53 protein-coding genes (1 of these 53 cut by a window edge) are annotated in these 55,483 nt (G+C 70.3%); 17 read left to right on the top strand and 36 right to left on the bottom strand.

Annotated elements, in window-relative coordinates; genetic code table 11:
• The 3 genes from RTL41_RS17315 to RTL41_RS17305 all read left to right on the top strand — a co-directional run.
• On the top strand, positions 1-580 hold the 3' portion of the coding sequence (locus RTL41_RS17315) for an alpha/beta hydrolase (protein ID WP_312166326.1). The gene continues 416 nt to the left of window position 1, outside the view; the window shows 580 of its 996 coding nt (coding positions 417-996); the start codon falls outside the window, past its left edge; it ends in the stop codon at positions 578-580.
• Positions 581-613: 33 nt separating this feature from the next.
• Positions 614-1,084: a cupin domain-containing protein gene (locus RTL41_RS17310; protein WP_312166325.1), complete on the top strand. Its 471-nt coding sequence runs from the start codon at positions 614-616 to the stop codon at positions 1,082-1,084.
• A 121-nt stretch (positions 1,085-1,205) separates the two neighbouring features.
• Positions 1,206-1,844: a carboxymuconolactone decarboxylase family protein gene (locus RTL41_RS17305; protein WP_312166324.1), complete on the top strand. Its 639-nt coding sequence runs from the start codon at positions 1,206-1,208 to the stop codon at positions 1,842-1,844.
• A 7-nt stretch (positions 1,845-1,851) separates the two neighbouring features.
• Here RTL41_RS17305 and RTL41_RS17300 read toward each other — a convergent pair whose 3' ends face one another.
• The 16 genes from RTL41_RS17300 to RTL41_RS17225 form a co-directional block, all read right to left on the bottom strand.
• A complete protein-coding gene (locus RTL41_RS17300) occupies positions 1,852-2,745 on the bottom strand; it encodes a LysR family transcriptional regulator (protein ID WP_312166323.1) in 894 nt (297 codons plus the stop codon).
• 100 nt (positions 2,746-2,845) lie between these two features.
• A complete protein-coding gene (locus RTL41_RS17295) occupies positions 2,846-3,271 on the bottom strand; it encodes a helix-turn-helix transcriptional regulator (RefSeq protein ID WP_312166322.1) in 426 nt (141 codons plus the stop codon).
• A 52-nt stretch (positions 3,272-3,323) separates the two neighbouring features.
• Entirely contained in the window at positions 3,324-4,868 is a 1,545-nt protein-coding gene (gene lnt, locus RTL41_RS17290) for an apolipoprotein N-acyltransferase (RefSeq protein WP_312166358.1), read from the bottom strand.
• A 40-nt stretch (positions 4,869-4,908) separates the two neighbouring features.
• Positions 4,909-5,787 (bottom strand): hemolysin family protein, encoded by an 879-nt coding sequence (locus RTL41_RS17285; RefSeq protein WP_312166321.1) that lies wholly within the window; start codon positions 5,785-5,787, stop codon positions 4,909-4,911.
• A gap of 106 nt (positions 5,788-5,893) precedes the next feature.
• Complete coding sequence (gene ybeY / locus RTL41_RS17280; RefSeq protein WP_312166320.1) at positions 5,894-6,340, bottom strand: rRNA maturation RNase YbeY; 447 nt, start codon at positions 6,338-6,340, stop codon at positions 5,894-5,896.
• Complete coding sequence (locus tag RTL41_RS17275; protein WP_312166319.1) at positions 6,337-7,287, bottom strand: PhoH family protein; 951 nt, start codon at positions 7,285-7,287, stop codon at positions 6,337-6,339. Before RTL41_RS17275 ends, ybeY begins: the two co-directional genes overlap by 4 nt.
• Complete coding sequence (gene miaB / locus RTL41_RS17270; protein WP_312166318.1) at positions 7,284-8,624, bottom strand: tRNA (N6-isopentenyl adenosine(37)-C2)-methylthiotransferase MiaB; 1,341 nt, start codon at positions 8,622-8,624, stop codon at positions 7,284-7,286. The genes RTL41_RS17275 and miaB overlap by 4 nt, the downstream gene beginning before the upstream one ends.
• A 59-nt stretch (positions 8,625-8,683) precedes the next feature.
• The gene (locus RTL41_RS17265) at positions 8,684-9,091 is read right to left on the bottom strand and encodes a Fur family transcriptional regulator (protein WP_312166317.1); all 408 of its coding nucleotides are present in this window, start codon (positions 9,089-9,091) and stop codon (positions 8,684-8,686) included.
• Positions 9,092-9,133: 42 nt separating this feature from the next.
• Positions 9,134-9,586, bottom strand: coding sequence for a GNAT family N-acetyltransferase (locus RTL41_RS17260; RefSeq protein WP_312166316.1), 453 nt, complete (start codon positions 9,584-9,586; stop codon positions 9,134-9,136).
• Entirely contained in the window at positions 9,583-10,218 is a 636-nt protein-coding gene (gene tsaB / locus RTL41_RS17255) for a tRNA (adenosine(37)-N6)-threonylcarbamoyltransferase complex dimerization subunit type 1 TsaB (RefSeq protein WP_312166357.1), read from the bottom strand. The genes RTL41_RS17260 and tsaB overlap by 4 nt, the downstream gene beginning before the upstream one ends.
• Complete coding sequence (locus tag RTL41_RS17250; protein ID WP_312166315.1) at positions 10,218-10,748, bottom strand: hypothetical protein; 531 nt, start codon at positions 10,746-10,748, stop codon at positions 10,218-10,220. Before RTL41_RS17250 ends, tsaB begins: the two co-directional genes overlap by 1 nt.
• A 23-nt stretch (positions 10,749-10,771) precedes the next feature.
• Positions 10,772-11,344, bottom strand: a complete 573-nt coding sequence (locus RTL41_RS17245; protein ID WP_312166314.1) for a NifU family protein — start codon at positions 11,342-11,344, stop codon at positions 10,772-10,774.
• Between the two features lie 94 nt (positions 11,345-11,438).
• Positions 11,439-11,912, bottom strand: a complete 474-nt coding sequence (locus tag RTL41_RS17240; RefSeq protein WP_312166313.1) for a universal stress protein — start codon at positions 11,910-11,912, stop codon at positions 11,439-11,441.
• Between the two features lie 346 nt (positions 11,913-12,258).
• A complete protein-coding gene (gene trpS / locus RTL41_RS17235; protein WP_312166312.1) occupies positions 12,259-13,293 on the bottom strand; it encodes a tryptophan--tRNA ligase in 1,035 nt (344 codons plus the stop codon).
• Positions 13,294-13,439: 146 nt separating this feature from the next.
• Positions 13,440-15,029 carry a murein biosynthesis integral membrane protein MurJ gene (gene murJ / locus RTL41_RS17230; protein ID WP_312166311.1) on the bottom strand — a complete coding sequence of 530 codons (1,590 nt, stop codon included), beginning with the start codon at positions 15,027-15,029 and terminating at the stop codon, positions 13,440-13,442.
• Between the two features lie 82 nt (positions 15,030-15,111).
• On the bottom strand, positions 15,112-17,931 hold the full coding sequence (locus tag RTL41_RS17225) for a [protein-PII] uridylyltransferase (RefSeq protein ID WP_312166356.1): 2,820 nt from the start codon (positions 17,929-17,931) through the stop codon (positions 15,112-15,114).
• A 265-nt stretch (positions 17,932-18,196) separates the two neighbouring features.
• On the opposite strand from RTL41_RS17225, the gene RTL41_RS17220 reads away from it, so the two are divergent.
• Positions 18,197-19,681 (top strand): methyl-accepting chemotaxis protein, encoded by a 1,485-nt coding sequence (locus tag RTL41_RS17220; RefSeq protein WP_312166310.1) that lies wholly within the window; start codon positions 18,197-18,199, stop codon positions 19,679-19,681.
• Here RTL41_RS17220 and RTL41_RS17215 read toward each other — a convergent pair.
• Both RTL41_RS17215 and mutS read right to left on the bottom strand, forming a co-directional pair.
• On the bottom strand, positions 19,678-20,271 hold the full coding sequence (locus RTL41_RS17215) for an HAD-IA family hydrolase (protein ID WP_312166309.1): 594 nt from the start codon (positions 20,269-20,271) through the stop codon (positions 19,678-19,680). The two genes, RTL41_RS17220 and RTL41_RS17215, sit on opposite strands and share 4 nt — an antisense overlap.
• A complete protein-coding gene (mutS, locus tag RTL41_RS17210; RefSeq protein ID WP_312166308.1) occupies positions 20,268-22,952 on the bottom strand; it encodes a DNA mismatch repair protein MutS in 2,685 nt (894 codons plus the stop codon). The genes RTL41_RS17215 and mutS overlap by 4 nt, the downstream gene beginning before the upstream one ends.
• Before the next feature lie 165 nt (positions 22,953-23,117).
• Between mutS and RTL41_RS17205 the strand changes: the two genes are divergently transcribed.
• Positions 23,118-23,645, top strand: a complete 528-nt coding sequence (locus RTL41_RS17205) for a GNAT family N-acetyltransferase (protein ID WP_312166307.1) — start codon at positions 23,118-23,120, stop codon at positions 23,643-23,645.
• Here RTL41_RS17205 and RTL41_RS17200 read toward each other — a convergent pair.
• The 4 genes from RTL41_RS17200 to RTL41_RS17185 form a co-directional block, all read right to left on the bottom strand.
• Positions 23,642-24,232 (bottom strand): TetR/AcrR family transcriptional regulator, encoded by a 591-nt coding sequence (locus RTL41_RS17200; protein ID WP_312166306.1) that lies wholly within the window; start codon positions 24,230-24,232, stop codon positions 23,642-23,644. The genes RTL41_RS17205 and RTL41_RS17200 overlap by 4 nt on opposite strands.
• 49 nt (positions 24,233-24,281) lie before the next feature.
• On the bottom strand, positions 24,282-25,433 hold the full coding sequence (gene dnaJ, locus RTL41_RS17195) for a molecular chaperone DnaJ (RefSeq protein WP_312166305.1): 1,152 nt from the start codon (positions 25,431-25,433) through the stop codon (positions 24,282-24,284).
• A gap of 164 nt (positions 25,434-25,597) precedes the next feature.
• On the bottom strand, positions 25,598-27,505 hold the full coding sequence (gene dnaK, locus RTL41_RS17190; protein ID WP_312166304.1) for a molecular chaperone DnaK: 1,908 nt from the start codon (positions 27,503-27,505) through the stop codon (positions 25,598-25,600).
• 177 nt (positions 27,506-27,682) lie between these two features.
• Positions 27,683-28,234 carry a hypothetical protein gene (locus RTL41_RS17185; RefSeq protein WP_312166303.1) on the bottom strand — a complete coding sequence of 184 codons (552 nt, stop codon included), beginning with the start codon at positions 28,232-28,234 and terminating at the stop codon, positions 27,683-27,685.
• On the opposite strand from RTL41_RS17185, the gene RTL41_RS17180 reads away from it, so the two are divergent.
• Positions 28,215-28,829 (top strand): alpha-ketoglutarate-dependent dioxygenase AlkB, encoded by a 615-nt coding sequence (locus RTL41_RS17180; RefSeq protein ID WP_312166302.1) that lies wholly within the window; start codon positions 28,215-28,217, stop codon positions 28,827-28,829. The genes RTL41_RS17185 and RTL41_RS17180 overlap by 20 nt on opposite strands.
• Here the strand turns inward: RTL41_RS17180 and RTL41_RS17175 are convergent.
• Positions 28,823-29,203 carry a hypothetical protein gene (locus RTL41_RS17175; RefSeq protein ID WP_312166301.1) on the bottom strand — a complete coding sequence of 127 codons (381 nt, stop codon included), beginning with the start codon at positions 29,201-29,203 and terminating at the stop codon, positions 28,823-28,825. The two genes, RTL41_RS17180 and RTL41_RS17175, sit on opposite strands and share 7 nt — an antisense overlap.
• A gap of 145 nt (positions 29,204-29,348) precedes the next feature.
• Here RTL41_RS17175 and RTL41_RS17170 point away from each other — a divergent pair, with 145 nt between their 5' ends.
• Positions 29,349-31,724, top strand: a complete 2,376-nt coding sequence (locus tag RTL41_RS17170) for a DNA translocase FtsK 4TM domain-containing protein (protein ID WP_312166300.1) — start codon at positions 29,349-29,351, stop codon at positions 31,722-31,724.
• Positions 31,725-31,761: 37 nt separating this feature from the next.
• On the opposite strand, the gene RTL41_RS17165 is transcribed toward RTL41_RS17170, so the two are convergent.
• A complete protein-coding gene (locus tag RTL41_RS17165) occupies positions 31,762-32,895 on the bottom strand; it encodes a serine hydrolase domain-containing protein (protein WP_312166299.1) in 1,134 nt (377 codons plus the stop codon).
• A 453-nt stretch (positions 32,896-33,348) separates the two neighbouring features.
• Entirely contained in the window at positions 33,349-35,184 is a 1,836-nt protein-coding gene (locus tag RTL41_RS17160) for a phosphoenolpyruvate carboxykinase (GTP) (protein WP_312166298.1), read from the bottom strand.
• Positions 35,185-35,526: 342 nt separating this feature from the next.
• On the opposite strand from RTL41_RS17160, the gene RTL41_RS17155 reads away from it, so the two are divergent.
• On the top strand, positions 35,527-36,171 hold the full coding sequence (locus tag RTL41_RS17155) for an outer-membrane lipoprotein carrier protein LolA (RefSeq protein WP_312166297.1): 645 nt from the start codon (positions 35,527-35,529) through the stop codon (positions 36,169-36,171).
• A 216-nt stretch (positions 36,172-36,387) separates the two neighbouring features.
• Entirely contained in the window at positions 36,388-37,194 is an 807-nt protein-coding gene (locus tag RTL41_RS17150) for an exodeoxyribonuclease III (RefSeq protein WP_312166296.1), read from the top strand.
• Here RTL41_RS17150 and RTL41_RS17145 read toward each other — a convergent pair.
• Together RTL41_RS17145 and RTL41_RS17140 are read right to left on the bottom strand one after the other, a co-directional pair.
• On the bottom strand, positions 37,191-37,652 hold the full coding sequence (locus RTL41_RS17145; RefSeq protein WP_312166295.1) for a hypothetical protein: 462 nt from the start codon (positions 37,650-37,652) through the stop codon (positions 37,191-37,193). The genes RTL41_RS17150 and RTL41_RS17145 overlap by 4 nt on opposite strands.
• Before the next feature lie 26 nt (positions 37,653-37,678).
• A complete protein-coding gene (locus RTL41_RS17140; RefSeq protein ID WP_312166294.1) occupies positions 37,679-38,365 on the bottom strand; it encodes a response regulator transcription factor in 687 nt (228 codons plus the stop codon).
• Between the two features lie 58 nt (positions 38,366-38,423).
• Here RTL41_RS17140 and RTL41_RS17135 point away from each other — a divergent pair, with 58 nt between their 5' ends.
• A complete protein-coding gene (locus RTL41_RS17135) occupies positions 38,424-38,930 on the top strand; it encodes a L,D-transpeptidase family protein (protein ID WP_312166293.1) in 507 nt (168 codons plus the stop codon).
• Here RTL41_RS17135 and RTL41_RS17130 read toward each other — a convergent pair.
• Entirely contained in the window at positions 38,927-39,580 is a 654-nt protein-coding gene (locus tag RTL41_RS17130; RefSeq protein WP_312166292.1) for a YggS family pyridoxal phosphate-dependent enzyme, read from the bottom strand. The two genes, RTL41_RS17135 and RTL41_RS17130, sit on opposite strands and share 4 nt — an antisense overlap.
• 19 nt (positions 39,581-39,599) lie before the next feature.
• Between RTL41_RS17130 and RTL41_RS17125 the strand changes: the two genes are divergently transcribed.
• The gene (locus RTL41_RS17125; protein ID WP_312166291.1) at positions 39,600-40,190 is read left to right on the top strand and encodes a thiamine phosphate synthase; all 591 of its coding nucleotides are present in this window, start codon (positions 39,600-39,602) and stop codon (positions 40,188-40,190) included.
• Here the strand turns inward: RTL41_RS17125 and RTL41_RS17120 are convergent.
• On the bottom strand, positions 40,180-40,575 hold the full coding sequence (locus tag RTL41_RS17120; protein ID WP_312166290.1) for an NtrZ family periplasmic regulatory protein: 396 nt from the start codon (positions 40,573-40,575) through the stop codon (positions 40,180-40,182). The genes RTL41_RS17125 and RTL41_RS17120 overlap by 11 nt on opposite strands.
• A gap of 260 nt (positions 40,576-40,835) precedes the next feature.
• Between RTL41_RS17120 and RTL41_RS17115 the strand changes: the two genes are divergently transcribed.
• From RTL41_RS17115 to holA, 4 genes are all read left to right on the top strand, one after another.
• Positions 40,836-41,345, top strand: coding sequence for a DUF3576 domain-containing protein (locus RTL41_RS17115; RefSeq protein ID WP_312166289.1), 510 nt, complete (start codon positions 40,836-40,838; stop codon positions 41,343-41,345).
• Between the two features lie 114 nt (positions 41,346-41,459).
• Positions 41,460-44,045, top strand: a complete 2,586-nt coding sequence (leuS, locus tag RTL41_RS17110) for a leucine--tRNA ligase (RefSeq protein ID WP_312166288.1) — start codon at positions 41,460-41,462, stop codon at positions 44,043-44,045.
• Positions 44,046-44,051: 6 nt separating this feature from the next.
• Positions 44,052-44,549 (top strand): LPS assembly lipoprotein LptE, encoded by a 498-nt coding sequence (gene lptE, locus RTL41_RS17105; protein WP_312166287.1) that lies wholly within the window; start codon positions 44,052-44,054, stop codon positions 44,547-44,549.
• Positions 44,550-44,562: 13 nt separating this feature from the next.
• The gene (gene holA / locus RTL41_RS17100; RefSeq protein WP_312166286.1) at positions 44,563-45,615 is read left to right on the top strand and encodes a DNA polymerase III subunit delta; all 1,053 of its coding nucleotides are present in this window, start codon (positions 44,563-44,565) and stop codon (positions 45,613-45,615) included.
• Positions 45,616-45,736: 121 nt separating this feature from the next.
• Here the strand turns inward: holA and RTL41_RS17095 are convergent, their stop codons facing one another.
• The 6 genes from RTL41_RS17095 to RTL41_RS17070 all read right to left on the bottom strand — a co-directional run bounded on the left by RTL41_RS17095 (position 45,737) and on the right by RTL41_RS17070 (position 51,763).
• Positions 45,737-46,624, bottom strand: coding sequence for a ParB/RepB/Spo0J family partition protein (locus tag RTL41_RS17095; RefSeq protein WP_312166285.1), 888 nt, complete (start codon positions 46,622-46,624; stop codon positions 45,737-45,739).
• A 6-nt stretch (positions 46,625-46,630) separates the two neighbouring features.
• Positions 46,631-47,419: an AAA family ATPase gene (locus RTL41_RS17090; protein ID WP_312166355.1), complete on the bottom strand. Its 789-nt coding sequence runs from the start codon at positions 47,417-47,419 to the stop codon at positions 46,631-46,633.
• 7 nt (positions 47,420-47,426) lie between these two features.
• A complete protein-coding gene (gene rsmG / locus RTL41_RS17085) occupies positions 47,427-48,062 on the bottom strand; it encodes a 16S rRNA (guanine(527)-N(7))-methyltransferase RsmG (RefSeq protein WP_312166284.1) in 636 nt (211 codons plus the stop codon).
• 4 nt (positions 48,063-48,066) lie between these two features.
• Entirely contained in the window at positions 48,067-49,917 is a 1,851-nt protein-coding gene (mnmG, locus tag RTL41_RS17080; protein WP_312166283.1) for a tRNA uridine-5-carboxymethylaminomethyl(34) synthesis enzyme MnmG, read from the bottom strand.
• Positions 49,918-50,180: 263 nt separating this feature from the next.
• Complete coding sequence (gene mnmE / locus RTL41_RS17075; protein WP_312166282.1) at positions 50,181-51,515, bottom strand: tRNA uridine-5-carboxymethylaminomethyl(34) synthesis GTPase MnmE; 1,335 nt, start codon at positions 51,513-51,515, stop codon at positions 50,181-50,183.
• Positions 51,512-51,763 (bottom strand): DUF6489 family protein, encoded by a 252-nt coding sequence (locus RTL41_RS17070; protein WP_312166281.1) that lies wholly within the window; start codon positions 51,761-51,763, stop codon positions 51,512-51,514. Before RTL41_RS17070 ends, mnmE begins: the two co-directional genes overlap by 4 nt.
• Before the next feature lie 112 nt (positions 51,764-51,875).
• On the opposite strand from RTL41_RS17070, the gene RTL41_RS17065 reads away from it, so the two are divergent.
• Both RTL41_RS17065 and RTL41_RS17060 read left to right on the top strand, forming a co-directional pair.
• Entirely contained in the window at positions 51,876-52,571 is a 696-nt protein-coding gene (locus RTL41_RS17065; RefSeq protein WP_312166280.1) for a dienelactone hydrolase family protein, read from the top strand.
• An 8-nt stretch (positions 52,572-52,579) separates the two neighbouring features.
• Positions 52,580-53,551: a quinone oxidoreductase gene (locus RTL41_RS17060; RefSeq protein ID WP_312166279.1), complete on the top strand. Its 972-nt coding sequence runs from the start codon at positions 52,580-52,582 to the stop codon at positions 53,549-53,551.
• Positions 53,552-53,699: 148 nt separating this feature from the next.
• On the opposite strand, the gene rho is transcribed toward RTL41_RS17060, so the two are convergent.
• Complete coding sequence (rho, locus tag RTL41_RS17055; protein ID WP_312166278.1) at positions 53,700-55,133, bottom strand: transcription termination factor Rho; 1,434 nt, start codon at positions 55,131-55,133, stop codon at positions 53,700-53,702.
• Between the last annotated feature and the right edge of the window lie 350 nt (positions 55,134-55,483).

Here is a 55,483-nt window from a genome sequence, read left to right as displayed (position 1 = left end):
CATCTGCGGCGGCGGGGGCTATTCGCTGGCGGCGGCGAAATCCGACAAGCGGTTCAGGTCGGTCGCGACGCTCAGCATGTTCAACTCCGGGCGGGTTCGCCGCAACGGCTTCGCCGATTCCCAGTTGGACACCATCCAGGCGCGCCTGCGGCAGGCGTCCGCCGCGCGCGCCCAGGAAGCGGCCGGCGGGCCGGTGCTCTACTCGGGCGACGCCGACATGACCGATGCGCAGATCGCCGCGCTGCCGTTCGAAATGTACCGGCAGGGCTATGAGTACTACTGGCGGACCCACGCCCACGCCGGCTCGACCTTCAAGTACACGACCAGCAGCCTGCTGGACCTGATGCGTTGGGACGCCGCCGACCAGATCGAGCTGATCGACCAGCCCCTGCTGATGATGGCCGGCAGCAAGGCCGACAGCCTGTACATGACCGAAGACGCCTTCCCCAAGGCCACGGGCGCCAAGGACAAGGAGCTGTTCAGGATCGAAGGCGCCACGCACATCGAGACCTATTGGGTTCCCGAATATGTCGAGGCCGCCCTGGGCAAGTTGACCCCATTCTTCGCCCGGACCCTCTGAGGCGTCCAAGCCATCCATCTGAAGGAGCGCGCCATGAAGAAAGTCGCCGCCTCGATCGCCCTTTCCACCCTCGCCGCGACCGCGGCCGACGCCCAGCCGACCGGTCAGCAGATCAGCCGGGCCGGGACGCAGGCCTCCGTGGCCGGGCCGGAACAGAACTTCACCGGCCAGGTGCGCGTCGATCCGCTGTTCGCCGCCACGGCGGAGGTCAATGCGTCCGGCGCCTACGTGACCTTCGAGCCGGGCGCGCGATCGGCCTGGCACACCCATCCCGCCGGCCAGCGCCTGGTCGTGGTGTCGGGCGTCGGCCTGACCCAGGAGGAGGGCAAGCCGGTCCAGGAAATCCGCCCGGGCGACGTCATCGTCTGCCCGCCCGGCGTCAAGCACTGGCACGGCGCGGCGCCCGCCACCGCCATGACCCACCTGGCCGTCACCGGCGTGGTGGACGGCAAGAGCGTGGAGTGGATGGAGAAGGTGACCGATGAACAGTACCGCGCGCGCTGATCGTCGCGCGCCAGGCGTCGGACTGGCCGTGCTCGCACTGGCCGCCGGGCTGGCGGTCGCTCCGGCCCACGCACGGCAGACCGCATCGGAGCCGCAAGCGATGCCCCAGGCCTCCCAAACCTTGTCCGCCAGCCAGCAAGCCATCCCGCTGATCGCCGCGGCGATGGCCCGAAGCGACATGCCCCGGCTTGACGTGGCGCTGAACCAGGGCCTGGACGCCGGCCTGACGATCAGCGAGGCCAGGGAAATCCTCGTCCAGCTCTACGCCTATGTCGGCTTTCCGCGCAGCCTCAACGCGCTGGGGGAACTGATGAAGGTGGTGGAGGCGCGCCAGCAGCGCGGGCTCCGTGACGAACCGGGGCGTGAACCCGGCAAGCCCGTTCCCACCGGCGAGGAACTACGGGCGGTCGGCGCGGCCAATCAGACGAAGATCTCGGGCGGGCCCGTCGCCGGGGCGGTGTTCGACTTCGCGCCGGTCATCAACCAGTTCCTGCAATCCCATCTCTTCGGCGACATCTTCGAGCGCGACAATCTCGACTGGCGCAGCCGCGAACTGGCCACGGTGGGCGCGCTGGCGGCCACGCCAGGGGTGGAGGCGCAGCTCCGCTCGCACATGGCCGCCAGCATCCGGGTGGGCCTCACCCCTGCGCAACTGCGGCAAGTGATCCAGGGGCTGGAGGGCTCGGGCGACGTCGCCGGCGCCGATCGCGCCCGCACGGCGCTGGACCAGGCCCTCGTCGCGCTGAACATCCAGGAGTGACGCCGGCTCAGGCCCGGTAGCGGAGGACGTCCACCAGCAGGGCCAGGGCCGGCGAGGAATGACGGCGGCTCGGATAGTAGAGGTGATAGCCCGGGAACGGCGGGCACCAGTCCTCCAGAACCCGGATCAGCCGCCCGTCCCTGACGTGGGGCAGGACCTGGTCCTCGGGCATGTAGGCGACGCCAAGCCCGTCGAGCGCGGAGTTCAGCCGCAGGGCGAGGTTGTTGAAGACCAGTTGCCCCTCGCCGCGGACATTGACCTCGCGGCCATCCTTCTCGAGGTCCCAGGCGAACAGGCCGCCATGGGTCGGCAGCCGCATGTTGATGCAGTTGTGCGCGGTCAGGTCCTGCGGGGTCTGCGGGATCGGATGGCGCTCGAAGTAGTCGGGCGACGCCACCACGGCCATGCGCATGTCCGGCCCGATCCGCACCGCGATCATGTCCTTGGCGATCTGTTCGCCCATGCGGACCCCGGCGTCGAAACCCTCCGCAACGATGTCGGTGAGGCCGTAGTCGACGATGATCTCCACCGAGATCTCGGGATAGTCGGGCAGCAATCGCTTCAGGGCCGGCTGCAAGGCCGAGAGCGCGGCGTGCTCGCCCGCGGTGATGCGAACCGTCCCGGCCGGCGTCTCGCGCAGCGCGCCGAGCGCGTCGATCTCTGCCGTGATCTCAGCGAACCGGGGCATGACCGTTTGCAGCAACCGATCGCCGGCCGGCGTCGGCGCGACGCTTCGCGTAGTGCGCGCCAGCAGTCGAAAGCCCAGACGCTCTTCGAGCGCGCGGATCGTCAGGCTCAGGGTCGATTGCGAAATGCCGAGCTTCGCGGCGGCCTTCGTGAAGCTGCGCTCCTGCGCCACCACGACGAAGGCGGCCAGGTCATCGAAGTTGGCGTTCGGCATTCATTGTTCCGGGCAATAGGACCATGCCGATTGTAGCCGCCCATAGGACTATGCCCAGGGCCGAGCCGCCGACTTCGCTCCGGATCGACGCCGCCCCGGCTCAGTCGTCGAGGATCGAGGGGTCTTCTTCGACCATGGCGCGGACGAGGTCGAGGATGCGGCGGCGGACGCGCGGGGGGGAGATGCGAGGGAAGGCGCTGGCCAGTTCGACGCCTTCGGGCGTCAGCAGGAAGGCCTGGAGGTGGGCCTGACCGCCGGGGGAGCCGTCGGCGCCGATGGTCGCTGTGTCGGCCAGCCCTTCGAAGAAGTAGGCGGTCGAGGTCTCCAGGGCGCGGGCCATCTCGTAGAGCTTGGAAGCCGAGACGCGGTTGGCCGCGCGCTCGTACTTCTGGACCTGCTGGAAGGTCAGGCCGATGGCTTCGGCCAGCCGCTCCTGGCTGACGCCGAGTTCCTTGCGGCGAAGGCGGATGCGCAGGCCGACATGAACGTCGATGGGGTTCGGTACGCTGTCGAGGTCCTTGGACATGGGCTCACCCTAAACGAGCCTCGACTGACGCGCCAAAAAGCTGACCAAACCGTCAATTCCGCTCAATTCGCCGATCTAACTGTCGAATTCCGACGATGGCCAGAGAAAGGAGCAACATCATGACGAAGCCTGTCTCGCTGATGAAACTGTAGATTGTCCTGGGTCGAAAATTCGGCAACCGAGCGTCGATCACACCGGATTTTCCAAGTGCGAGCTCAGCATTAGGCATAATTCGCCCCTGAGCATCGATTACGGCGGACACTCCGGTCGGGGTGGCGCGGATGATCGGCAGGCCGCTCTCGATGGCCCGGTAGCTGGCGATGTTGAGGTGCTGCCAGGGGCCGCTGGTGGCTCCGAACCAGGCGTCGTTGGAGACGTTCAGCAACCATTGCGGGCGCACGCCCAAACGGCGCGCGGCGTTCTCGGCGAAGCGGGGGAACAGCGCCTCGTAGCAGATCAGCGGCTGCAGCGGCGGCAGGCCCTGGGGCGACAGCGGCCTGGGCGGCGGGCCGGCGGTGAAGTCCTCGGGCATGTGCACCAGGCTGCGGATTCCGAGCCGGGTGGCCAGGTCGCCGAAGGGCAGGAACTCGCCGAACGGCACCAGGCGGTGCTTGTCGTAGACGCCGGTGACCCTGAAGCCCTCGGGCTCGCCGCGCAGGGCCACCAGGCTGTTGAAGTAGTCGGCGTCGCCCCCGGCGCCGATCTCGACCCGGTTGGCGCCCAGCAGCAGGGTCTGGCCCGGGGCCGCGACCGCGGCGAAGCGGCCGAGATAGGGGCTGCCCGGGGCCAGCAGGTCGTCGATCACCGCCGGCAGGGCGCCCTCCGGCCAGACGATGATCTGCGGGGCGGGATCGCCCGGCTTGCCCTGCGACAGGGTCACATAGGCGTCGATGATGGCGTCGAGGTTCTCGGGCTTCCACTTGTCCTTCTGGTCGATGTCGGCCTGGACGATGCGCACCAGCGGCGCGTCGGGACGGGGGGCCGGCGCGCCGGAGAGGCGGACGGTCCCGAAGACGACGAGCGCGGCGAGAACCCCGAGCGCCAGACCCGGGGCGAGCAGCCGCCGACGCAGCGATCCGGCGTCGAGCAGCATCGCGAAGCTGGCCGCCAGGGCCAGGGTGAGCCAGCTCAGCCCATAGGGACCGACCACGGCGGCGAACTGCGAGACGGCGCCGCCGGCCCGCCAGGTCTCGCCCGGCAGGTTCCACGGAAAGCCGGTGAAGATGTGGGCGCGGACCCATTCGAGCAGCGAGAGCGCGCCGGCGAAGACCAGCGCACGCCAGGGCCCGCGGACGCCGGCGAGGCGGTAGACCAACCCCGCCAGGCCCCAGAACAGCGCCAGCCCCCCGGCCATGAGCAGCAGGGCGAAGGGCGCCATCCAGCCGTGGGCGGCGGCGTCGACGAGGAAGGCCTCGGTGATCCACCAGACCCCGACCGCGAAATAGCCGACCCCGGCCAGCCAGCCGCGGAAGAAGGCCGAGCGCAGCGGCCGGGGGCCCTGCGTCTCGGCCATCAGCATCATCAGGCCATAGCCCAGCAGGCCGGGCAGCAGGCCGAACGGCGGATGGGCCAGCCCCGCGGCGACGCCGGCGACGATCGCCAGCAGCCGCGCGAGCCAGGGAGACGGCGTCTTCAGGTCAGACCTCTTCGCCGGACGGCGCCGGCATCGGCGCGAACCGCACGCGCTTCACGCGCCGGGCGTCGGAGTCCAGCACCTGGATCTCGAACCCCGCCGGGTGGGCGATGACCTCGCCGCGCTGCGGCACGCGCCCGGCCAGGGCCGAGACCAGGCCGCCGACGGTGTCGATCTCCTCGTCCAGCTCGCCGGGGGCCAGATGCTCGCCCAGGGCGGCCTCGAGCTTTTCCAGGGGCGCGCGGGCGTCGACCTCGTAGACGCCGCCGGCCCGCGGGGTGATGGACGCGACGGCGGCCTCGTCGTGCTCGTCGTCGATGTCGCCGACCACGGCCTCGACGAGGTCTTCCATGGTCACCAGGCCGTCGGTGCCGCCGAACTCGTCGATCACCATCGCCATGTGGGTGCGTTCGGCCTGCATGCGCAGCAGCAGGTCGGCCGCGCGCATCGAGCCGGGCACGTAGAGCGCGTCGCGCCGCAGCTTCTGCAGCACGAGGTCGGAGGGGCCCGGCCGGCGGCCGGCGCCGGACAGCAGCTTGAAGATGTCCTTGACGTGGATGACCCCCACCGGGTCGTCGAGGGTCTCGCGGTAGATCGGCATCCGGCTGTGCTCGGATTCCGCGAACAGCTCGACCACTTCGGAGAAGGGCGTCGACAGCTCGACCGCGACGATGTCGACGCGGGGCGTCATGACGTCGGAGACCCGCAGGGTCTGGAAGGCGGCCGCCTGCTCTACGAGGCCGTTGGGCGCCGCGGGCCGACCGGGCGCGGCGGACGTCTCGCTCCCGCCAGCGGCGCGAAGTCTACGAAAGAACGCCCGAATCCCCCGGCTGCGACTGGGGGGTTCGGGCGGACTGGATATCCCATCCGAAGAGTTGGTCATGGTCTCCCTGCCAGATCGGTCGTCGGCTCGAACGAGCCGGCGTCGACCCGATTGTTAAGTTGTCCATCTTCTTCGCCGAACCGGTACCCGCTCCGGCGGAAGATGGTCAGGCCGCGTAGGGGTCAGGAACCCCCAGCCCGGCCAGGATGACGCGCTCGAGGCCCTCCATCTGTTCGGCCTCGGCGTCGGTCTCGTGATCGTATCCTACAAGATGCAGAACGCCATGCGCCACCAGGTGCTGAAGGTGGTGGGCCAGCGGCTTGCCCTGTTCGGTCGCTTCGCGCACGCAGACGCCGAAGGCCAGGGCGATGTCGCCGAGGTGGCCCTCCGGGTTCTGCGGAGCGGGGAAGGACAGCACGTTGGTCGGCTTGTCCTTGCCGCGGAAGCGGGCGTTGAGCTCGCGCACGCTCTCGTCGTCGGTGAGCAGCACCGTGACGCCGCCGCCGTCGAAGTCGATCTGGCCGAGGGTCGCGGCGGCGGCGGCCTCGATCAGGTCCTCGGCCCGCGGCTCGGCCGCGATCCAGGCCTCGTCCTCGATCTCGATATCGATCAAATCGCCCGCCCGTTCTTGGCCGCGTCGGCGTCGTAGGCGCGCACGATACGCTCGACCATCGGGTGGCGCACGATGTCCTCGACCGCGAAGCGGTTGACGCCGACGCCCTTGACGCCCTCCAGCAGGCCGACCGCATGGGCGAGGCCGGAGTCGGCGGCGTTGACGAGGTCGATCTGGCTGGGGTCGCCGGTAACCGCCATGCGCGAGCCCTCGCCGATCCGGGTCAGGACCATCTTCATCTGCAAGCGAGTGGTGTTCTGCGCCTCATCGACGATGACGAAGGCGTGGCTGAGGGTGCGGCCGCGCAGGAAGGCGATGGGAGCGACCTCGATCTCGCCCTTCTCGCGCCGGCGGCGGAACTGCTCGGGGCCGAGGATGTCGGTGAGCGCCTCCCAGACCGGGGCCATGTAGGGGTCGACCTTCTCGGTCAGGTCGCCGGGCAGGAAGCCGAGCCGCTCGCCGGCCTCGACCGCCGGGCGCGACACGATCAGGCGGTCGACCTCGCCGCGCAGCAGCAGGCCCGCGCCGTGGGCGACGGCCAGGAAGGTCTTGCCGGTGCCGGCGGGGCCCAGGCCGAAGACCAGCTCGCACTTGCTGAGCGCGTCGAGATAGCGCGCCTGGCCCGGCGTGCGCGGGGCCACTTGGCCGCGGCGGCCGGCCGGCAGCCCGGCCGGCGACTTGCCGGTTCCGGCGCGGGCGGCGCCGATGGCGACGCGGACGTCGGCCTCGGTCACGTCGCGGCCGGCGTCGGCCTGGGCGGCCAGGGCGGCGACCACCAGCTTGGCCCCGGCCCGCGACTTGGCGTCGCCGTCGATGGAGACGCCGCCGCCGGGGGTCTCGATCAGGACGTTGAAGGCGTCCTCGATCAGGGCCGCATGGCGGCTGGAGGCGCCGGCCACCGCGCGGGCGGCCTCGTCGGAGAGGGGGATGTATTCGGGCCGGCTCACGCGGTCTCCAGCTCCAGCACGCCGGCCAGGCTCATCTTGTGGGCGGTCTCGATCCGCACCGGCACGATCTGGCCGATCAGGCGCTCGGGCCCCTCGACATGCACGGCCTGGAGGTAGGGACTGCGGCCCGAGAGCTGGCCGGGATGGCGGCCGGGCTTTTCGAACAGCACCGGCAGCACCTTGCCGACCTGGGCGGCGTTGAAGGCGCGCTGCTGCTCGTCGATCAGGGCGTTGAGGCGGGCCAGGCGCTCGTCCTTGACCTCCTCGGCCACCTGGCCCGGCAGGGCGGCGGCCGGGGTGCCGGGGCGGCGCGAGTACTTGAAGGTGAAGGAGGCGGCGTAGCCGACCTCGCGCACGAGCTGCAGGGTCGCCTCGAAGTCGGCGTCGCGCTCGCCGGGGAAGCCGACGATGAAGTCCCCGGACATGGCGATGTCGGGCCGGGCGGCGCGGATCTTCTCGACCAGCCGCAGGTAGCTCTCGGCCGTGTGGGCGCGGTTCATGGCCTTGAGGATCTTGTCCGAGCCGGCCTGCACCGGCAGGTGCAGGTAGGGCATGAGCTGCGGCAGCTCGGCATGGGCGGCGATCAGCGCCTCGTCCATGTCGGCCGGGTGGCTGGTGGTGTAGCGGATGCGGTCCAGGCCCTCGATCTTCGCCAACTGGCGGGCCAGGCCCGCAAGCCCGCCCTCGCCGGCATAGGCGTTGACGTTCTGGCCGAGCAGGGTGACCTCGCGCACGCCCTTGGCCGCCAGGTCGCGGGCCTCGGCCAGGACGGCCTCGAGCGGACGCGACCACTCGCCGCCGCGGGTATAGGGCACGACGCAGAAGGTGCAGAACTTGTCGCAGCCCTCCTGAACGGTGAGGAAGGCGGTCACGCCCTCCGGATTGCGCTCGGCCGGCAGGGCGTCGAACTTCTCGTCGGCGGCGAAGTCGGCGGCCAGGCGCTCGCCGCGGGCGCGGTGGGCGCGGGCGATCAGCTCGGGCAACTGGTGATAGGCCTGCGGCCCGACCACCAGGTCGACAGCCGGCTGGCGCAGCATGATCTGCTCGCCCTCGGCCTGGGCGACGCAGCCGGCCACGGCGATGGTCATCTTGGCCCCGGCCTCGGCCCGCGCCTGCTTCATCAGCTTGATCTGGCCGAGCTCGGAATAGACCTTCTCTGTGGCCTTCTCGCGGATATGGCAGGTGTTGAGGACGACGAGGTCGGCGTCCTCCGGCGTCGAGGTCACGCCATAGCCCAGCGGCGCCAGCACGTCGGCCATACGCTCGCTGTCATAGACGTTCATCTGACAGCCGTAGGTCTTGATGTAGAGGCGCTTGGGAGGCGCAGAAGCGGTCATCCCGGCGTTATGGGGTTGCGAGCGCCCCCACGCAAGTTTTCGGACCGCCGGGTCTGGCCTCAGTCCTCGATCGGCACGCCGTAGAGCTCGAGCCGGTGATCGACCAGCTTGTAGCCGAGCTTGTGGGCGATCGCCTCCTGCAGCGCCTCGATCTCCTCGTCCACGAACTCGACGACCTTGCCGGTCTTCATGTCGATCAGGTGGTCGTGGTGGACCTCGGTCGCCTCCTCGTAGCGCGAACGGCCGTCGCGGAAGTCGTGGCGGGCGATGATCCCGGCCTCCTCGAACAGGCGCACGGTGCGGTAGACGGTGGCGATCGAGATGTGGGGATCGACCTCGTGGGAGCGGCGGTACAGCTCTTCCACATCGGGGTGGTCATGGGCGGCCGACAGCACGCGCGCGATCACGCGACGCTGCTCGGTCATGCGCATGCCCTTCTCGACGCAGAGGCTTTCGATGCGGTCCACGACAGTCTCCTCGGAAATCAACTCGCCCTAAGGATAGGGCGACTAGGCCGCGCGGCCAAGGTCGAGACGCATAACAACCGCGTCGGCGGTTCCGGCGGGGCCGCGATCATAGTAGCCGCGGCGCAAACCGGCGCGCGCAAACCCCGCCGCCGCGTAGAGCGCAAGGGCCGGAGCGTTGTCGTGGGCGACCTCCAGGAACAGCGCCTCGGCGCCCGCCATGCGGGCCGCGCCGGCGGCGGCCTCGACCAGGGCCCTGGCCAGGCCGCGGCGGCGGGCGGGCGGCTCGACCGCCAGGGTCAGGATCTCGGCCTCGCCGGCGACGGCGCGGCAGAGGATGAAGGCGACCGGCTCGGCGTCCTCGACCAGCAGGGCGAAGCCGCCGGGGCCGTCCAGCAGCTCGGCGATCTCAGGCGCCGACCAGGCGTGGTCGAAGGCGGCGGCGTGGACGCGGGCCAGGGCGTCGGCCTCATGGCTCCAGGCGCCGCGCAGCTTCATTCGGAAAGGCTCCGGCCGCCGGGCAGCTTGGCGTCGGGCGCGCGCAGGTAGAGCGGCCGCGGCGGGGTCGGGGCGCGGGCCGCGGCCAGGGCGGCGACGGCGGCCGGATCGGCGTGGTCGGCGGCGATCACCCGGGCGGACGGGCGCATGTCGGCCAGCAGCGCCGCGCCGGTCCCGACCAGGAGGTCGGGGGCCAGCTCGGCCAGGCGGGCGGCGGCGGTCTCGATCGGCAGGGCGTCGGGGGCGCTGACCGCGGCGCCGTCGGCGAAGGCCTGCAGGTAGACTTGGCCGCGCTTGGCGTCGAGCACGGCGAACACCCGGCCGGCGTGGGGCTGGGCCAGGGCCTCCAGCGAGCCGACCCCGATCGCCGGGATCCCCAGCGCCGCCGACAGCCCCTTGGCGAAGGCCAGGCCCACGCGCAGGCCGGTGAAGGAGCCGGGGCCGACGGTGACGGCGATGCGGTCAAGCTGGTCGAAGCTCAGGCCGGCCTCGCCCATGATCTCGGCGACCAGCGGGGCCAGGCGCTCCTGGTGGCCGCGGCTCATCGGCTCGATGCGGGCGGCCAGGACGGCGCCGCCCCGCACCACCGCCGCGGAACAGGCGTAGAGGCAGGTGTCGAGCGCCAGGACGATCACGGCTGGGCCGCGCCCCAGCAGGCGGCAAGGCGGCGCAGGCTGCGCTCGACCCAGGCGGCCATGGGCGAGCCGCCCTCGCCGCGCAGCTCGATCTGGACCGGATAGGGCGCGGCGACGAAGCGGGCGCCCTGCGCCCACAGCAGGTAGCTGTCGCCATCGACGGCCGGAACCGCGGCCGGCGGCGTGCGGCCGACGCCGGGAACGTCGATGCGCGGGGGCGGCAGGGTTTCGAGCTCGCTCAGCGCCGGGACGAGGGCCGGGCACGTCCTGGAGCTGGCCCAGGCGATGCGGGCCGCCTCGCCCTCGCGGGTCTCGACCCGGCGGGCGATCGCCTCGTCTCCACGCAGATAGAGCGAGACGCCGGCGACGCTGCGGTCGGCGCGGTAGACGGCGAAGGCGCCCCAGGGGCGCAGGCCCTCGAGCCGCACGCCCTTCAGCACCGGCCAGTCGTCGTCGCTGGCGGCGGCGGGCGCGGCCAGCACGCCGGCGCCGGCCAGCGCCAGGATCAAGGTTCGGATCGCCCCCACGACGTCGGTCCCAAACCGCTCGCCTAGAGCGTCTGCTCGACGCGGGTGACCTCGGGCACATAGTGCTTGAGCATGTTCTCGACCCCGGCCTTCAGGGTCGCCGAGGACGAGGGGCAGCCCGAACAGGCGCCGCGCATGTGCAGCCACACCACGCCGGTGTCGGCGTCGAAGCGGTTGAACAGGATGTCGCCGCCGTCCTGGGCCACGGCCGGGCGGATGCGGGTGTCCAGCAGGTCCTTGATCTCGGCCACGATCTGGGCGGTCTCGCCCTCATAGGCCATGTCGTCATGGCCGCCGGCCTCGGCCGCGCTCTCGACGAACAGCGGCCGGCCGGAGGTGAAGTGGTCCATGATCGCCGCCAGGATCGGCGCCTTCAGCAACGGCCAGTCGTGATCGGGGTCCTTGCCGACGGTCACGAAGTCGCTCCCGAAGAACACCCGGGTGACCCCGTCGATGTCGAACAGCTCGGCCGCCAGGGGCGAGACCTGGGCCTCGTCCAGGTCCCGGAAGTCGCGCGAACCCTCGGCGAGGACCTCGCGGCCGGGGAGGAACTTCAGAACCTCGGGGTTCGGGGTGGCTTCGGTCTGGATGAACATGAGCCAGATGTGGCGTTTCGCCGGAGGAATCGCAAGTTTTCCCTGCCCCGCTTCACCATACGCGATCTCTCTCCCGTGTGGGGAGGAAGAAGAACTAGGCCAGGTCGGCGATCTCGTCGTCGGTGAGGTCGCCGGGGACCACCGTCACCGGGACCTTGCGGGTTCCCCACTTCACGCCGTCCTTGGCGATGGACGAGACCAGCGGTCCAGGACCACGGCCGCCGACCGCGGCGGCCAGGACCAGGATCTTGATGTCGGGGTCCTCGGAGATGACCTTGCGCAGCGCCAGGCGGGTGCTCTCGGCGTGCACGATGATGAATTCGGGCGGCATGCCGGTCTCGGCGAGGACGAACTCGGCCATCTTGTGCAGGACGGCCTCGGCCTCCTCGCGGGCCTGGCGCTCAATCTCCTCGCGCACGCCGCTCCAGTGCTCGAACACCGCCGGCTCGATCACCCGCAGCAGCGCCACGTGGCCGCCGGTCGAACGGGCGCGGCGGCAGGCGAAGCGCAGGGCGGCCTGGAACTCCGGGCTGTCGTCGGCGATGACGAGGAACTTGCGCTGGCTCATGGGGCGGACGGTGGCCTGGACTCACGTTTTCGGCAAGCAGATCCCCCGCATGTCATCAAGTCAGTTGAGCTTTGGGGGCGGGACCGCGCCTCATTCGTCAGGCGCGGGACGAATGGGTCCCGGACAAGCCCTGCGGGCTTTCCGGGATGACACGGGGAGGAGACCCGCGACAAACGCGCCAAAGGCGCACTCCACCCTTCGCATCGCGCCATCCACCCCCACGGCGCCTTCGTGTCCTTCGTGGTCTTGGTGTTTCAAAATCCGCCGAGCAGCTTGCGCCAAACGCCACCGGAGGAAAAACAGGCGTCATCCCGGTTTGCGCAGCAAGACCGGGATGACACAGGTGCTAGGCGCCCCAGAAGCCGACGATCTTGCGGACCTCGGCCAGGGTCGGAGCGGCGGCTTCGCGGGCCCGCTCGGCGCCGGCGGCCAGGACGCGGTCGATCTCGGCCGGATCGGCCATCAGGCGACGCATCTCCGCGCCGACCGGCCCAAGCTTGGCGACGGCGAGGTCGGCGAGCTTGGGCTTGAAGGCGCCGAAGCCCTGGCCCGCGAACTCGGCCAGGACCTCGGCCGCGGTGCGGCCGTCGAGGGCGGCGTAGATGCCGACCAGGTTCTCGGCCTCCGGACGGGCCTTCAGCTCGTCCAGGGTTTCCGGCAGCGGTTCCGGGTCGGTCTTGGCCTTGCGGACCTTCTGGGCGATGGCGTCGGCGTCGTCGAGCAGGTTGAGCCGCGAGTTGTCGGACGGGTCCGACTTGCTCATCTTCGCCGAACCGTCGCGCAGCGACATGATCCGCGCGCCCGGCCCCTGGGTCATGGCGTCGGGCAGCGGGAAGTAGCCCGGGACCTCGAAGTCGTGGTTGAACTTGGCGGCCACGTCGCGGGTCAGCTCGAGGTGCTGGCGCTGGTCGTCGCCGACCGGCACCTGGGTCGCCTTGTAGAGCAGGATGTCGGCGGCCTGGAGCACCGGGTAGGTGTAGAGGCCGACGCTGGAGCGCTCCTTGTGCTTGCCCGACTTCTCCTTGAACTGGGTCATCCGGTCGAGCCAGCCGAGGCGGGCCACGCAGTTGAAGATCCAGGCCAGCTCGGCGTGCGCAGGCACGGCCGACTGCGGGAAGATGGTCGCCACCTTGGGGTCCAGGCCCGCGGCCAGATAGGCGGCGGTGATCTCGCGCACCTGGTCGGCCAGCAGCTGCGGGTCCTGCCACACGGTGATGGCGTGCAGGTCGGCCACGAAGATGAAGGTTTCCACCTCGTGCTGCAGGCGGGCGAACTTCACCAGGGCGCCGAGATAGTTGCCGAGGTGCAGGGCGCCGGACGGCTGGACGCCGGACAGCACGCGTTGGGGACCGCTGTAGGCGGGGGGGGCTTGGTCAGTCATGGGATCAGGCTTCTGAAAGAAGAGAACAGGCAGGCGCGCAGGATCGCGCCGGGAAGGCGGGGATCAGGCGCTACGCCATCGCCACGAGTTTCGTCCGCAAGCCATGGCCATGCGAATAAGACCTCGCAGCCTGGATCGCAACCCCGTCAGAGGTCGGTGGAGACCGCCGCGTCGCCCGGCCGCCGGCGCAGCGCGGTGCGGATCTCGCGGGGGGTGATGCCGCGGAACGCCAGCAGCAGCAGCCCGTAGACCCCGACGCCGACGGCGGCGACCGACAGCACCGCGATCTCCTTGGCGCCCAGGCCGACGAAGCGGAAGCCGCGCAGCGGCGCCTCCAGCCAGGCGCGCTCATGGGAGGCGAAGGCCAGCAGGGAGCCGAAGGCGGCGCTGGCGGCGACGATCCGGGCGATGCGGCTCCAGGCGGCCTTGCTGGGCGAATAGTCGCCGCGCTTGGCCAGCAGCAGCACCATCTGGAGGACGTTGATCCAGGCCGCGGCGCTGGTGGCCGCGGCGATGCCCTTGACCCCGACCACCTGGAAGAGGGCCAGGCCCAGCACGATGTTCACCGCCACCGAGATCAGCCCGAAGCGCATCGGGGCGCGGGTGTCGGCGCGGGCGAAGAAGGCCGGCTGCAGCACGCGGGCCAGCACGAAGGCCGGCACGCCCCAGCCGTAGTTGAGCAGGATCCAGCCGGTCTGGCGCGCGTCCTCGACCGTGAAGACGCCGCGGGTGAACAGGCCGTCGATCAGGAAGAACGGCATGGCGATCAGGGCGGCGGCGGCGGGGGCCGTCAGCGCCAGCGAGAAGATCACCGCCTGGTCGGTGGCGGCCTGGGCGTCGTCGTGGTCCTTGGCCTGGATGGCGCTGGAGAGCCGCGGCAGCAGGGCGACGCTGACCGCCACCCCGATCAGGCCCAGCGGCAACTGGTAGAGGCGCGCGGCCACCTCGGTCCAGGCGCGGCCGCCCGCCACCTGCGAGGCCAGGATGCCGGAGATGAAGATGTTGATCTGCACCGCGCTGGCGGCGATGGCGCCGGGGATGGCCAGTGCGATCAGGGCTTTGATCTCCGGGGTGAGCTTCGGCCACCGGAACCGGATGTGCGCCCCGGCCTTGCGCGCGCCCCACCAGAGCAGGCCGGCCTGGAACACGCCGGCGATCGGGATGGCGATGGAGGCGGCGTAGGCGGCGAGGATCGGGTCCTTCTGCGGGATGACCGCGGCCAGCATCACCAGGTTGAGGATCGTCGGGAAGACGCCGGTGACGATGAACCGGCGGTGGGCGTTCAGCACGCCCGAGAGCAGCGCCCCGATCGCCATGCACGGCAGGTAGGGCATGCTGATCTGGGTCAGCACGATGGCCAGCTTGAACTTGGCCGGGTCCGAGGCGTAGCCCGGATTGATCACGTACATCAGCCACGGCATGGCCAGTTGCGCGGCCAGGGTCAGGGCGATGGTCGCCGCCGCCAGGGTGGCCAGGGCGTCGGAGGCGATGCGGTCGGCCTGGGCCTGGCCCTCGCCGGTCAGGGTCTTGGTGTAGGCGGGGATGAAGGCCGAGGAGAACGCCCCCTCGGCGAAGATCCGGCGAAACAGGTTCGGGAAGGCCAAGGCCGTGTAGTAGGCGTCGGCGGCGATGGTCGCGCTGGCGCCCAGCCGCGCGGTCAGCACCAGGTCCCGCGCCAGGCCCATGAAGCGGCTGATCAGGGTCAGGCCCGACAGCAGCAGGGACGAACGGATCAATCCGCTCTTGGCGGCGGGAGTGGCAGGAGCGGTCACGGGCGTTTGTGTGCGCTCATGCGCCCGCGCCGGTCAAGCAGCCCCGTCAGCGCGCGACGCTGGCGCGCGCCTTCTGCAGGTTGGCGCGCGATCTGGGGGCGGCGGCCTCGACCTCTTCCAGCGCGGCCATCAGGTGGGACTTCAGGGCGGCCATCCGCTTGGGATCGGTCAGCTTTCCGCCGTCGCGCTCGGTGACATAGAAGGCGTCGACCGCCCGCTCGCCATAGCTGTCGATGTGGGCCGAGAGGATCGACAGGCCGGCGTCGGCGATGTTGCGCGCCAGGGCCACCAGCAGGCCGGGCCGGTCGCGGCCCGAGGCCTCGACCACGGTGGAGGCCTCGGAGGCCTCGTTGTCGAGCATCACGGTCGGGGTGATGGTGAAGGCGGCGGCGCGGCCGAGGTCGGAGGCCCGGCGCGACTCGGCCTTGCCCGGCTCGCCGCGGCCGGCGGCCTCCAGCGCCTCGGCCAGCTTCGCCAGCATCCGCGGGTTTTCGGCCCCGTAGGCCGCGCCCGTGGCGTCCTGCACGAAGAACACGTCCAGCGCCTGGCCCTGGCGCGAGGTGAAGACCCGCGCGCCGACGATGTTGGCGCCGGCGGCGGTCACCGCCGCGGCGAGGTCGACGAACAGCCGCGAGCGGTCGGGGGCCGCGATCACGACCTCGGAGGCGTTGAGGCCGCTGTGGATGTGGCCCTCGGCCGCCGCGCCGGCCTGGGCCGCGCGCCGGGACAGGGCGGCGTGGCCGAGGATCTCGGCGTCGGAGAACGAGGTGAAATAGGCGTCCTCCATCGCCTGCACCCAGTCGGTCGCTGCGGCGTCGGCGGCGATCAGCCGGACGCGGGCGTCATAGGCGGCGTTCTCGTGGTAGCGGCGGATGGCGGCGGCGGCGTCCGAGCCGCGGCCGCCGCGGAACACCGCCTCGGTCGCGCCGTAGAGCTCGCGCATGAGCTGGCCCTTCCAGCCGTTCCAGACGCCCGGCCCGACGGCGCGGATGTCGGCGACGGTCAGCACCAGCAGCAGGCGCAGCCGCTCGGGCGTCTCCACGATGCGGGCGAAGTCGGCGACGGTGCGCGGGTCGGAGACGTCGCGCTTCTGGGCGTAGTCGCTCATCACCAGGTGATGCTCGACCAGCCAGGCGACCATCTCGATGCGCTTGCGGTCCAGGCCCAGCCGCTCGCAGGCCGAGCGCGCGGCGCGGGCGCCGGCCTTCTCCTGGCCCCCTGCCCCGCCCTTGCCGGTGTCGTGCAGCAGCATGGCCAGGAACAGGGCCTCGCGGTCGTCGATCAGCGGCATGACCGCGGTCGACAGCGGATGGTCCTCGGCGAAGCGGCCGTCGGCGATGTCGGCGATCACGCCCACGGCGCGCAGGGTGTGCTCGTCCACGGTGTACGAGTGGTACATGTTGAACTGCATCTGGGCGACGATGCGGCCCCATTCGGGGATGAACCGGCCCAGGACGTCGGCCTCGTTCATCATCGACAGCGTGCGCTGCGGGTCGCGGCCATGGGCGAGGATGTCGAGGAACACCTTGGCCGCGGCCGGGTCACGGCGGACCTTGGAGCCGATCAGGCTGGCGCAGCGGCTGGCGGCGGTGAAGGCGTCGGGATGCAGGTCGAGGTCGCGCTGGTCGGCCAGCCGGAACAGCCGCAGCATGTTGATCGGATCGGCCTCGAAGATCTGCGGCCCGTCGATGTTCAGGCGCCCGCCCTCCTCGTGGAAGCCGGGGTCGAGCTTCTTGCGCTTGGCCTTGCCGTGGCCGGGGATCAGGCGCGACAGGCCCTTGGGCTGCTGCTTGATCTGTTCGGCTTCGAGCTTGGCGGCGAACACCCGCGTCAGGGCCCCGACGTCCTTGGCGATCATGAAGTAGCGGCGCATGAACCGCTCCACCGCCGGGGCGTCGCCGCGGTCGCCATAGCCCATCCGCCGGGCGATCTCCGGCTGCAGGTCGAAGGTCAGGCGCTCCTCGGGCCGGCCGGTGGCGAAGTGCAGGTGGCAGCGCACCGCCCACAGGAAGTCGAACGCCTTGATGAACACCGCCACTTCCTTGCGGTCGAACATGTCGAGCTGGACGAAGCCGTCCACGTGGCTGACCGGGTGCAGGTACTGGGCGATCCAGAACAGGGTGTTGAGGTCGCGCAGGCCGCCCTTGCCCTCCTTGACGTTGGGCTCGACCAGGTAGCGGCTGGCGCCGGCCCGCTCCTGGCGGATGTCGCGCTCCTTGAGCTTGGCGGCGACGAACTGGGCGGCCGTGCCCTTGACCACCTCGGTGCGGAACCGCTGCATCAGCTCCTGGGCCAGGACGGTGTCGCCGCTGAGCTGGCGCGCCTCCAGGATCGAGGTGCGGATCGTGTAGTCCTCGCGCGAGAGCTTGAGGCATTCCTCGATCGTGCGCGAGGCGTGGCCGACTTTGAAGCCCAGGTCCCACAGGGCGTAGAGCATGTACTCGATCACGCTCTCGGTGTGGGCGGTCTGCTTGTAGGGCCGCAGGAACAGCAGATCGAGGTCGGAGAACGGCGCCAGCGTGCCGCGGCCGTAGCCGCCGACCGCCATCAGGGCCAGGCGCTCGCCCTCGGTCGGGTTGCGGGCCCGGAACACGTGGACGGTGGTGAAATCGTAGAGGGCGGTGACCACCTCGTCGGTGACGCCCGACAGCAGGCGCGCGGTCTCGATGCCGCCGGCGCCGTTCTCCAGCCGCTCCTTGGCGATCATCCGGCCGCGGAACAGGGCCTGCTTGAGGATCTCCAGCGCGCGGCGGCGCTGTTCGAGCTCGTCGCCGGCGGCGTCGAGGGCGGCGGCGGAGAGCTGCGCGCGCAGGCGCACCCCGTCGACGACGTATTCCAGGCGGGTGGGTCGAAGGCGAGGCGGCATGGGCGGGATATAATCACTCACGAAGGTTGCGGCATCCTCCCCTCTCGACGGCCCCGCCGCCAGGGCCAAATCGAAAAAGGCGCCGGCGCGGGCCGAAGGCCGGCGGCGCCTGGAAAACCGTCCCGACTCCGGGCCTGGCCGCGCCGGAAGCTTCAGTTTGCAGCCCTTGCCGGCAAAGACTTTCGCCACAGGGCGCGCCGCTTACCCATCCTTAACCACAGCACGCCAGGACTGCGGCTGAGCGCGTGACAGTTTGGAGTGGGTGATGACGGGTAACGGCCTGGACGGACGCCTGGAATTCATGCAGGTGACCCCGCAGACCCGGACGGCGCTGCGCAAGGCGCAGCCGCTGATCTCCGAGAAGCTGCCCGCGGCGCTGGACCACTTCTACGCGCAGGTCCGCGCCACGCCCGAGACCCGGGTCCATTTCCGCGACGACGGCCACATCACCAAGGCCCAGAACGCCCAGCTCCGCCATTGGCAGGGCATCGCCTCGGCCGACTTCACCGCCGACTACGCCAAGTCGGTCCAGACCATCGGGGCGGTGCACGCCAGGATCGGGCTGGAGCCGCGTTGGTACATCGGCGGCTACGCGCTGGTGCTGGAGCAACTGGTGCGCTCGGTGGTGGCCGAGAAGGGCGCCAAGGGCCTGGGCGCCAAGGCCAAGAACGCCGAACTCGCCGACACGCTCTCGGCGCTGATCAAGGGCGCCATGCTCGACATGAGCCTGGTGCTGGACGTCTATTTCGAGGCCGCCGAGGCCGACCGGGCCAAGGCCGAGGCCGAGAAGGCGCGATCGGCCGCCGAGCAGGCGACGGTGGTGCGCAGCCTGGCCGCGGCGCTGTCGGGCCTGGCCCGCGGCGACCTGACCAGCCGCATCGACGCCCATCTGGCCGGGGACTACGCCCAACTGCGCGACGATTTCAACGGCGCGGTCGGCGAACTGCACGGCGCGATCGCCGCGGTGGTCGACTCCGTCTCGGCGGTCACCGCCACGGTCGGCCAACTGAAGAGCTCGGGCGACGACCTGGCCCGCCGCACCGAGAACCAGGCCGCCAGCCTGGAAGAGACCGCCGCCGCGGTCGAGGAGATCACCGTCACCGTGCGCCGCGCCGCAGAGACCGCGCGCCAGACCGCCGGCGCCGTCGCCGACGCGCGCAAGGAGGCCGAGACCAGCGCGCCCGTGGTGGAGGCGGCGATCTCGGCCATGGGCCAGATCGAGGACTCCTCCAAGCAGATCAGCCAGATCATCGGGGTGATCGACGAAATCGCCTTCCAGACCAACCTGCTGGCATTGAACGCCGGGGTCGAGGCCGCTCGCGCGGGCGAGGCCGGCAAGGGCTTTGCGGTGGTCGCTTCCGAGGTCCGCGCGCTCGCCCAGCGCTCGGCCGAGGCCGCCAAGGAGATCAAGGCGCTGATCTCGGCCTCCAGCGAGCAGGTCAGCCAGGGCGTCAACCTGGTCGGCGAGACCGGCGAGGCGCTCGGCCGCATCGTCGGGCGGGTGACCGAGGTCCATGGCCTGGTGGCCGACATCTCCGGCTCGACCCAGGAACAGGCCGTGGGCCTGGGCCAGGTCAACACCGCCGTCAACGAGATGGACCGCGTGACCCAGCAGAACGCCGGCATGGTGCACGAGACCGCCGCCGCCGCCGCCGACCTGGCGCGCGAGGCCCAGACCCTGTCGCAACTGGTCGGCCGCTTCCGGCTGGCGAGCACGGCGGCGCGCGAAGCCGGGCGGCGAGCGGCCTAGATCCGCGCCACCAGCTCGGCCAGCCGATCCTTGCCCGTCCAGACGGCGGCCTTCCAGCCGCGGGCCCGGGCGGCTTCGACATTGGCCGCCTTGTCGTCGATGAAGAACAGGTCTTCGGCTGCAAAGCCGGTGCGCGCCTCGATCGTCGCGTAAAACCCGTCGGCCGGCTTGGCGTGGCCGAGGTCGGCCGCGTAGTGGATCGCGTCAAAATGGTCCTTCAGGCCCATGTCGTTCCAGAGATAGGCGGCGCGCTCGTGCTCCTGGACCGTCGCCAGATGCAGCGCCACGCCCTGCTCTCTGAAAGCCGCGAGCTGGCTGAGCAGGCCATGGTCCAGGTGGCTGTCGTTTTCAAACCAGTAGGCGCAGAGCTGGTCGCAGCTGAGGTGCGGGGCGATCTCCGTCAGCACCGGTCCCAGTCGCTCGCGCAGCGCCGCGCGGCCATGGACGATGTCGTGGAAGTTCGGCTCGAAGAATTGAGTTTGCAGGTCCTCGATCTTGAGGCCGAGATCGCGCTCCAGGTTAGCCGACCAGCCCTTCGGATCCGGATGGACAACGACGACGCCGTCCACATCGACCATCAGCGCCTTCATCCCATCAGCTCCTTGAGGCGGTAGAGCGCGGCCATCGCCTCGCGTGGGCTCATGCCGTCGAGGTCCAGGGTCTTGAGCTGCGCCTCGACCTCGCTGGGCCCGAAGGCGGGGGTTTCCGGCTCGGCCACGTGGGCGGCGAATAGCGGCAGGTCCTCCAGGTGCGCGGGCGCGCCGGCCTCGCGCTCCAGCCGGTCCAGCACCTCGCGGGCGCGGACCACCACCGCCGGCGGCACGCCCGCCAGCTTGGCGACCTGGACGCCGTAGGAGCGGTCGGCCGGGCCGGGGCCGGCCTCGTGCAGGAAGATCAGGTCGCCGTTCCACTCCTTGGCCTTCAGCGACAGGTTGGAGACGTGGGCCAGGCGATCCTCGAGCACCGCCAGCTCGTGATAGTGGGTCGCGAACAGGCCCCGGCAGCGGTTGGTCTCGTGCAGGGCCTCGGCGCAGGCCCAGGCGATGGCCAGGCCGTCATAGGTGGCGGTGCCGCGGCCGATCTCGTCGAGGATGACCAGCGAGCGCGGCGTCGCCTGGGTCAGGATCGCGGCGGTCTCGACCATTTCGGCCATGAAGGTCGAGCGGCCGCGGGCCAGGTCGTCCCCGGCCCCCACGCGGCTGAACAGCCGGTCGACCACGCCGATGCGCAGCGCCCGCGCGGGCACGTAGCAGCCGGCCTGGGCCAGCACGGCCAGCAAGGCGTTCTGGCGCAGGAAGGTCGACTTACCGGCCATGTTCGGGCCGGTGACGATCGAGAGCCGCGCCCCGGCGACGCCGGCGCCGTCCAGGCGGCAGTCGTTGGGCGTGAACGGATCGCCGGCCCGCTTGACCGCGGCCTCGACCACCGGATGGCGGGCGGCCTCGGCCTCGAAGGCGGTGGAGCGGTCGACCACTGGGCGCGCGGCGCCGACGTCGTCGGCCCATTCGGCCAGGCCCGCGGCGACGTCGAGCCGGGCCGCGCCCTCGGCTGCGGCCTGGATGGCCGGGGCGATGCGGATGGCCGCCTCGCGCCAGGCCTCGAAGGTGGCGACCTCCATGGCCAGGGCGCGTTCGGCCGCCTGGGCGATGCGGGCGTCCAGCTCGGCCAGCTCGACGGTGGTGAAGCGGACCTGGTTGGCCAGGGTCTGGCGGTGGATGAAGGTCGCGTTGAGCGGCGGGCCCATCAGCGGCTCGGCCGCCTTGGCTGTGGTCTCGACGAAATAGCCGAGCACGGCGTTGTGGCGGATCTTCAGGGCGACGCCGTTCTCCGCCGCCAGCCGCGCCTCGAGCTGCAGGATCACCTTGCGGCTGTCGTCGCGCAGGGCGCGGGCCTGGTCCAGTTCGACGCGGACGCCGGGCGCGACGAAGCCGCCGTCGCGGGCCTGGGCCGGGAGGTCATCGCCCAGGCCCTCGGCCAGCAGGCGGCGGAACTCGGCCAGCTCGGGATCGGCGGTGGGATGCAGGGCCGCCAGGGCGCCGGCGATCTCGGCCGGGGCCGGGTCCAGCGGCTCGGGCGTTCCGAACAGGGCGAAGATCGCCTCGCCGCCGGCCAGGCCGTCCTTCAGGCAGCCGAGGTCGCGCGGGCCGCCACGGCCCAGGGCCAGGCGCGAGAGGGCGCGGGCCATGTCGCCCATGCCGCGCAACTGTTCGCGCAGCCTGGCGCGCAGCGGGCGACGCTCGCAGAACCACTCGATGGCGTCGAGGCGCGCGTCGATGGCGGCGGGATCCAGCAGCGGCCGGGCCAGGCGCGAGGCCAGCAGGCGCGCGCCGGGCGCGGTGATGGTGCGGTCGATGGCCCCCAGCAGCGAGCCGTCGCGCGAGCCCGAGGTCGACTTCTCGATCTCCAGGCTGGTGCGGGTGGCCGGGTCGATGGCCATGACGTCGGCCTCGCCCGCCCGGCGCGGCGCGGTCAGGGCCGGCAGGCGGCCGGCCTGGGTGGTCTCCAGGTGGGCGGCGATCAGGCCGAGGGCGGAGACCTCCGCGCCGGTCAGCTCGCCGAAGCCATCGAGGGTCTCGACGCCGTAGAGCCGCTTCAGCCGCGCCTCGGAGGCCGAGGGCTCGGAGAGGGCCGAGGGCATCGGCTGGATCAGCCCGCCGGCCGACTTGAAGGTCGCGGTCAGGGTCTCGTCGGCGAACAGCCGGTCGGGGACCAGGGTCTCGGAGGGGCCGAGCGCGGCCAGGGCCGAGGCCAGGCTGTCGCGCGACAGGGCCATGCACTCGACCTCGCCGGTGGAAAGCTCGACGCTGGCGACGGCGGCGGCCCCGCCGCGCACCGCCACGGCGGCCAGGCGATTGGCGCCGCGGGCGTCCAGCAGGCCGTCCTCGGTCAGGGTGCCGGGCGTGACCACGCGCACCACGTCGCGGCGGACCACCGACTTGGAACCGCGCTTCTTGGCCTCGGCCGGGTCCTCCATCTGCTCGCAGAGCGCGACCTTGAAGCCGGCGCGGACCAGCTTGGCCAGATAGGCCTCGGCCGCATGCACCGGCACGCCGCACATCGGGATCGGGGCGCCGCCATGATTGCCGCGCGCGGTCAGGGTGATGCTCAGCGCCGCGGCGGCCTTCTCGGCGTCCTCGAAGAACAGCTCGTAGAAGTCGCCCATGCGGAAGAACACCAGCGCGTCGGGCTGGCGGGACTTGGCCTCGAAGAACTGGGCCATGACCGGGGTGGCGCCGGTCGGATCGGGAATGGCGGAGGTCGGAGCGTTCATGGGTTCGCGGAAGCTAGAGCCCTTTAGCCCTGGGTGGAATCACCCAAGGCGTTCAAAAGGGCTCTTATCCAGAAATTTGAGCGCGACGGCCGCCCTGACAGGCGCGTGAACGCCCTTGAACAACGGCCTGCGACTTCCAAGCTGTGGCTAAGTCAGGAGCGCGCCGTGCAGCACGTGATCTTCCCCGCCGGGCCCGACGACGCCGAGGATCTCGCGCGCGTGCACATCACCTCGTGGCGGGAGACCTATCAGGGCCTGCTGCCGGACTCTTACCTCGCCCGCATGTCGATACCGGTGCACGCCCGCCGCTTCCGCGCCGGGCTGATGGCGCCGGGCGAGCACGAGGCGACCCTGGCGGCGGCCGACCGCAGCCGCCTGATCGGCTACGCGGCCGGCGGGCCTTCGCGCTCGCGGCGTCCCGGCGAGGCCGAGGTGACCACACTCTACGTGCTGAAGGCGGCCCAGGGGCGCGGGATCGGCCGCGAGCTTCTGACCAGCATCGCCCGGGTGTTCGCCGCCAACGGCGCTGCGTCCCTGATGCTCTCGGTGCTGCGCGACAACATCCCGGCCCGGCAGTTCTACGAGCATCTGGGCGGCCAGGCCGAGGCGCCGCGGCGCGAACCTGGCCCCGGCGGCGTCACCTATGAGGTCAGCTACCGCTGGCCGGACATCCGCAGCCTGACGGGCGGCTAGGCCGAAGTCATCGCCGCGACGATCGCGCGGGCCATGCCGCGGACGATCTGCTGGGCCTGGGCCACGGAAAGGTTCTGGTCCTCGCGCAGGCGCCGCCAGACCTCGAAGCTGAGGGTCAGGTCCAGCGCCTCGATCACCTCGCCGGACGCGGGGATCACGCCGTCCAGGTGGTGCTGGAGCAGTTCGCGCTGGCGACGGACGAAGGCCTGGTGGCCGGCGGCGAGGCTGGGCGAGCGGGCGCGGTTGGCGTCCGCGAAGGCCTTGGGCCGGGCGAGCTGTTCGAACACCACCGCGCGGCGGGCCACCAGTTGGTCGAGGCGCTCGACCAGCGACCCATGGACCGGCTCGGCGTAGATGGGCGCCAGCCTCTCGTCCATCGTCTCCTGCAAGCCGCGGTGAAGGCCCTCGACGTCGTTGAACAGCCGGAAGACCGTTCGCACCCCGACGCCGGCGCGGGTCGCCACCGCCTCGGCCGAGGGCTGGATCTCGCCGGCCTGGATCAGGTCCGCCATCGCCGCCAGAATCCGGGCGCGGCTGGCCACGGCGCGTTCGCGGCGGCCGTCGCGTTTCTCTGCGGCTTCGATCATGGCGCTCATGGGCCGTTGATAGGCTGGGGAAGGTGCGCGCGCGACAGCCTTAGCCGCCGGTCACGTCTTCCCAGAACTGCTTGGCCTTGCCGAGGAAGTTGGCCGATTTCGGATGCTGCTGCTCGCCGCAGGCTTCGGAGAACTCGCGCATCAGCTCCTTCTGGCGGGCGGTCAGCTTGGTCGGCGTCTCGACGAACAGCTCGACCACCAGGTCGCCGCGATCGCGCGAGCGCAGGGACGGCATGCCCTTGCCCTTCAGCCGCACGGTGCGGCCGGTCTGGGAGCCCTCGGGCACCTTGACCTCGATCCGGCAGGCGCCGTCGCAGTTGTCGCCGCCCAGCAGGCAGGGCGCCTCGATCTCGCCGCCGAGCGCCGCCACCGCCATCGGCACCGGCACGGTGCAGAGCAGGTCCAGGCCGTCGCGGTCGAACAGGTCGTGCGGGCGCACGGACAGGAAGATGTAGAGGTCGCCGCGCGGGCCGCCGCGAGCCCCGGCGTCGCCCTCGCCGGCCAGGCGGATACGGGCGCCGTCGTCGACGCCGGCCGGGATGCGGACCTGCAAGGTGCGCTGCTTGCGCACCTGGCCATGGCCGTTGCAGTCCTCGCAGGGGTCCAGCACCAGCCGGCCGGAGCCGCCGCAGCGCGGGCAGGCCCGCTCGATCGAGAAGAAGCCCTGGCTGGCGCGCACGCGGCCCGCGCCGCCGCAGCCGCCGCAGACCGTCGGGCTGGTGCCCGGCCGCGCGCCCGAGCCGTCGCAGGTCTCGCAGTTGATCGAGGCCGGCACGGTGATCTCGACCTCGGAACCGGCATAGGCCTGCTCGAGGGTGATCTCCAGGTCGTAGCGCAGGTCCTGGCCGCGGGCCGGGCCGCTGCGCTGGCGGCCGCGGCCGCCGAACATGTCGCCGAAGACGTCGCCGAACACCTCGTTGAAGATGTCGTTCACGTCGTGGAACTGGCCGCCCCCGCCGCCGCCCGCCGCGCCGTTCACGCCGGCATGGCCGAAGCGGTCGTAGGCCGCGCGCTTCTGAGGATCGGAGAGGACCGAATAGGCCTCGTTGATTTCCTTGAACCGGCCGGAGGCTTCCTCACACCCGCCGTTGCGGTCGGGGTGGTGCTCCATCGCGAGCTTACGGAATGAGGCCTTGAGCGCGGCTTCGTCCGCGCCCCGGTCCACGCCGAGGATATCGTAATAATCCCGCATGCTGTGTCAGGCGTTCAAATTGATCTGTGAAATGAGGTGGGATGATCTCCGTCCGACTGCAAGGCTTATTCCAGACCTTAATCGCACGGAGATTTCCAGGATGACAGTCAGCCCGTCGGCGGCCTTCTCGCAGAGGCTGCGGAAGGCCGCCATGGGGCGTGACGTCACGCCGACTTCTTCTCGTCGTCGCCGTCGACTTCTTCGAATTCGGCGTCGACGACATCGTCATCCGCCGCCGCGCCCTCAGGCTGTTCTTCCGAACCGCCCTGCTGGGCCGCATACATCGCCTCGCCCAGCTTCATCGAAGCCTGGATGAGGGTCTGGGTCTTGGCCGCGATGGCCTCGGCGTCCTCGCCTTCCAGCTCGGTCTTCAGGTCGGCCAGCGCCGTCTCGATGGCTTCCTTGTCGGAGCCCGAGACCTTGTCGCCATGCTCGGCCAGGGCCTTCTCGGTGGAGTGCACCACCGCCTCGGCCTGGTTCTTGGCCTCGACCGCGGCCTTGCGCTTCTCGTCCTCGGCCTTGTTGGCCTCGGCTTCCTTGACCATCTTCTCGATGTCCGCGTCCGACAGGCCGCCATTGGCCTGGATGCGGATCGACTGCTCCTTGGCCGTCGCCTTGTCGCGCGCCGACACGTTGACGATGCCGTTGGCGTCGATGTCGAAGGTGACCTCGACCTGCGGCACGCCGCGCGGGGCCGGCGGGATGCCGACCAGGTCGAACTGACCCAGCATCTTGTTGTCGTGCGCCATCGGGCGTTCGCCCTGGAACACGCGGATGGTCACCGCCGACTGGTTGTCGTCAGCGGTCGAGAAGGTCTGCGAGCGCTTGGTCGGGATGGTGGTGTTGCGCTCGATCAGCGGGGTGAACACGCCGCCCAGGGTCTCGATGCCCAGGGTCAGCGGGGTGACGTCCAGCAGCAGCACGTCCTTGACGTCGCCCTGCAGCACGCCGGCCTGCACCGCCGCGCCCAGCGCCACGACTTCGTCCGGGTTCACGCCCTTGTGGGGCTCGCGGCCGAAGAACTCCTTCACGGTCTCGACGACCTTGGGCATGCGGGTCATGCCGCCGACCAGGATCACCTCGTCGATGTCGGTCTTCTTCAGGCCGGCGTCCTTCAGCGCCTGCTCGCAGGGGCCGACGGTGCGGGCGACCAGGTCTTCGACCAGGGCTTCCAGCTTGGCGCGCGAGAGCTTGATGTTCAGGTGCAGCGGGCCCGAGGCGTTCATCGAGATGAAGGGCAGGTTGACCTCGTACTGGGCCGTCGAGGACAGTTCCTTCTTCGCCTTCTCGCCTTCTTCCTTCAGGCGCTGCAGGGCCAGCTTGTCGTTCCGCAGATCGACGCCGGTCTCCTTCTTGAACTCGTCGGCCAGGTACTCGACGACGCGCATGTCGAAGTCTTCACCGCCGAGGAAGGTGTCGCCGTTGGTGGCCTTCACCTCGAACACGCCGTCGCCGATCTCCAGGATCGAGACGTCGAAGGTGCCGCCGCCGAGGTCGTAGACAGCGATCTTCTTGCCGTCGTTCTTCTCCAGGCCGTAGGCCAGCGCCGCCGCGGTGGGCTCGTTGATGATGCGCAGGACTTCCAGGCCGGCGATCTTGCCGGCGTCCTTGGTCGCCTGACGCTGGGCGTCGTTGAAGTAGGCCGGGACGGTGATGACCGCCTTCTCGACCTTCTCGCCGAGGTGCTGCTCGGCGGCTTCCTTCATCTTCTGCAGGATGAAGGCGGAGATCTGCTGGGGCGAATAGTCCTTGCCGTGGGCCTTCACCCAGGCATCGCCGTTCGGGCCCTTGACGATCTCGTAGGGCACCATGCCCTTGTCCTTCTCCACCAGCGGATCGTTGTATTGACGACCGATCAAACGCTTGATGGCGAACAGGGTGTTGGCGGGGTTGGTCACGGCCTGGCGCTTGGCCGGCTGGCCGACGAGGCGTTCGCCGTCGTCGAGGATGGCGACGACCGACGGGGTGGTCCGTACGCCTTCGGCGTTCTCAATCACCTTCGGCGATTTGCCGTCCATGATGGCCACGCACGAATTGGTCGTGCCCAGGTCGATGCCGATGATCTTGCTCATATCGAGTCTTGCTCGCTCCTGAATGGCGGACGCCGGTCTTAGGGCCTTCGAATGAAGCGCCCCTTTTCTTCTCGGTGTCCCCGGTTCGAATAAGGGCTCGGCCGGTTAACCCATGGGGCAACCAGCGTCGAGTCGCGATATGGGATGACGCGCCACCGCCGCAAGTGCGGAATGACCCTATATCTCGCGGGGTCTTCCCCCAAGGGGCTCGGGCCAAGCCTCTAAAATCCTTGCATAAGCTTGGCTGTCATAGGGCGCCGCGCCGCCGCCGCCGGCCAGGTAGGCGTGCTGAACCACCATCGCCTGCTGTTCGATGTTGAGTCGAGAAAATGGCCGGCCGTCCGCCAAATCATACGCATAGGCCGCCAGGCCGTCCCCGGCCCGAAGCTTGGCGAAGGGCAGGAAGACCCCTTGCTGGGCCTGCCAGACATGCACCAGTTCGTGCACCAGCACCGAGCGCAACCACAGCGGCGCGGTCGAAAAATCGGCCAGGGCCGAGGCCGCCGGCCACACCACCAGCCCGCCGGTCGGGACGAAAGGTCGCGGCCAGGCCGGCAGGCTGAAGATCCGCACCCGCGCGGCGTCCAGGCCTGCGCCGAACACCTGCGCGCACAGGCGATGCTCGCCGGGTGAGAGCCGGCGCCATCGGCACGGCGGCATGCGCAGGTCGCTGGCGGAAGAACGGGCCATAGCGCCTATATGAGAGCCGATGAGGCTTTCGACGACCACAGGATTTCGCCTGCTGCCCGGCCGGCTGTCGCCGCTGGAGCAGGCCACGCTGCTGGACGAGGTGACGGCGCGCATGGCCGAGGCGCCGCTGGTCCATCAGGTGACGCCGGGCGGCAAGGCGATGAGCGTGGGCATGACAAGCTGCGGCGACCTCGGCTGGACCACCGACGAAAAGGGCTATCGATACGAGCCGCGGCACCCGACGACCGGCAGGTTCTGGCCGTCCATTCCCACAATCCTGACCGAGCTCTGGCGCGAGCTCGCCGATCCCGACGTTCCGCCCGACGCCTGCCTGATCAACTTTTATAACGCCCAGGCCAAGATGGGCCTGCACCAGGACAAGGACGAGGCCGACCTGCGGTTTCCGGTGCTGTCGGTGTCGCTGGGCGACACGGCGGTGTTCCGCCTGGGGGGCCCAAGGCGCGGCGACCCGACGGCGTCGATGCGGCTGAGCTCGGGCGACGTCTGCCTGCTGGCCGGCGAGGCGCGGCTCTATCATCACGGCGTCGACCGCATCCTGCCCGGCTCCTCGCGGCTGATCCCCGGCGGCGGCCGGATCAACCTGACGCTGCGGCGCGCGGCGCCGGCTCAGTAGGGCGGCTGTTCCGGCGGCGGCGTCAGGCCGTCGATCAGGTCGCCGACGTGGTCTTCGTCGGCGGACGGCAGCGCCGGCGCCTTCGGGGGCGGCGCGATCTTGAGCGGTTCGGGGGCCTTCTCGACCGGAAGCAGCGCCTCGGCCTTCTCCTCGGGCTTTTCCTCTTCCTTCTTCGGCTCGGGCGCCAGTTCGGAAGGGGTCAGGACCAGATCGTCCAGCGGCTGGGCGTCGCTGGCCTGCAGCGGCGCCCCGCCCGCCCCGGTCTCGCCGGGCAGGCGCGCGCGCTCGGGCGCGCCCCGGACTCCGAGGATGAACCCGCCCACGGCGCAAAGGCCAAGGATGATGGCGACGACCCGCAGGACGCCTCGAGGCATGCTCCACATGGCGCGAACCTAGATGGGGTTGGCGCAAACGGAAACGGGGATTTTCGGCGCCGCCCGCCGCCCAAGGCCGGGCTTGGTAAACGCCTCTTAACCCTCGCCGGGGCAAACAGGAGGTCTCTGAAATCGGGGGTCTACGATGGCGCGTGCGGCGCGGAAAACGGGTTTTGAGCTGGGATTGTACATTGCGGGCCTGGCCTGGACCCATCCGGCGACGGCGCGCCTGCGGGGCGGGATCGTGGCGGCGGCGGGGATCGCCCTGGCCATCGCCCTGGCCACCTACAACGCCGCCGACCCCAGCCTGAACGCCGCCTCGGCCCTGGCCCCGACCAATGCGCTGGGCGCGCCCGGCGCCACCGCCGCCGACGCCGGCGTCCAGTCGCTGGGCCTGGCCGCGGCCGTGGGCGCCCTGCTGATGGTGGTGTTCGGCCTGGGCCGGGCGACGACGCCGCAGCCCGACCTGACCCGCCGCAAGGTCCGCCTGCGAGCGCTGATCGGCCTGCTGGGGGTGCTGGCCCTGGCCGGCCTGCTGTCGGCGCCGCCGGCGCCGGCCGCCTGGCCGCTGGCCAAGGGGCTGGGCGGCTTCTGGGGCGACGGGCTGCTGCACGCCATCGCCGGGGTCTTCGCCTACGCCCACATTCCGGGCGCGGTGTTCATCGCCTCGCTGCTGCTGCTGGCGGCGGCGGCCCTTGGCCTGGGCTTTGCGATCGGCGTGCGCCGGTCCGAGCTGACCGCCAGCATCGAGTGGGTCCGCGCCGCCTTGCAAAAGCCCCCCGCCCCCGCGCCGGAACCGGCCAGGCCGGCCCGCGCCGCGGCCGCCCGCCGCGCCAAGGCCGCCGAACCCGCGCCGCAACGCCCCGCCCCCCTGCCGGCGGCCGAGCCCCTTGCCGGGCCGGCGCCGGACGAGCGCGAGAGCCCGTCCAATTCCGTGGCGATCAAGCAGCCGAAGCCGGCGCCCAAGGAGTCCGGCCGCGAACAGCGCGAGGCGCAGGGCGCGTTCGAGTTCGTGAAGACCGACGGCTTCGCCCTGCCCGAGCTGGCCATGCTGGCCAAGCCCAAGCCGCGAGCCTCGATGTTCGACGAAGGCGCCCTGCGCCAGAACGCCCAGCTCCTGGAAAGCGTGCTGGCCGAGTTCGGCGTGCGCGGGACCATCGACCAGATCCGCCCGGGCCCAGTGGTCACGCTCTACGAACTCGTCCCAGCCGCCGGGGTGAAGTCGGCCCGGGTCGTGGCCCTCTCCGACGACATCGCCCGCTCGATGTCGGTCGCCGCCTGCCGCGTCAGCGTCGTGCCCGGCCGCAACGCCATCGGCATCGAGCTGCCCAACGCCCGCCGCGAGACCGTCTATCTGCGCGACCTGCTGGCCAGTTCGGAATACGAACGCTCGACCCAGGCCCTGCCGATGGCGCTGGGCGAGAACATCGGCGGCGAGCCCTATATCGCCGACCTCTCGAAGATGCCCCACCTGCTGATCGCCGGCACCACCGGCTCGGGCAAGTCGGTCGGCGTCAACGCCATGATCCTGTCGATCCTGTACCGGCTGCCGCCGGACCAGTGCCGGTTCATCATGATCGACCCGAAGATGCTGGAACTGAGCGTCTATGACGGCATCCCGCACCTGCTGGCGCCCGTCGTCACCGACCCGAAGAAGGCCATCGTCGCGCTGAAGTGGACCGTGCGCGAGATGGAGGACCGCTACCGGCTGATGTCGAAGATCGGGGTGCGCAACGTCGCCTCGTACAACGAGCGCGCCAAGGAGGCCGCGGCCAAGGGCGAGCACTTCGAGCGCACCGTGCAGACCGGCTTCGACGACTCCGGCCGGCCGATCTACGAGAGCGAGCGCATCGACCCCAAGCCGATGCCGTACCTGGTGGTGGTCATCGACGAGGTCGCCGACCTGATGCTGGTCGCCGGCAAGGACGTGGAAGGCGCGGTGCAGCGCCTGGCCCAGATGGCCCGCGCCGCCGGCATCCATCTGGTGATGGCCACCCAGCGGCCGTCGGTCGACGTCATCACCGGCACCATCAAGGCCAACTTCCCGACCCGGATCTCCTTCCAGGTCACCTCGAAGATCGACAGCCGCACCATCCTGGGCGAACAGGGCGGCGAGCAGCTTCTGGGCCAGGGCGACATGCTCTACATGGCCGGCGGCGGCCGCATCACCCGCCTGCACGGGCCGTTCGTCTCCGACGAAGAGGTCGAGGCGGTGGCCAAGTTCCTGCGCGCGCAGGGCGAGCCGCAATACCTCGAGGACGTCACCGCCGGCGGCGACGAGGACGGCGAGGACGGCGAGATGTTCGGCGACGAGGGCGGCGGCTCGGGCGACGACCTCTACGACCGCGCCGTGGCCGTGGTCACCCGCGACCGCAAGGCCTCGACCAGCTACGTCCAGCGCCGCCTGCAGATCGGCTACAACCGCGCCGCCTCGTTGATCGAGCGGATGGAGAACGAGGGCGTGGTCAGCCCCGCCAACCACGCCGGCAAGCGCGAGGTGCTGGTGGGGGCCGCGCCGTAGGTTCGCCCTCCCCACGAGGGGGAGGGAAAGACGTCTTTCACCCCAGCGCCTGCGCCACCGCGGCGCCGAGTTCGGTGGGGAACATCCCGCTCATGCCTTCGATGGCGGTGTTGGTGAGCGCCACGATCGTCGTCTCGCGGTCGGGGACGATCTGCCAGGAGTGGCCGTAGACCCCGCCCCACAGCACCGTGCCCTGGCGCAGGGGCGAGCCGGCCGCGACCGGATCCTTCAGCACCGCGCCGGCATAGCCGAAACCCCAGCCAGGGCCGTGGGTGGTGACGACCAGGTCGCCGATCTGGTTGCTGAGCATCGCGGCGGCCGAGCCGGCCGACAGGATCGGGCCGCCGCCGGTCCGCACCGCCTCCAGCAGCTTCAGGACGTCGGAGGCCGTGCCGACCATCCCGGCCCCGCCGGACGGGAACGAGGCCGGGCGCGTGGCGCGGGCCGGGGAATAGCGGATGCCGGAGAGCTCGAAGAACGGCGAGACGTCCGGCTCCTGCATCGGGCGCGGGGGCTGGCCGTCGATATAGGGCGTGGCCAGCAGGCCGGCGTCCTCGACGTAGAAGCCGCTGGCGCCCATGCCGAGCGGCGCCAGCACCAGCTCCTCGACCAACTGCGGCAGCAGCTTGCCGGCCGCCTGCTCCATGGCCGCGCCCAGCACGTCGAGGCTGACCGAATAGTTCCAGGCCGCGCCCGGCGGGAAGAACAGCTCCAGCGCCGCCAGGCGCGAGAGGTTGTCGGCCATCGAGCGGTCGGGCAGGTCGAGGCCGTCGGAGACGCCGGCCTTGAGGTAGGGGCCGTCATCGGGCTGCAGGAAGCCGTAGCTGAGGCCGCTGGTGTGGGTGAGGAGCTGGGCGATGGCGATCTCGGCGTCCGCGCCGCCCGGCGCCCTGGGCCGGAAATCGGGAAGCCAGCGGCTGACCGGCGCATCGAGCGCCAACTGGCCGCGCTCGACCATGGCCAGGGCCGCGGCGGCGACGATCGGCTTGGTCACCGAGGCCAGGCGGAAGACCGTGTCCAGGGCCATGGCCTGATTGCGTTCGCGGTCGGCGAGGCCGGCGGCGCGGGCGTAGGCCAGCTCGCCGCCGCGCGAGATCAGCACGACCGTCCCGACGATCCGCTGCTCGGCGAGCGCGCGGTCGATGACGTCGTCGATGCGGGTGTCGGTCATGGCGCGCTCCATCGGGTTTCCAGATCAGATGGACGGCGCAGCTTGCAGCGCAAGCCTGTCGTCGCGTCAGCTTCGCCTTGACGACTCCTCGCCCCGCCTGCGGCGGAGGGCTCGCAGATGTCCTCGGCTGCTGTTTCGGTGTCATCCCGGTTTCGGCGCAGCCGAAGACCGGGACCCATGAACACCGGATGGGGCCGGATGTGGCGAGGCGGCGCCTGTTCCTTGAGCTCAGGCGCGAATGGGTCCCGGTCTTGCTGCGCAAACCGGGATGACACCTGTTTTTCCTCCGGCGGCGGCTGGCGCAAGCTGCTCGGCGGGCGTTCTTCCCGTGTCATCCCGGAAAGCCCGCAGGGCTTGTCCGGGACCCATTCGCGCCGCGCCTGACGAATGAGGCGCCGCTCCGCCGCAAAAGCACCCAGCCTCTCCCCCGAAGGGGAAGAGGAATGAGTCCTGTTATTCGGCGGCCTGGGCCTGGACGTTCAGGCGCCGGGTCAGCGCTTCGTGCTGGTCCCAGAGGGCCTGGGGCAGGCGATCGCCGAACTTCTCGTAGAACTCGGGGATCAGGGCGGCTTCCTCGGCCCAGACTTCCGGATCGACCGAGAGCAGGGTGTCGAGGGCGTCGGCGCCCAGGGAGACGCCGTCGAGGTCGAGCGACTCGCGGGTCGGCACGCGGCCGATCGGGGTGTCGGCGGCGGCGGCCGTACCGTCCAGGCGGCCGACGATCCACTTCAGCACGCGGCTGTTCTCGCCGTAGCCCGGCCACAGGAACTTGCCGTCGGCGCCCTTGCGGAACCAGTTCACGAAGTAGATGCGCGGCAGTTTCGAGGCGTCGGCCCCGGCGCCGACCTTCAGCCAGTGGCCGAAATAGTCGCCCATGTTGTAGCCGCAGAACGGCAGCATCGCGAACGGGTCGCGGCGCAGCTCGCCGACCTTGTTCTCCGCCGCGGCGGTGCCCTCGGAGGCGACGTTTGCGGCCAGGAACACGCCATGCTCCCAGTCGAAGGCCTCGGTCACCAGCGGCACGGCGCTGGCGCGGCGGCCGCCGAACAGGAGGGCGGAGATCGGCACGCCGGCCGGATCGTCCCACTCGTCCGCGATCACCGGACACTGGTCGGCGGGCACGGCGAAGCGCGCGTTCGGATGCGCGGCCGGCTCGCCCAGCTCGGGCGACCAGGGGCGGCCCTTCCAGTCGGTCAGGCCCTCGGGCGGCGTGTCGGTCAGGCCTTCCCACCAGACGTCGCCGTCGGCGGTCAGGGCCACATTGGTGAAGACGGTGTTGGCGTGCAGGGCGTCGACGGCGTTCTTGTTGGTCGCGACGCCGGTGCCCGGCGCCACGCCGAAGAACCCGGCCTCCGGATTGATGGCGTAGAGCCGGCCGTCGTCGCCGAAGCGCATCCAGCAGATGTCGTCGCCGATGGTCTCGGCCTTCCAGCCGGGAATGGTCGGCTGCAGCATGGCCATGTTGGTCTTGCCGCAGGCGCTGGGGAAGGCCGCGGCCACGTAGCGGACCGCGCCTTCCGGCGAGGTCAGCTTGAGGATCAGCATGTGCTCGGCCAGCCAGCCCTCGTCGCGGGCCATGACCGAGGCGATGCGCAGGGCGTAGCACTTCTTGCCCAGCAGGGCGTTGCCGCCATAGCCCGAGCCGTAGGACCAGATCTCGCGGGTCTCGGGGAAGTGGACGATGTACTTGGTCTCGTTGCAGGGCCAGGCGACGTCGGCCTGGCCGGCCTCCAGCGGCGCGCCGACCGAGTGCAGGGCCGGCACGAAGAAGCCGTCCTCGCCCAGCATGTCGAGGGCGCCCTTGCCCATGCGGGTCATCACCCGCATCGAGATGGCGACATAGGCGCTGTCGGTGATCTCGACGCCCAGGGCGGAGATCTTCGAGCCCAGCGGCCCCATGCAGAACGGCACCACGTACATGGTGCGCCCGCGCATCGCGCCCTTGAAGAGCTGCTTCAGGTCGGCCCGCATTTCCTCGGGCTCGAGCCAGTTGTTGGTCGGGCCGGCGTCGGCCGGATCCTTGGAGCAGATGAAGGTGCGACTCTCGACCCGGGCGACGTCGCGCGGGTCGGAGGCGGCGAGGAAGCTGTTGGGCCGCTTCTGCGGATTGAGCGGCTTGAGGGTGCCCGACTTCACCAGCTCGGCGGTCAGGGCGGTCCACTCCGCGTCGGAGCCGTCGCACCAGTGGACCCTGTCCGGCTGCGTCAGTTCCGCGACTTCGCGCACCCAGGCCAGGAGGCCGGCATGTTTCGTCGGGGCCTCATCGAGACCCGGAATGGCCACGCCCATCAGGCTGCGCCCCTTATGTTACCCACGCGTCATCGCCGGCGGCGGCGACCCTCTGGCGGGGTCGCTCAGGCAGCCGACGGCTCGGTGATATGTACGATTTTTGACGGGCACAAGCTTGCTGCACTGCGGAATCGACAGGTCGGGGGCCAAAACCGGGCCATCGCGGGTAGGTTTTTGCTCACGATCTCGTGCGGCCACGGCGCGCCGGCGGGCCCGAGGGAGATCATGCCGGCGCTGCGAGCCCGGGCTCTGCGCAACCAGGCGTCAGCTTCGCCGTTCTTGCGCCCTATTGAGGCCCATGACGGCGTATAGGAAGCCGAGGAAACTGGAGTTCTCTTGCGAATGACCCGACTGACCCGCCGCGCCTTGGCGCTGGGCCTGGCCGCCCTGCCCCTTCCCGCCCTCGCCCAGCGTGCGCCGGCCGCGCCGCTGTCGGCGGAGGACAAGGCGCTGGTCGACCGCGCGGCCGCCTATCTGGAAGGCCTGACCGAGGCCAAGGGGCGGTTCGTGCAGACCGACGCCCGCGGCGCGACCACCCAGGGCTCGCTCTATCTGAAGCGGCCCGGCAAGGCGCGGTTCGAGTACGACAAGCCATCGGGCCTGCTGGTGGTGTCGGACGGCGGCAACGTCTCGATCGCCGACTCGCGGCTGAAGACCTTCGACGCCTATCCGCTGATGGCCACGCCGCTGTCGATCTTCCTGGCCCGCCAGATCCGGCTGGACCGCGGCGTCAACGTCACCCGCATCTCGCGCCTGGCCGACGGCTTCTCGATCACCGCCCGCGACGGCAAGAAGCAGGCCGAGGGCCAGATCACCCTGAACTTCTCCGACAGCCCGCTGGCGCTGATCGGCTGGACGGTGACCGACGCGCAGGGCTCATCGACCCGCATCCGGCTGACCAGCCTGAGCAAGACCAGCGGCCTGGCGCCCTCGCTGTTCGTGCTGAAAGACCCGCGCCCGAAGAACGTCGGTCGCTCCAAAATGTGACACATTCACAACAGGCAATATGTCGCGTGATTTTTAATTGACTTTTTATAGCCGCTAGTGGCATTAATGACACTATTGGGATCGCGCGATCGCGAGCCCTTTCCGTGCCGGACCCTATCCCCTCCCGGCGGCGGCATGAGAGACACACTTCAACGCCCGGGCTTCTCCAGTGCCCGGGCGTTTCTTTTTGCCCGAACCCCATTACATCCAGCATCCATGCGCCTTCGCCTCTCCACCTGGAACGTCAATTCCGTGCGCCTGCGGGCCGAACAGGTGGCCCGCTTCGTCGACGAGCAGGCCCCCGACGTGATCTGCATGCAGGAGATCAAGTGCCAGGAAGGCGAGTTCCCGCGCGCCGCCTTCGAGGCGGTCGGCCTGCCGCACATCAAGATCGCCGGCCAGAAGGGCTGGCACGGGGTGGCGATCGCCTCGCGCCTGCCGATCGAGGACGCCGCGCCGCTGAACGTCTGCCGCGAGGGCCACGCCCGCTGCGTCGGCGGCAAGGTGGCCGGGGTCGAGATCCAGAACTTCTACATCCCGGCCGGCGGCGACATTCCCGACCGGGAGCTGAACCCCAAGTTCGACCACAAGCTGGACTTCTTCGAGCAACTGACCGCCGAGATGGGCCGCCGCGACCCGAAGGCCCCGCTGGCCATCGTCGGCGACCTGAACGTCGCGCCGGGCGAGTTCGACGTCTGGAGCCACCGGCAGATGTCGAAGATCGTCAGCCACACCCCGGTCGAGATCGAGGCGTTCGGCAAGCTGATGGCCGCCGGCCAGTTCACCGACCTGGTGCGCGAGGCCGTGCCCGAGCCGGAGAAGCTGTTCTCGTGGTGGAGCTATCGGGCCGCCGACTTCCGCAAGTCGAACCGCGGCCTGCGCCTGGACCACGTGCTGATCTCGCCGGGCCTGCGCGAGGCGGCGCTGCGCGAAGGCAAGGCGGCCGCGCGGGTGCATGACGACGTGCGCGAATGGGCGCGGCCCAGCGACCACGCCCCGGTCAGCGCCGACTTCGGCCTCTAACCCTTGTAGTTTCCGGCCACCACGCAGGCGGGCACGCCGTCATGGGTGGTGACGGTGGCCGGCTTCCCCGTCCCGGGCCGGAAGTAGTAGGTCCCCCTGGCCGTGGTCACGACCAGCACCTGCGGGCCGCTGAACTGGCAGATCGGGGCGAAGCCGTTTCCGCCCTTGCCGTCCCCGACCACCGAGCAGTCCACGTGGCCGTAGCGGCGCAGGTAATGGATGTCGTTGGAGGCGAAGCCCTGCTTGGCCTTGGCGCCGCTCGCCTCGTACTCGGCCTGGGTCAGCTCCGGACAGGCGGGGCCGTTCAGGGTTTCGAGCCTGGCCTGCGCCGTCGAGGCGGCCAGCAGGTCCGCCCGCTTCATGTACGAGGTGATCCCCACCGCGACCGCGCCGACGACGATCGCCCCGACCAGCATCAGCGGGAACGTGCGGGCAAGGCCCCACTTCCTACGAGACATCCGCCGCCCCCAAGCCGACCCGTGATCTAAGGCGCCAGCCTGTAGCCGCCGGCCTCGGTCAGCAGCAGCCGCGCATTGCCGGGATCGGGCTCGATCTTCTGGCGCAGGCGGTAGACGTGGGTTTCCAGGGTGTGGGTGGTGACCCCGGCGTTGTAGCCCCAGACCTCGGCCAGCAGCTCCTCGCGCGAGACCGGCTTCTCGCCGGCGCGATAGAGGTACTTCAGGATGTTGGTCTCTTTTTCGGTGAGGCGGATCTTCTTCTGGTTGGCGTCGATCAGCATCTTGGCCGAGGGGCGGAACTCGTAGGCGCCGAGGTGGAAGACCGCGCCTTCCGACTGTTCGTGGCTGCGCAACTGGGCGCGGATGCGGGCCAGAAGCACCTGGAACTTGAAGGGCTTGGTCACATAGTCGTTGGCGCCGGCTTCCAGGCCGGAGATCTGGTCGTCGTCGGCCGCCGCCGCGGTCAGCATGATGATCGGGGCGACGACGCCCTTCTCGCGCATCTGGCGGCAGGCCTCGCGGCCGTTCATATCGGGCAGGTCGACGTCCAGCAGGATGAGGTCGGGGCGGCTTTCGACCGCCGCCTTCACACCCTCGCCGGCGGTCGCCGCTTCGATGGCCGAGAAGTCCTCGGAAAGTTGGAGCTGTTCGGCGATCGCGCCGCGGAGTTCTTCGTTGTCGTCGACGACGAGCAAGGTCTTGCGTTGAGCCATGGGGCCGAACATGCACCGTATCGCCCTAAAGAGCCAACCGCGGGAGTTCCCTTAAGTCATGATCTTCACGGCGATGTCAGATGGCCGCTTCCGCCTGGACGGCCGGATCACCCGTTGCGCGCTGGGCAAGGGCGGGGTGGTCGCGGCGGCCGACAAGCGCGAGGGCGACGGCAAATCGCCACTCGGGACCTGGGCGATCCGCCGGGTGCTGTTCCGCCCCGACAAGGGCGACCGCCCGGAGACCCGGCTGCCGACCAAGGCGCTGGAGCGCGACGACGGCTGGTGCGACGCGCCGGGCGATCCGGCCTACAACCGCGCGGTCAAGCTGCCGCATCCGGCCAGCGCCGAGCGGATGTGGCGCGAGGACGACGTCTACGACCTGGTCTGCATCCTGGCGCACAACGACGACCCGCCGGTGAGCCCGCTGGGCTCGGCGATCTTCCTGCACCTGGCGCGGCCGGACTACGCCCCGACCGAGGGCTGCATCGCCCTGTCGCGCGAGGACATGCTGGAGTTGCTGTCGCTGGCCAGGCTGGGCGACGCCCTGGCCATCGAGCAGGCCTAGCTGCGGGCGCCGAACAGGGCCGAGCCGACCCGCACGCTGGTGGCGCCGAAACGGATGGCGGTCTCGAAGTCGTCGCTCATGCCCATGGAGAGCTTGGCGATCCCGTTGCGAGCGGCGATCTTGGCCAGCAGGGCGAAGTGCGGCCCCGGCGGCTCGGCGGCCGGCGGGATGCACATCAGGCCCTCGATGGTCAGGCCGTAGGTCTGGCGGCAGGCGGCGATGAAGCGGTCGGCCTCGCCCGGCGCGACACCCGCCTTCTGCGCCTCCTCGCCGGTATTGACCTGGACGTAGAGCCGCGGCGTGCGGCCCCGCTTCTGGATCTCGTCGGCCAGGGCGCGGGCCAGCTTGTCGCGATCCAGGCTCTCGACGACGTCGAAGAAGGCCACCGCCTCCTTGGCCTTGTTGGACTGCAGCGGCCCGATCAGGCGCAGTTCTATCTCGCCCCGCGGCCCCGACCACCGCTCCATGGCCTCCTGCACGCGGTTCTCGCCGAACACGGTCTGGCCGGCGGCGAGGATCGGGGCCACCTTCTCCCAGGGCTGCGTCTTGGAGACCGCGACCAGGGTCACGTCGCCGGCCTTGCGGCCCGACGCCTTCGCCGCGCGGGCGATCCGGTCTAGGACGTCGGTGAGGGCGGGAGGAACGGTCATCTCGGCGAACTTCTGGACAGTGACGAAAGCGGCCCAAGCCATAGGTCGCCGCGCCGGCGGGCGAAAGCCCCCGTCGCCGCCGCTGCTGTTCTTCACCGACCCGGCGCGCACGCCCGACATCGAGGCGGCCGCCCGGCGGCTGCCCAGGGGCTCGGCCATCGTCTATCGGGCGTTCGGAGCCGCCGACGCCGAGGCGCGAGCCCGGGCGCTGCTGAAGATCGCCAGGGCGCGGGGCCTGCTGCTGCTGATCGGCGCCGACGCCGACCTGGCCGCGCGGGTCGGGGCGCACGGCGTGCACCTGCCCGAGCGGATGGCCGGGCGCGCGCGGCGCCTGAAGGCCCGGGGCTGGATCGTGACGGCGGCCGCGCACAGCGCCTGGGCGGCGCGGCGCGGTCTGGCGGCCGGCGCCGACGCGGTGGTGGTCTCGGCGGTCTTCCCGTCAAGCAGCCCGTCGGCCGGCGCGCCGATCGGGCCGCTGCGGCTGGCGCGGCTGGTGAGGCGCGTCGGCGGCCCGGTCTATGCGCTGGGCGGAATCAACGACAAGACAGCCCGCCGGCTGCTGCCTGCGGGCCTGGTCGGTCTGGCGGCCGTGGAGGCCCTTAGAACTTGAAGGCGGTCTCGAGCCGGACCCGCGGCGCGGACTCCTGCGGCTCAGTCTTCTTGTAGGACGGCGTTTCCTTTTCGCCGAGGGCGACCGCGCCGCCAACCCGGAGGCTCGGCGTGACGCGGAAATAGGCCCCGGCCTCGACGTCGTTCCACTGCGTGTCGCGCTCGGCCCGTTGCTCGAGGTTGAGCGTGACCCCCCAGCGCCCCTTGCGCGTGTCCCACTTCAGCGACTTGTTCCCTTGCGGGGTCGTCGAACTTTCGCTGCGCACGGTGAAATCGGCGGCCTTGGCCCGCGCGGCCGGAGCCGCGCTCGTTTGGGCATGCGCCGCCGAAGCGCCGCTCGCGAGGAGCGCCGCGCCGATCAACGAAATGACCAACCGCTTGGACATAACCACCTATATGGCCCCTTAGCCCCGGACACGCCACTTGGCGACGTGACCGTTGAGCCGATTAAAGTCCTGAGCGACGTCAGGTCAACCGACTCTCGGGGCGCCCTGCACACTCCGCGGGCAGATCGTCGGCGCCTGTGGCGGCCGGGACACGCGATTCCTGTTTGGCGGTTCCACGGGCGTTGTTATAGAGGGCGCGGCTGCGTGGGGGCGGCGCCGCGGCGCGAACCGATCGCGGAAGAACGACTAGGAGCCGATATATGCCGTTTGTGCGCGGTGATTTGATGCGTGGCGTGATGACCGGAGCCTTGGTGCTGAGCCTCACGGCGCTGGCCGCGTGCTCTAGCGGCGGCGGGTCGAGGACCTTCCAGTCGCAGGAGCCTGGCGGCATCAGCGTGTTTGGGCTCGGCGGCGGCAAGAAGTCCGCTCCGGCCGCCGGACAGCCCGCGATCGGGGTGAACGGCTATCTGTGGCGGGCGACGCTGGACACCCTGTCCTTCATGCCGCTGGCCTCGGCCGACCCGTATGGCGGCGTGGTGATCACCGACTGGTACGTGAACCCGGAAAAGCCGGACGAGCGCTTCAAGTGCACCGTCTACATCCTGGATTCGCGCCTGCGCGCCGACGGCCTGAACGTGGCCGTCTTCAAGCAGGTCAAGGATGCGGCCGGCAACTGGACCGACGCCCCTTCGGCCGGCCAGACCGAGACCGACCTGGAAAACGCGATCCTTACCAAGGCTCGGCAGCTTCGGCTGTCGAACATCGGCTAAGGCCTTTTCGGGGCGCATTCAGCAAGGGTGGAAACCGGTTCGGATGCGCTCCCTCCCCAGGGCCAGCGCCATCCGCCGCTGGCCGACACCCAACTGAATTCGAGATCCTTCCCCATGGCCCGCTACAACCCCAAAGAGACCGAGCCCAAGTGGCGCAAGGCCTGGGCCGACGCCGACGTCTTCCGCGCCGGGCCGCCGTCGCCGGGCGTGCCGAAGTACTACGCCCTGGAGATGTTCCCCTATCCGTCGGGGCGCCTGCACATGGGCCATGTGCGCAACTATTCGCTGGGCGACGTCGTGGCCCGCTACAAGCGCGCCCGCGGCTTCAACGTGCTGCACCCGATGGGCTGGGACGCCTTCGGCCTGCCGGCCGAGAACGCGGCCATGGAGCGCGGCGTCGATCCGCGCGGCTGGACCTATGACAACATCGCCAAGATGCGGGCCGAGCTGAAGGAGCTGGGCCTGTCGATCGACTGGTCGCGCGAATTCGCCACCTGCGACGCGGCCTACTACGGCAAGCAGCAGGACTGGTTCCTGGACCTGTGGAAGCGCGGCCTGGTCTACCGCAAGGAAAGCGTCGTCAACTGGGACCCGGTCGACCAGACCGTGCTGGCCAACGAGCAGGTGGTCGACGGCCGCGGCTGGCGTTCGGGCGCGGTGGTCGAGAAGCGCAAGCTGAACCAGTGGTTCCTGCGCATCACCGACTATGCCGAGGAGCTGATCGAGGGCCTGAAGACCCTGGACCGCTGGCCCGACAAGGTCCGGCTGATGCAGGAGAACTGGATCGGCCGCTCCAAGGGGCTGAAGTTCAACTTCGGCTGGGCCGGCGAGGCGCCGAAGGGCTTCGAGAGCGGCCTGGAGGTCTACACCACCCGTCCCGACACCCTGTACGGCGCCAGCTTCGTCGGCATCGCGCCCGACCATCCGCTGGCCGAGCAACTGGCCGCCGACCCCAAGGTCGCCGCCTTCATCGCCGAGTGCCGCAAGGGCGGCGCCTCGGAGGCCGAGATCGAGACCGCCGAGAAGATCGGCTTCGACACCGGCCTGACCGTCGCCCACCCGTTCGACCCCGACTGGCGCCTGCCGGTCTGGATCGCCAACTTCATCCTGATGGACTACGGCACCGGCGCGATCTTCGCCTGCCCGGCCCATGACCAGCGCGACCTGGACTTCGCCCGCAAGTACGGCCTGCCGGTCAAGGCGGTGGTGCTGCCGCCCGGCGAGGACGCCGCGACCTTCACGGTCGGCGACGAGGCCTATACCGGCCCCGGCACGATCTTCCATTCCGATTTCCTGGACGGCCTGGAGATCGAGGCGGCCAAGGCGGCGGCGATCGCCAGGATCGAGGCCCAGGACCAGGGCAAGGGCGCGACGGTGTTCCGCCTGCGCGACTGGGGCGTGGCCCGCCAGCGCGGCTGGGGCTGCCCGATCCCGGTCGTCCACTGCGCCCAATGCGGCGTGGTCCCGCTGCCCAAGGACCAACTGCCGGTCGTGCTGCCGGGCGACATGGACTTCTCCAAGCCCGGCAACGCCCTGGCGCGGCACCCGACCTGGAAGAACGCCAGTTGCCCGCAATGCGGCGGCGAGGCGACCCGCGAGACCGACACGCTGGACACATTCGTCGACAGCTCCTGGTACTTCGCGCGTTTCACAGACACACAGGCGGCTGAGCCGATCAACAAGGCGGCGGCCGACTACTGGCTGCCGGTCGACCAGTATGTCGGCGGCATCGAGCATGCGGTGCTGCACCTGCTTTACGCCCGCTTCGTCACCCGCGCCCTGGGCGACGAGGGCATGCTGTCGGTGCGCGAGCCCTTCGCCGGCCTGTTCACCCAGGGGATGGTCACGCACGAGACCTATCGCCGCCAGCAGAGCGGCGAATGGGTCGAGCCCAAGGAGGTCGAGATCGTCGCCGAAGGCGGGACCCGCCTGGCCCGCAGCCTGGACACCGGCGAGACCCTGGTGATCGGCGACATCGAGAAGATGTCGAAGTCCAAGCGCAACACCGTCGCGCCGGAAGAGATCTTCGAGGTCTACGGCGTCGACGCCGCGCGGCTGTTCGTGCTGTCCGACAGCCCGCCCGAGCGCGACACCCAATGGTCGGCCGCCGGGGTCGACGGCGCCTGGCGCTTCGTCAACCGGGTCTGGAACGAGTTCGACAGCCAACCGGCCGGCCCGGCGCCCGTCCCCGCCCCCGATCCGAAGGCCGACGAACTGCGCGCCTTCACCCACCGCACCATCAAGGCGGTGACCGAGGCGGTGGAGAGCTTCCGGTTCAATTCCGGCATCGCGCGGATGTACGAATTCCTGAACAAGCTCAAGGAATTCCCGGCCGACAAGGCGACGCCGGCGGTGCTGGCGGCCCGCCACGAGGCGCTGTCGGCCTTCGCGCGGCTGATCTCGCCGTTCACGCCCCACCTGGCCGAGGAAGCCTGGGCGCGGATCGGCGGCGAGGGCATGGTGGTCTCGGCCCCGTGGCCGCAGTTCGATCCGGCCCTGACCCAGGACGCCGTCAAGCTGCTGCCCGTGCAGGTCAACGGCAAGCGCCGCGGCGAGATTTCGGTCGCCGCCGGGCTCGAACCGGCCGATGTTGAGAAGATCGTGCTTGACGATCCGGAGATCGCGCGGCGCCTTGAGGGCCTGACGATCAAGAAGGTGATCGTCGTGAAGGACCGCATCGTCAACATCGTGGCTGGGTGACCTGACATGAACCGCGTCGTTGTTTCCGCCGTCCTGGCGGCCGGGGCCATCACCCTTGCCGGCTGCGGGTTCACGCCGCTCTACGGCGACCCCGGCGTGGCGACGCAGCTCAACTCGGTGCATGTCACCACCCCGCCCAGCCGCACCGGGCAGTTGATCCGCGAGCACCTGGACGACGCCCTGGCCAACGCCAAGGGCGGCGCGCCCAAGTACCGGATGGACCTGGCCCTGGGCGAGACGCGCTATCCGCGCGGCCTGCGGGTCGACAACGTCGCCACCCGCTACGAGTATGTCCTGACCGCCAACTACACCCTGGTCTCGACCGCCTCGGGCGTGGCGGTGAAGAGCGGCACGGCCCGCGCGCAGGTCACCTATGACAGCGCCGACCAGCCCTACGCCTCGATCACCGCCCAGCAGGACGCCCAGGACCGGGCCGCCGCCGAGTGCGCGCGCAAGATCCAACTGGAGCTGGCCGCCTGGCTGGCGACGCAGGGAAAATCGTAAGGATTCCGAGGCCGTGATCCTTTCCAAGCGGCCCGATATCGAGCGCTTCCTGGCCCGGCCGGAGCCGCCGGTCCGGGCGGCCGTGATCTATGGCCGCGACACCGGCGTGGTCCGCGACCGCGGCACGCAGCTCGCCCGCAAGCTGGTTCCCAACCTGGACGATCCGTTCGACGTCGCCCTGCTGACCGACGGCGACCTCGATTCCGACGGCGCGCGGCTGGAAGGCGAGCTGGCGGCCCAGTCGCTGATGGGCGGCCGCCGCCTGGTGCGGCTGCGCTTCGCCACCGAGAAGGCGGCGCTGGACAAGCAGGTGGCCGAGACCCTGATCGCGCACGCCGAGGGCAAGCTGAACCCGGACGCCTTCTTCATCATCGAGGCCGGCAATCTCGGGCGCGATTCCGCACTTCGCAAGGCGGCCGAGAAGGCCGCCGCCGCCGTCGCCATCCCCTGCTACGAGGACGAGCCGGGCGACGTGGCGCGGCTGGTGCGCGAACTGCTGGCGCAGGACAATGTCGGCCTCGACCCCCAGGCCCTGCAACTGTTCGTCGGACGCCTGCCCAAGGAGCGTGGCGTGGCCCGCCAGGAGATCGAGCGGCTGGCCCTCTACCTGGAGCCCGGCAGCGGCCGGACGGCCACGGCGCGCGACCTGGACGACTTCCTGGGCGTGGAGCCGGAGGCCTCGCTGTCGGACGCCGCGGCCGACGCGTTCGGCGGACGGCTCGCCGACGCCCAGGCCGGCCTGCGCCGCGCCGCCGCCGAGGGCGAGGCCGGCCCCGCCGCCGTGCGGGCGATCAGCATGTACCTTGGCCGCATGCGCCGCACGCTGACGCTGGCCAAGAACGGCGCGGGCCTGCAGGAGGCGGCCAAGGCCTCGGGCGTGTTCTGGAAGCAGGAGCGCGAGTTCCTGCGTCAGGCGCGGAGTTGGTCGCTGGCGGAGCTCGACAGGCTGCAGCCCGAGGTGCTGGCCGCCGACAAGGCCTGCAAGACCGCCGGCTCGCCCGACGGCCTGATCGCCGAGCGCCTGGCCCTGACCATCGCCGGCCGCGCCCGGCGTCTGGGGCTCTAAAAAGCCGTTCTGGAAATGGCCGCTGTGGCGCAGGGAGCCCCGCGCGGCCGTATCCCAGGGCGTTCGGTTCGCGAGAATGCGAATTCCGAAATCCGGGCCTTTGAAATCAATAGCTTAGGAATCAGCCCCGGACGGTCAGCTTGCGGCACAGCTCATCGAGCTGTTCCAGCGTCGCATACTTGATCCGCAGCTCGCCGACCCCGCCCTTGTCGAGCACCTCGACGTCGAGGCCGAGCGCGTCGGAAAGGTCGACCTCCAGGGCCTGGGTGTCGGTGTCCTTGGCCGGCTTCTTCGAGGCCGACTTCGGCCGGCTGGCCGAGGGTGCGCCGCCGCGGGCCAGGGCCTCGGCCTCGCGGACCGACAGGCCGCCGGCGATGATCCGCTCGGCCAGGGCCGCGGGGTCGTCGGCCGTGAGTATGGCCCGGGCATGACCGGCGGAGAGCCTGCCCTCCAGCACGTGGTTGCGCACCGGCTCAGGCAGGTTCATCAGCCGCAGGGTGTTGGCCACGTGGCTGCGGCTCTTGCCGATGCTCTCGGCCACCTCTTCCTGGGTGCGCTTGAACTTCTCGATGAGCTGCTGGTAGGCGGCGGCCTCTTCGATCGGATTCAGGTTGGCGCGCTGGACGTTCTCGATGACGCCGATCTCGAGCACCTGGACGTCGTCCAGTTCGCGGACCAGGACCGGCATGACCCGCAGGCCGGCCTTCTGGCTGGCGCGCCAGCGGCGTTCACCGGCGACGATCTCCCATTCGCCCGGCAGGCCCGGCGCCGGCCGGACCAGGATCGGCTGCAGGATGCCCTTCTCGCGGATCGAATTGGCCAGCTCCTCGACCTCGAGCTCGGAGAAGATCCAGCGCGGCTGGTGCTCGTTGCGGTGGATCAGCTCGATCGGGATCTCGCGGACGCCGGAGATCTCGTCGGCCGGCGCGCCGGCCACCACCCTGGCTTCGTCCACATCGCCCAGCAGGGCCGACAGGCCGCGGCCCAGTCCACGCTTCTCGACCATCATCTCCCCTTACGCGGCCTTCTTGCGGCGATCGCGTTCGCGCAGCACGACCTCGCGCGCCAGCTTCAGATAGGCCTGCGAGCCCGTGCACTTCAGATCGTAGACCAGCACCGGCTTGCCGTAGCTGGGCGCCTCGGAGACCCGCACGTTGCGCGGGATCACCGTGTTGTAGACCGTGTCGCCGAAGTGGCCGCGGACGTCGCGGGCGACCTGTTCGGACAAGCTGTTGCGGCGGTCGTACATGGTCAGGACCACGCCCTGGATCTCCAGGTTCGGGTTCAGGCTGCCGCGGACCAGGTCGACGGTGCGCAGCAGTTGGGTCAGGCCTTCCAGGGCGAAGAACTCGCACTGCAGCGGCACCAGCACCGCGTCCGACGCGGCCATGGCGTTGACGGTCAGCAGGTTCAGCGACGGCGGGCAGTCGATCAGGACGTAGGTGTAGTCGCCGGCGGCGCGGATCGGCTCCAGCGCGTCGCGCAGCTTGAACGAGCGGCGGGCCTGCTGGCCCAGCTCCAGCTCGACGCCCGACAGGTCGGGATCGGCGGCCACCAGGTCGAGGCCCGGCAGGGCGGTGTTGACCACGGCCGAGAAGATCGGCGCCTCGCCCATCAGCACGTCGTAGAGGGTGACCTTGCGCTGGGCGCGGCCGACCCCGAGGCCGGTCGAGGCGTTGCCCTGCGGATCGGAGTCGATCAGCAGCACCTTCTCGCCCACCGCCGCCAGGGCGGTGCCGAGGTTGATGGCCGTGGTGGTCTTGCCCACCCCGCCCTTCTGGTTCGCGACCACGAGGACGCGCAGTCCCCGTTTAGCTTTTCCGGCCACGGCCGAGCCTCCTCACACGCACGATCTGCCCCCTGGAGTCGCTCAAGCTGGGCGACACGTCCGCTTCGAAATCCCAGGTCTTCGCCGCATCTTCGAGTTCGGACGCGACATCCTGCCCCTTCAGGAACAGCGCCTGCGCGCCTCGTTTGAAGTAGGGCTGGGCATACCCCATCAGGCGCGACAGGGGTGCGCAAGCCCGCGCCGTGACGATATCCACAGTCAGCGACAAGTCTTCCGCACGTGAATTGTGAACCGTGGCCGGAAGCTCCAGCCCGTTCACCACCTCGGTCAGGAAACGGCAGCGTTTGGTGAGGCTGTCGACCAGGTGCACGTGAAAGCCGGGGCGGCCTTTTCCGAGGATCGCCAGCACGACGCCCGGCAATCCTGCGCCGGTTCCGAGATCGGCCCAGGTCAGCGCCTCGGGCGCCAGGGGCAGGATCTGGGCCGAATCCCAGGCATGGCGCGACCAGAAGACGTCCAGGGTCGCGGGGCCGACCAGGTTCATCTTCTCGTTCCACTCGACCAGGTATGACCGGTAGCGCTCGAGGTCGGCGACGGCCTGCGGGCCGGCATGGGCGGCGGCGGCGAAGCTGGCCGCGTCGTTCACGTCGAGGGTCATGCGATCAAGCGGCGCGGCGGCGGACATGGGCGAGCAGCGCGGTCAGCGCGCCGGGGGTGACGCCTTCGATGCGGGCCGCCTGGCCCAGGGTCAGCGGCCGGACCGTCGACAGCTTCTCGCGCACCTCGTTGGAGAGCCCGCCGACGCCGGCATAGTCGAGGTCGGCCGGCAGGCGCAGGTTCTCGTCGCGGCGGAAGGCGGCGGCGTCGGCGGCCTGGCGATCGAGATAGCCGGCATAGGCGGCGTCGATCTCAAGTTGCTCGCGGCAGACCGGCGACCAGCCGGCCGCCTCCGGGAACACCCGCGCCAAGTCGTCGAAACTGATGGTCGGATAGGCCAGGAGCTGGACGAAGTCGCGGACCTGGCCGTCGGCCTTGACCGGCAGGCCGGCCTTCTGGGCCATGTTCGGAGACATGATCAACTCCCCTGCCCGCCGGCGGGCGTGGGCGAGTTCGGCGGCCTTGGCGCGCCAGGCCGTTTCACGTGAAACACCGACCACGCCCAGGGCGAGGCCGCGGTCGGTCAGGCGCTGGTCGGCGTTGTCGGCGCGCAGGGTCAGGCGGAACTCCGCCCGGCTGGTGAACATCCGATAGGGCTCGGTGACGCCGCGCGTGGTCAGGTCGTCGATCAGCACGCCGATATAGGCCTCGTCGCGCCCGAAGGCGGCGGCGTCCTGGCCCCCGGCGGCGCGGGCGGCGTTGAGCCCGGCGACCAGCCCCTGGGCGCCGGCCTCCTCATAGCCCGTGGTGCCGTTGATCTGGCCGGCGAGATAGAGGCCGGGGAGCTTCTTGACCTCCAGGGTCGGATAGAGCTCGCGCGGATCGACGTAGTCGTACTCGATCGCATAGCCGTAGCGCTTGACCCGCACGTTCTCGAGGCCGGGGATGGTCCGCAGGAACAGGTCCTGGGTCTCCTCCGACACCGAGGTCGAGATGCCGTTCGGATAGACGGTGTCGTCGTCCAGGCCCTCGGGCTCCAGGAAGATCTGGTGGCTGTCCTTGTCGCCGAAGCGGACGACCTTGTCCTCGATCGACGGGCAATAGCGCGGACCGCGGCCGTTGATGCGGCCGCCATAGACCGCCGACTCGGTCAGCCGGTCGGCGATGATCTGGTGGGTCGCGGCGTTGGTGTAGGTCACGCCGCAGGCGATCTGCGGGACGGTGATCTTGTCGGTCAGGAACGAGAACGGCACCGGCTCGTCGTCGGCGGCCTGCATCTCCAGCCCGTCCCAGGCGATGCTCGAGCCGTCGAGGCGCGCGGGCGTGCCGGTCTTCAGCCGGCCCATGGTCAGGCCCGAGGCGTAGAGGCGGTCCGACAGGCCGATGGCGGGAGCATCGCCGACGCGGCCGGCGGGGATGCGGGTTTCGCCCTGGTGGATCAGGCCCTTGAGGAAGGTGCCCGTGGTCAACACCACGCGGCCGGCGCGGTACTCGGTCCCCGTCGCGCCGATCACACCCTGGACCACGCCGTCCACGACGATCAGGTCCTCCACCGCCTCGGCCATGACGGCGAGGTTGGGGGTGGCGGCGAGTTCGGCCTGCATGGCCTGGCGATAGAGCTTGCGGTCGATCTGGCTGCGCGGACCGCGGACGGCCGCGCCCTTGGAGCGGTTCAACATCCGGAACTGGATGCCGGCCTGGTCGGCCAGGCGGCCCATCAGCCCGTCGAGGGCGTCGATCTCGCGGACCAGATGGCCCTTGCCGAGACCGCCGATGGCCGGGTTGCAGCTCATCTCGCCGATGGTTTCGAGCTTGTGGGTCAGCAGCAGGGTCTTGGCGCCGACGCGCGCGGAAGCCGCCGCGGCCTCGCAGCCGGCGTGCCCTCCCCCGATGATGATGACGTCCCAGGCGCTCAAGCTCGTCTCCACGGAATACGCCCCCGGAAGGCCGGGGGCGCTATCGGCAGCTATATAGCGAACAAGGGGCGGTTTTTCACGCGGGATTCGGCGGCGGGGGTGTTTCACGTGAAACGGGGGCCTCCTTTTCCTAGCCTTCGTGGTGAAGGGGGCGGGACTGGGCTCTGAGCTTGGGGCCTGCCCCCTCCACCACCCTTCGGGCGGTCCCCCTCCCCCGCTGCGCGGGGGAGGAAAAGGGGCGGTGTTTCACGTGAAACAGTGGGCTATTTGCCGATGCAGAAGCTGGAGAACACGCGGTCGAGCACGTCTTCGGGGTCGATGCGGCCGGTGATGCGGTCGAGGGCGCGGCCGGCCAGGCGGACGTCCTCGGCGGCGAGCTCCAGGTCGTCCTCCAGGACCAGGGCGCGGTTCAGCCGCTCCAGCGCCTCGGAGAGCAGTTCGCGGTGGCGCAGGCGGGTGGCGGTCGGCAGCTCGGCCCCGGCCAGGGCCTCGACGATGCGGTGCTCCAGGGCCGTCTGGAGGGCGGAAATATCGGCAGGTTTCCAGGCGCTGAGTCTAAGAACCTCCACATTCAGCGCGCGGGCCTCGACCAGGGCGTGGCCGGTCTCGGCCCCCTGCCCCAGGTCGGCCTTGTTGATCACGCAGAGATCGTGCGGATGCAGGCCGGGCGCGCTGGCCGCCGCGTCGCTGGCGCCGTCGACCACCCAGATGCGCAGGTCCGCCTCGCCGGCCCAGGCGCGGGCCCGGCGCACGCCCTCGGCCTCGATCTCGTCATGGGTGTCGCGCAGGCCGGCGGTGTCGGCGAGCAGCGCCTTGTAGCCGGCCAGGCGTATCGGAACCTCGATCACGTCGCGGGTGGTGCCCGGCGTGGCGGTGACGATCGCCGCCTCGCGGCCGGCCAGGGCGTTGAGGATGGTGCTCTTGCCGGCGTTGGGGGCGCCGACCAGGGCGATGCGGAACCCCTCGCGCACCCGCTCGCCGCGCTTCACGTCGGCGACCGCCAGCTCCAGCTCGGCGATCAGGTCCTGCAGCACCGGCCGCGCGCGGGCGGCGACGTCGGCGGGCACCTCCTCGTCGGGAAAGTCGACGGCGGCCTCGAACATGGCCAGGGCCTCGATCAGCCCCTCGCGCCAGCGGGCCTGGGCCAGGCCGAGCGCGCCGCCCAACTGGTCGAGGGCCTGGCGGCGCTGGGCCTCGGTCTCGGCCTCGATCAGGTCGGCGACCCCCTCGGCCTGGGCCAGGTCGAGCTTGCCGTTCTCGAACGCGCGGCGGGTGAACTCGCCCGGCTCGGCCAGGCGCAGGCCCTGGGCGGCGAGCGCCTCCAGCAGGCCGGCGACCACGGCCGGGCCGCCGTGCACGTGAAACTCGGCGGCGTCCTCGCCGGTGTAGCTGGCCGGCCCCGCGAACCACAGCACCAGGGCCTGGTCGATGGCGCGCCCCGCGGCGTCCTTCAGGGTCCGCAGCGCCGCCTCGCGCGGCTTGGGCAGCCTGCCGGCCAGGGCGCGAACGGCATGGCCGGTCTGCGGGCCGGACAACCGCACGACCGCGACCGCCGATCGCCCGGCGGCGGTGGCGGGCGCGAAGATGGTGTCGGTCATTTGGAGCGGTTGGCGCCCATGCCGGCGTCGACGGCGGCGTTCATCAGGTTGCGGAACTGCTCCTGAGCCCCGACCCCGAAGGCCGTCCAGTTCTTGATCAGCTCGTCCGGCGACAGCATGGCCATGTTGGACGTCATGCGTTTCTGCATCTCTTCGACGAGCTTGTCGTTGAGACCGGTGACGTCCGGCAGGCCGAGGAAGGCGCGCGCCTCCTGCGGGGAGCAGTCGATTTCAATCGTCATCTTCATGCGGATAACTCTACAGCCGACGTGATGCTTGACCACATTGTTATGAGCGCAGCCGGGGCCTCCGCGCTAGTAGCCCCGGCAGGGCCTTAAGTTTTTGAGACGGGAGCTACCGATGGGTGAGACCACCACCATCAAGACCGACGACGGCCAGTTCGCCGCATACGTGGCGCGACCGACCAATCCGAAGGCGCCGGCCATAGTGGTCATCCAGGAGATCTTCGGCGTGAACGCGGTCATGCGCGGCGTCTGCGACGAGCTGGCCGCGGCCGGCTTCCTGGCCGTCTGCCCGGACCTGTTCTGGCGGATCGAGCCGGGCGTCGACATCACCGACCAGTCCGAAGCCGAATGGAAGAAGGCCTTCGAGCTCTACAACGCCTTCGACGTCGAGGCCGGGGTCCGCGACATCGCCGCGACCATCGACCATGTCCGCGCCCTCCCCGAGGTCAACGGCAAGGTCGGGGCGGTGGGCTTCTGCCTGGGCGGGCTGCTCGCCTACCTGACCGCGACCCGCACCGACGCCGACGCCTCGGTCGCCTATTACGGCGTCGGGATCGAGAAGCACCTGGTCGAGAGCGAGAAGCAGGCGCATCCGCTGCTGATCCACATCGCCGAGGAGGACCAGTTCGTGCCCAAGGAGGCCCAGGCGCTGATCCTGTCGCAACTGAAGAACCACCCGCAGGTCGAGATCTTCACCTATCCCGGCCGCGACCACGCCTTCGCCCGGCAGGGCGGCGAGCACTACGACGAGGCCGACGCCAGACTGGCCGGCGGGCGCACCCTGACCTTCTTCAACCAGCACCTGGCCTGAGGGATCGCATGAAAGCCATCCAGTTCGACGCGACAGGGGGCCCCGAGGTCCTGCAGGTCGTAGACGTTCCCACGCCCGTCGCCGGGCCGGGACAGGTCCTGGTCAAGCAGCAGGCGATCGGGATCAACTTCATCGACACCTACCACCGCTCGGGCCTCTATCCGGTCAAGCTGCCCTCGCGGCTGGGCATGGAAGGGGCCGGGGTCGTGGAGGCGGTCGGCGACGGGGTGACCCGCTTCAAGGCCGGCGACCTGATCGCCTACGCCTCGGGGCCGCTCGGCGCCTATGCCGAACATCATGCGGTGGCGGCCGACCGGGCCGTGCGCCTGCCGCAGGGGGTGAGCGCCGAGGTCGGGGCCGCGGCGATGCTGAAGGGCATGACCGCCGAGTTCCTGATCCGCCGCTGCTATCGGGTGAAGGCCGGCGAGACCATCCTGGTCCACGCCGCCGCCGGCGGGGTCGGGTCGATCCTGGTCCAGTGGGCCAAGCACCTGGGGGCGAGCGTGATCGCCACCGCCGGATCGCCGGAGAAGGCGGCGCGGGCGACCTCGCTGGGCGCCGACCACGTCATCCTCTACCGCGACGAGGACGTGGCCGCCCGAGTGCGGGAGATCACCGGCGGGGCCGGCGTGCCGGTGGCCTACGACTCGGTCGGGGCCGCGACCTTCGAGGGCACGCTGGCGAGCCTGGCGCGGCGCGGGCTGTTCGTCAGCTTCGGCAACGCCTCGGGACCGGTCCCGCCGTTCGCCCCGGCCCGGCTGGCCCAGGCCGGCTCGCTGTTCTTCACCCGGCCGACCATGGGCGACTACCTGGTCACCACCGCCGAGCTGGACGAGAGCGCCGGGGCGCTGTTCGAGGTCATCGCGTCCGGCGCGGTGAAGATCGACATCGGCCAGACCTTCCCGCTCAGCGAGGCGCGCCGGGCCCACGAGGCGCTGGAGGGCCGCGAGACGGTCGGGGCGAGTTTGCTGGTTCCGTAGGCCCCTTTTCCTCCCCCATCAGGATGGGGGAGGAAAAAGCGGCCTGCGTGTTCCACGTGAAACACGTTCAGAGTCAGCGCCTTAGCTCAAAAGAAAGGGGCCCGCGTCGCCGCGAGCCCCTTTTTCGTGTCGCCTAAGGCCGGAGGCCCTAGGTGTTCATCGACTGGAAGAAGTCGTCGTTGTTCTTGGACTGGCGGAGCTTGTCGAGCAGGAACTCGATCGCGTCCTGGGCGCCCATCGGGGTGATGATGCGGCGCAGGATGAACGACTTCTGCAGGTGCTCCTTGGGGGTGATGAGGTCTTCCTTGCGGGTGCCCGACTTGATGACGTCGACGGCCGGGTAGATCCGCTTGTCGGCGACCTTGCGGTCCAGGATGATTTCCGAGTTACCGGTGCCCTTGAACTCTTCGAAGATCACCTCGTCCATCCGGCTGCCGGTGTCGATCAGGGCGGTGGCGATGATGGTCAGCGAGCCGCCCTCCTCGATGTTCCGCGCGGCGCCGAAGAAGCGCTTGGGACGCTGCAGGGCGTTGGCGTCGACACCGCCGGTCAGCACCTTGCCCGAGGACGGGACGACGGTGTTGTAGGCGCGGCCGAGACGGGTGACCGAGTCCAGCAGGATGACCACGTCGCGCTTGTGCTCGACCAGGCGCTTGGCCTTTTCGATGACCATCTCGGCGACCTGCACGTGGCGGGTGGCCGGCTCGTCGAAGGTCGAGGAGACCACCTCGCCGCGGACGGTGCGGCGCATGTCGGTGACTTCTTCCGGGCGCTCGTCGATCAGCAGGACGATCAGGTAGCACTCGGGGTGGTTGGTCTCGATGGACTTGGCGATGTTCTGCAGCATCACCGTCTTGCCGACCCGCGGCGGGGCGGTGATCAGGCAGCGCTGGCCCTTGCCGAGCGGGGCGACGATGTCGATGACCCGGCCGGTGCGGTCCTTCAGGGTCGGGTCCTGGATTTCCATGTTCAGCCGCTCGTCGGGATAAAGCGGGGTCAGGTTGTCGAACAGGACCTTGTGGCGGACGTTCTCCGGGTTCTCGAAATTGATCTGCTCGACGCTGACCAGGGCGAAATAGCGTTCGCCCTCGCGCGGGGCGCGGATGGCGCCGTCGACGGTGTCGCCGGTGCGCAGGCCGAACTTCCGGATCTGCGAGGGGCTGACATAGATGTCGTCGGGACCCGACAGGTAGTTGGCTTCCGGGCTGCGCAGGTAGCCGAAGCCGTCCTGCATGACCTCGAGCGTGCCCGAGCCGGAGATCTGCACGCCTTCCTCGGCCAGGGCCTTGAGGATCGCGAACATCATGTCCTGCTTGCGCATGGAGTTGGCGTTCTCGATCTCCAGCGTCTCGGCGAAGGAGAGCAGGTCGGCGGGCGACTTGTCCTTCAGCTCCTGGAGCGACATGCGGGTGAGCCCCATGGCGGCGATCGCGGCGGCGACCTCCGAGGGCTCGTCGTCCTCGTCCTCGGTCTCGGCGCCGGCCTCGACCTGGGCCTCTTCGGCGACGGGGGTCTCGACGACGGGAGCTTCCGGGGTTTCGACCGGGGTCTCCTCGGTCGGGGCGGGGGTGTCTTGGCTCATGATTTTACTCTGATAGCGCGGGCGGCCCGAACGGACTTCGGGCGCCGGGGGAATCGATAATGGCGCGGGGCGCGCGCCGATGAATTTTTCTAGGACCGGGCCGCGGCGGCTGATGTTCAGCGCGCGGCGCACGGGAAAAGGCGGGGCGTGGCTTCGCGGCGCGACTCCACGTGCGGTCAGCGGAACCACATGCGGGGCGGCGGGTCAAGCGTGGCCTGGGATCGCGGGGGGCTCGCCCTGCCCTGTCGTCCCGGTTTGCGGCGCAAGGCCGGGATGACATCTGTTTTTCTCCGGCGGCGGCTGGCGCAAGCTGCTCGGCGGATTTTGAAACACCAAGACCACGAAGGACA

Origin of the sequence: Phenylobacterium sp. (assembly GCF_031984885.1) — a bacterium.
In the GTDB taxonomy this organism is placed as follows: domain Bacteria; phylum Pseudomonadota; class Alphaproteobacteria; order Caulobacterales; family Caulobacteraceae; genus Phenylobacterium.
Note: the sequence above shows the minus strand (reverse complement) of the source record. Positions and strands in the feature narration are given on the sequence as shown.

Coding starts and splice junctions, on each gene's coding strand:
- RTL41_RS17310 (WP_312166325.1), top strand. CDS start 614: ATGAAGAAAGTCGCCGCCTCGATCGCCCTTTCCACCCTCGCCGCGACC.
- RTL41_RS17300 (WP_312166323.1), bottom strand. CDS start 2,745: ATGCCGAACGCCAACTTCGATGACCTGGCCGCCTTCGTCGTGGTGGCG.
- RTL41_RS17295 (WP_312166322.1), bottom strand. CDS start 3,271: ATGTCCAAGGACCTCGACAGCGTACCGAACCCCATCGACGTTCATGTC.
- RTL41_RS17285 (WP_312166321.1), bottom strand. CDS start 5,787: ATGACCAACTCTTCGGATGGGATATCCAGTCCGCCCGAACCCCCCAGT.
- miaB (WP_312166318.1), bottom strand. CDS start 8,624: ATGACCGCTTCTGCGCCTCCCAAGCGCCTCTACATCAAGACCTACGGC.
- RTL41_RS17260 (WP_312166316.1), bottom strand. CDS start 9,586: ATGAAGCTGCGCGGCGCCTGGAGCCATGAGGCCGACGCCCTGGCCCGC.
- RTL41_RS17245 (WP_312166314.1), bottom strand. CDS start 11,344: ATGTTCATCCAGACCGAAGCCACCCCGAACCCCGAGGTTCTGAAGTTC.
- RTL41_RS17240 (WP_312166313.1), bottom strand. CDS start 11,912: ATGAGCCAGCGCAAGTTCCTCGTCATCGCCGACGACAGCCCGGAGTTC.
- trpS (WP_312166312.1), bottom strand. CDS start 13,293: ATGACTGACCAAGCCCCCCCCGCCTACAGCGGTCCCCAACGCGTGCTG.
- RTL41_RS17225 (WP_312166356.1), bottom strand. CDS start 17,931: ATGCCGCCTCGCCTTCGACCCACCCGCCTGGAATACGTCGTCGACGGG.
- RTL41_RS17220 (WP_312166310.1), top strand. CDS start 18,197: ATGACGGGTAACGGCCTGGACGGACGCCTGGAATTCATGCAGGTGACC.
- RTL41_RS17215 (WP_312166309.1), bottom strand. CDS start 20,271: ATGAAGGCGCTGATGGTCGATGTGGACGGCGTCGTCGTTGTCCATCCG.
- mutS (WP_312166308.1), bottom strand. CDS start 22,952: ATGAACGCTCCGACCTCCGCCATTCCCGATCCGACCGGCGCCACCCCG.
- RTL41_RS17200 (WP_312166306.1), bottom strand. CDS start 24,232: ATGATCGAAGCCGCAGAGAAACGCGACGGCCGCCGCGAACGCGCCGTG.
- dnaJ (WP_312166305.1), bottom strand. CDS start 25,433: ATGCGGGATTATTACGATATCCTCGGCGTGGACCGGGGCGCGGACGAA.
- dnaK (WP_312166304.1), bottom strand. CDS start 27,505: ATGAGCAAGATCATCGGCATCGACCTGGGCACGACCAATTCGTGCGTG.
- RTL41_RS17180 (WP_312166302.1), top strand. CDS start 28,215: ATGAGGCTTTCGACGACCACAGGATTTCGCCTGCTGCCCGGCCGGCTG.
- RTL41_RS17175 (WP_312166301.1), bottom strand. CDS start 29,203: ATGCCTCGAGGCGTCCTGCGGGTCGTCGCCATCATCCTTGGCCTTTGC.
- RTL41_RS17170 (WP_312166300.1), top strand. CDS start 29,349: ATGGCGCGTGCGGCGCGGAAAACGGGTTTTGAGCTGGGATTGTACATT.
- RTL41_RS17165 (WP_312166299.1), bottom strand. CDS start 32,895: ATGACCGACACCCGCATCGACGACGTCATCGACCGCGCGCTCGCCGAG.
- RTL41_RS17160 (WP_312166298.1), bottom strand. CDS start 35,184: ATGGGCGTGGCCATTCCGGGTCTCGATGAGGCCCCGACGAAACATGCC.
- RTL41_RS17155 (WP_312166297.1), top strand. CDS start 35,527: ATGACCCGACTGACCCGCCGCGCCTTGGCGCTGGGCCTGGCCGCCCTG.
- RTL41_RS17150 (WP_312166296.1), top strand. CDS start 36,388: ATGCGCCTTCGCCTCTCCACCTGGAACGTCAATTCCGTGCGCCTGCGG.
- RTL41_RS17145 (WP_312166295.1), bottom strand. CDS start 37,652: ATGTCTCGTAGGAAGTGGGGCCTTGCCCGCACGTTCCCGCTGATGCTG.
- RTL41_RS17140 (WP_312166294.1), bottom strand. CDS start 38,365: ATGGCTCAACGCAAGACCTTGCTCGTCGTCGACGACAACGAAGAACTC.
- RTL41_RS17135 (WP_312166293.1), top strand. CDS start 38,424: ATGATCTTCACGGCGATGTCAGATGGCCGCTTCCGCCTGGACGGCCGG.
- RTL41_RS17130 (WP_312166292.1), bottom strand. CDS start 39,580: ATGACCGTTCCTCCCGCCCTCACCGACGTCCTAGACCGGATCGCCCGC.
- RTL41_RS17120 (WP_312166290.1), bottom strand. CDS start 40,575: ATGTCCAAGCGGTTGGTCATTTCGTTGATCGGCGCGGCGCTCCTCGCG.
- RTL41_RS17115 (WP_312166289.1), top strand. CDS start 40,836: ATGCCGTTTGTGCGCGGTGATTTGATGCGTGGCGTGATGACCGGAGCC.
- leuS (WP_312166288.1), top strand. CDS start 41,460: ATGGCCCGCTACAACCCCAAAGAGACCGAGCCCAAGTGGCGCAAGGCC.
- lptE (WP_312166287.1), top strand. CDS start 44,052: ATGAACCGCGTCGTTGTTTCCGCCGTCCTGGCGGCCGGGGCCATCACC.
- RTL41_RS17095 (WP_312166285.1), bottom strand. CDS start 46,624: ATGATGGTCGAGAAGCGTGGACTGGGCCGCGGCCTGTCGGCCCTGCTG.
- rsmG (WP_312166284.1), bottom strand. CDS start 48,062: ATGACCCTCGACGTGAACGACGCGGCCAGCTTCGCCGCCGCCGCCCAT.
- mnmE (WP_312166282.1), bottom strand. CDS start 51,515: ATGACCGACACCATCTTCGCGCCCGCCACCGCCGCCGGGCGATCGGCG.
- RTL41_RS17070 (WP_312166281.1), bottom strand. CDS start 51,763: ATGAAGATGACGATTGAAATCGACTGCTCCCCGCAGGAGGCGCGCGCC.
- RTL41_RS17065 (WP_312166280.1), top strand. CDS start 51,876: ATGGGTGAGACCACCACCATCAAGACCGACGACGGCCAGTTCGCCGCA.
- RTL41_RS17060 (WP_312166279.1), top strand. CDS start 52,580: ATGAAAGCCATCCAGTTCGACGCGACAGGGGGCCCCGAGGTCCTGCAG.
- rho (WP_312166278.1), bottom strand. CDS start 55,133: ATGAGCCAAGACACCCCCGCCCCGACCGAGGAGACCCCGGTCGAAACC.